Annotated in this window: 53 protein-coding genes and 1 tRNA gene; 38 read left to right on the forward strand and 16 right to left on the reverse strand. The window is 73.0% G+C overall.

Annotated elements, in window-relative coordinates:
* Positions 1 to 189 precede the first annotated feature (189 nt).
* Entirely contained in the window at positions 190 to 735 is a 546-nt protein-coding gene (locus RM555_RS23015) for a M23 family metallopeptidase (protein ID WP_311413685.1), read from the reverse strand.
* Between the two features lie 274 nt (positions 736 to 1,009).
* On the opposite strand from RM555_RS23015, the gene RM555_RS23020 reads away from it, so the two are divergent.
* A complete protein-coding gene (locus RM555_RS23020) occupies positions 1,010 to 1,699 on the forward strand; it encodes a hypothetical protein (RefSeq protein WP_311413686.1) in 690 nt (229 codons plus the stop codon).
* Between the two features lie 87 nt (positions 1,700 to 1,786).
* On the opposite strand, the gene RM555_RS23025 is transcribed toward RM555_RS23020, so the two are convergent.
* Both RM555_RS23025 and RM555_RS23030 read right to left on the reverse strand, forming a co-directional pair.
* Complete coding sequence (locus tag RM555_RS23025) at positions 1,787 to 2,836, reverse strand: DUF4352 domain-containing protein (RefSeq protein ID WP_311413687.1); 1,050 nt, start codon at positions 2,834 to 2,836, stop codon at positions 1,787 to 1,789.
* 208 nt (positions 2,837 to 3,044) lie between these two features.
* Positions 3,045 to 3,701, reverse strand: a complete 657-nt coding sequence (locus RM555_RS23030) for a 4'-phosphopantetheinyl transferase family protein (RefSeq protein WP_311413688.1) — start codon at positions 3,699 to 3,701, stop codon at positions 3,045 to 3,047.
* A 256-nt stretch (positions 3,702 to 3,957) separates the two neighbouring features.
* Here RM555_RS23030 and RM555_RS23035 point away from each other — a divergent pair, with 256 nt between their 5' ends.
* Complete coding sequence (locus RM555_RS23035; RefSeq protein ID WP_311413689.1) at positions 3,958 to 4,227, forward strand: hypothetical protein; 270 nt, start codon at positions 3,958 to 3,960, stop codon at positions 4,225 to 4,227.
* Between the two features lie 45 nt (positions 4,228 to 4,272).
* On the opposite strand, the gene RM555_RS23040 is transcribed toward RM555_RS23035, so the two are convergent.
* Both RM555_RS23040 and RM555_RS23045 read right to left on the reverse strand, forming a co-directional pair.
* On the reverse strand, positions 4,273 to 4,926 hold the full coding sequence (locus tag RM555_RS23040; protein ID WP_311413690.1) for an HNH endonuclease family protein: 654 nt from the start codon (positions 4,924 to 4,926) through the stop codon (positions 4,273 to 4,275).
* A gap of 456 nt (positions 4,927 to 5,382) precedes the next feature.
* Positions 5,383 to 7,095, reverse strand: coding sequence for a dolichyl-phosphate-mannose--protein mannosyltransferase (locus RM555_RS23045; RefSeq protein WP_311413691.1), 1,713 nt, complete (start codon positions 7,093 to 7,095; stop codon positions 5,383 to 5,385).
* Positions 7,096 to 7,161: 66 nt separating this feature from the next.
* On the opposite strand from RM555_RS23045, the gene rsmI reads away from it, so the two are divergent.
* On the forward strand, positions 7,162 to 8,028 hold the full coding sequence (gene rsmI, locus RM555_RS23050; RefSeq protein ID WP_370518919.1) for a 16S rRNA (cytidine(1402)-2'-O)-methyltransferase: 867 nt from the start codon (positions 7,162 to 7,164) through the stop codon (positions 8,026 to 8,028).
* Between the two features lie 84 nt (positions 8,029 to 8,112).
* On the opposite strand, the gene RM555_RS23055 is transcribed toward rsmI, so the two are convergent.
* Entirely contained in the window at positions 8,113 to 9,159 is a 1,047-nt protein-coding gene (locus RM555_RS23055) for a hypothetical protein (RefSeq protein ID WP_396888827.1), read from the reverse strand.
* Positions 9,160 to 9,308: 149 nt separating this feature from the next.
* Between RM555_RS23055 and metG the strand changes: the two genes are divergently transcribed.
* On the forward strand, positions 9,309 to 11,111 hold the full coding sequence (metG, locus tag RM555_RS23060; protein ID WP_311413693.1) for a methionine--tRNA ligase: 1,803 nt from the start codon (positions 9,309 to 9,311) through the stop codon (positions 11,109 to 11,111).
* 97 nt (positions 11,112 to 11,208) lie between these two features.
* Here metG and RM555_RS23065 read toward each other — a convergent pair whose 3' ends face one another.
* Positions 11,209 to 12,060 (reverse strand): alpha/beta fold hydrolase, encoded by an 852-nt coding sequence (locus RM555_RS23065; protein WP_311413694.1) that lies wholly within the window; start codon positions 12,058 to 12,060, stop codon positions 11,209 to 11,211.
* 89 nt (positions 12,061 to 12,149) lie between these two features.
* On the reverse strand, positions 12,150 to 13,382 hold the full coding sequence (locus RM555_RS23070) for a hypothetical protein (protein ID WP_311413695.1): 1,233 nt from the start codon (positions 13,380 to 13,382) through the stop codon (positions 12,150 to 12,152).
* Between the two features lie 82 nt (positions 13,383 to 13,464).
* Between RM555_RS23070 and RM555_RS23075 the strand changes: the two genes are divergently transcribed.
* The 6 genes from RM555_RS23075 (at position 13,465) to RM555_RS23100 (ending at position 19,570) form a co-directional block, all read left to right on the forward strand.
* A complete protein-coding gene (locus RM555_RS23075) occupies positions 13,465 to 14,391 on the forward strand; it encodes a TatD family hydrolase (RefSeq protein WP_311413696.1) in 927 nt (308 codons plus the stop codon).
* Between the two features lie 81 nt (positions 14,392 to 14,472).
* Positions 14,473 to 15,342 carry a 16S rRNA (adenine(1518)-N(6)/adenine(1519)-N(6))-dimethyltransferase RsmA gene (gene rsmA / locus RM555_RS23080; RefSeq protein ID WP_311413697.1) on the forward strand — a complete coding sequence of 290 codons (870 nt, stop codon included), beginning with the start codon at positions 14,473 to 14,475 and terminating at the stop codon, positions 15,340 to 15,342.
* 10 nt (positions 15,343 to 15,352) lie between these two features.
* Positions 15,353 to 16,309, forward strand: a complete 957-nt coding sequence (locus RM555_RS23085) for a 4-(cytidine 5'-diphospho)-2-C-methyl-D-erythritol kinase (RefSeq protein ID WP_311413698.1) — start codon at positions 15,353 to 15,355, stop codon at positions 16,307 to 16,309.
* 172 nt (positions 16,310 to 16,481) lie between these two features.
* Positions 16,482 to 18,287, forward strand: a complete 1,806-nt coding sequence (locus RM555_RS23090) for an ABC-F family ATP-binding cassette domain-containing protein (RefSeq protein WP_311413699.1) — start codon at positions 16,482 to 16,484, stop codon at positions 18,285 to 18,287.
* A gap of 114 nt (positions 18,288 to 18,401) precedes the next feature.
* A complete protein-coding gene (locus RM555_RS23095) occupies positions 18,402 to 18,857 on the forward strand; it encodes a DUF4383 domain-containing protein (protein ID WP_311413700.1) in 456 nt (151 codons plus the stop codon).
* Between the two features lie 236 nt (positions 18,858 to 19,093).
* Positions 19,094 to 19,570 carry a DUF4383 domain-containing protein gene (locus RM555_RS23100; protein ID WP_311413701.1) on the forward strand — a complete coding sequence of 159 codons (477 nt, stop codon included), beginning with the start codon at positions 19,094 to 19,096 and terminating at the stop codon, positions 19,568 to 19,570.
* A 12-nt stretch (positions 19,571 to 19,582) separates the two neighbouring features.
* Here the strand turns inward: RM555_RS23100 and RM555_RS23105 are convergent, their stop codons facing one another.
* Both RM555_RS23105 and RM555_RS23110 read right to left on the reverse strand, forming a co-directional pair.
* A complete protein-coding gene (locus tag RM555_RS23105; protein ID WP_311413702.1) occupies positions 19,583 to 20,272 on the reverse strand; it encodes a TetR/AcrR family transcriptional regulator in 690 nt (229 codons plus the stop codon).
* Between the two features lie 71 nt (positions 20,273 to 20,343).
* Positions 20,344 to 21,300, reverse strand: coding sequence for an acyl-CoA desaturase (locus RM555_RS23110; protein ID WP_311413703.1), 957 nt, complete (start codon positions 21,298 to 21,300; stop codon positions 20,344 to 20,346).
* A 130-nt stretch (positions 21,301 to 21,430) separates the two neighbouring features.
* Between RM555_RS23110 and RM555_RS31065 the strand changes: the two genes are divergently transcribed.
* From RM555_RS31065 to RM555_RS23155, 10 genes are all read left to right on the forward strand, one after another.
* Positions 21,431 to 21,667: a helix-turn-helix domain-containing protein gene (locus RM555_RS31065; RefSeq protein WP_396888828.1), complete on the forward strand. Its 237-nt coding sequence runs from the start codon at positions 21,431 to 21,433 to the stop codon at positions 21,665 to 21,667.
* Complete coding sequence (locus tag RM555_RS23115; RefSeq protein WP_311413704.1) at positions 21,664 to 22,014, forward strand: hypothetical protein; 351 nt, start codon at positions 21,664 to 21,666, stop codon at positions 22,012 to 22,014. Before RM555_RS31065 ends, RM555_RS23115 begins: the two co-directional genes overlap by 4 nt.
* A gap of 83 nt (positions 22,015 to 22,097) precedes the next feature.
* A tRNA-Gln gene (locus tag RM555_RS23120) sits at positions 22,098 to 22,168 on the forward strand.
* Positions 22,169 to 22,200: 32 nt separating this feature from the next.
* Positions 22,201 to 23,778 carry a bifunctional UDP-N-acetylglucosamine diphosphorylase/glucosamine-1-phosphate N-acetyltransferase GlmU gene (gene glmU / locus RM555_RS23125; protein ID WP_311413705.1) on the forward strand — a complete coding sequence of 526 codons (1,578 nt, stop codon included), beginning with the start codon at positions 22,201 to 22,203 and terminating at the stop codon, positions 23,776 to 23,778.
* Between the two features lie 55 nt (positions 23,779 to 23,833).
* Entirely contained in the window at positions 23,834 to 24,814 is a 981-nt protein-coding gene (locus RM555_RS23130) for a ribose-phosphate diphosphokinase (protein WP_132231504.1), read from the forward strand.
* Positions 24,815 to 25,247: 433 nt separating this feature from the next.
* Positions 25,248 to 25,937 (forward strand): 50S ribosomal protein L25/general stress protein Ctc, encoded by a 690-nt coding sequence (locus RM555_RS23135; RefSeq protein ID WP_311413706.1) that lies wholly within the window; start codon positions 25,248 to 25,250, stop codon positions 25,935 to 25,937.
* A 105-nt stretch (positions 25,938 to 26,042) separates the two neighbouring features.
* Positions 26,043 to 26,633, forward strand: coding sequence for an aminoacyl-tRNA hydrolase (gene pth, locus RM555_RS23140; RefSeq protein WP_132231500.1), 591 nt, complete (start codon positions 26,043 to 26,045; stop codon positions 26,631 to 26,633).
* A 122-nt stretch (positions 26,634 to 26,755) separates the two neighbouring features.
* A complete protein-coding gene (locus RM555_RS23145; RefSeq protein ID WP_311413707.1) occupies positions 26,756 to 27,586 on the forward strand; it encodes an inositol monophosphatase family protein in 831 nt (276 codons plus the stop codon).
* A gap of 81 nt (positions 27,587 to 27,667) precedes the next feature.
* Positions 27,668 to 28,579 (forward strand): sulfate adenylyltransferase subunit CysD, encoded by a 912-nt coding sequence (gene cysD, locus RM555_RS23150; protein ID WP_311413708.1) that lies wholly within the window; start codon positions 27,668 to 27,670, stop codon positions 28,577 to 28,579.
* A complete protein-coding gene (locus RM555_RS23155) occupies positions 28,579 to 29,883 on the forward strand; it encodes a sulfate adenylyltransferase subunit 1 (RefSeq protein ID WP_311413709.1) in 1,305 nt (434 codons plus the stop codon). Before cysD ends, RM555_RS23155 begins: the two co-directional genes overlap by 1 nt.
* A 133-nt stretch (positions 29,884 to 30,016) precedes the next feature.
* On the opposite strand, the gene galK is transcribed toward RM555_RS23155, so the two are convergent.
* Positions 30,017 to 31,177, reverse strand: a complete 1,161-nt coding sequence (gene galK, locus RM555_RS23160; protein WP_311413710.1) for a galactokinase — start codon at positions 31,175 to 31,177, stop codon at positions 30,017 to 30,019.
* Positions 31,174 to 32,157, reverse strand: coding sequence for a UDP-glucose 4-epimerase GalE (galE, locus tag RM555_RS23165; protein ID WP_311413711.1), 984 nt, complete (start codon positions 32,155 to 32,157; stop codon positions 31,174 to 31,176). Before galE ends, galK begins: the two co-directional genes overlap by 4 nt.
* A 175-nt stretch (positions 32,158 to 32,332) precedes the next feature.
* Here galE and RM555_RS23170 point away from each other — a divergent pair, with 175 nt between their 5' ends.
* The 6 genes from RM555_RS23170 (at position 32,333) to RM555_RS23195 (ending at position 36,991) form a co-directional block, all read left to right on the forward strand.
* Positions 32,333 to 33,358, forward strand: coding sequence for a hemolysin family protein (locus tag RM555_RS23170; protein WP_311413712.1), 1,026 nt, complete (start codon positions 32,333 to 32,335; stop codon positions 33,356 to 33,358).
* Between the two features lie 33 nt (positions 33,359 to 33,391).
* On the forward strand, positions 33,392 to 34,417 hold the full coding sequence (gene trpS, locus RM555_RS23175; RefSeq protein ID WP_311413713.1) for a tryptophan--tRNA ligase: 1,026 nt from the start codon (positions 33,392 to 33,394) through the stop codon (positions 34,415 to 34,417).
* 46 nt (positions 34,418 to 34,463) lie between these two features.
* Positions 34,464 to 35,021, forward strand: a complete 558-nt coding sequence (locus RM555_RS23180; RefSeq protein ID WP_311413714.1) for a 2'-5' RNA ligase family protein — start codon at positions 34,464 to 34,466, stop codon at positions 35,019 to 35,021.
* 134 nt (positions 35,022 to 35,155) lie between these two features.
* Positions 35,156 to 36,079, forward strand: a complete 924-nt coding sequence (locus RM555_RS23185; protein ID WP_311413715.1) for a YihY/virulence factor BrkB family protein — start codon at positions 35,156 to 35,158, stop codon at positions 36,077 to 36,079.
* A 14-nt stretch (positions 36,080 to 36,093) separates the two neighbouring features.
* A complete protein-coding gene (locus RM555_RS23190; RefSeq protein ID WP_393170328.1) occupies positions 36,094 to 36,462 on the forward strand; it encodes a GntR family transcriptional regulator in 369 nt (122 codons plus the stop codon).
* Between the two features lie 88 nt (positions 36,463 to 36,550).
* Positions 36,551 to 36,991: a hypothetical protein gene (locus RM555_RS23195; protein ID WP_311413717.1), complete on the forward strand. Its 441-nt coding sequence runs from the start codon at positions 36,551 to 36,553 to the stop codon at positions 36,989 to 36,991.
* Positions 36,992 to 37,149: 158 nt separating this feature from the next.
* On the opposite strand, the gene RM555_RS23200 is transcribed toward RM555_RS23195, so the two are convergent.
* Both RM555_RS23200 and RM555_RS23205 read right to left on the reverse strand, forming a co-directional pair.
* Positions 37,150 to 38,784 (reverse strand): glycoside hydrolase family 13 protein, encoded by a 1,635-nt coding sequence (locus RM555_RS23200; RefSeq protein WP_311413718.1) that lies wholly within the window; start codon positions 38,782 to 38,784, stop codon positions 37,150 to 37,152.
* Between the two features lie 209 nt (positions 38,785 to 38,993).
* Positions 38,994 to 40,082, reverse strand: a complete 1,089-nt coding sequence (locus RM555_RS23205) for a LacI family DNA-binding transcriptional regulator (RefSeq protein ID WP_311413719.1) — start codon at positions 40,080 to 40,082, stop codon at positions 38,994 to 38,996.
* A gap of 200 nt (positions 40,083 to 40,282) precedes the next feature.
* On the opposite strand from RM555_RS23205, the gene RM555_RS23210 reads away from it, so the two are divergent.
* The 12 genes from RM555_RS23210 to RM555_RS23265 all read left to right on the forward strand — a co-directional run bounded on the left by RM555_RS23210 (position 40,283) and on the right by RM555_RS23265 (position 55,132).
* Positions 40,283 to 41,536: a sugar ABC transporter substrate-binding protein gene (locus RM555_RS23210; RefSeq protein WP_311413720.1), complete on the forward strand. Its 1,254-nt coding sequence runs from the start codon at positions 40,283 to 40,285 to the stop codon at positions 41,534 to 41,536.
* The gene (locus RM555_RS23215; protein WP_311413721.1) at positions 41,536 to 43,176 is read left to right on the forward strand and encodes an ABC transporter permease subunit; all 1,641 of its coding nucleotides are present in this window, start codon (positions 41,536 to 41,538) and stop codon (positions 43,174 to 43,176) included. The genes RM555_RS23210 and RM555_RS23215 overlap by 1 nt, the downstream gene beginning before the upstream one ends.
* A complete protein-coding gene (locus RM555_RS23220) occupies positions 43,173 to 44,069 on the forward strand; it encodes a sugar ABC transporter permease (RefSeq protein ID WP_151454464.1) in 897 nt (298 codons plus the stop codon). The genes RM555_RS23215 and RM555_RS23220 overlap by 4 nt, the downstream gene beginning before the upstream one ends.
* Before the next feature lie 221 nt (positions 44,070 to 44,290).
* Positions 44,291 to 46,102, forward strand: a complete 1,812-nt coding sequence (locus tag RM555_RS23225) for a glycoside hydrolase family 13 protein (RefSeq protein ID WP_311413722.1) — start codon at positions 44,291 to 44,293, stop codon at positions 46,100 to 46,102.
* 53 nt (positions 46,103 to 46,155) lie between these two features.
* Complete coding sequence (locus RM555_RS23230; protein WP_132231464.1) at positions 46,156 to 46,497, forward strand: hypothetical protein; 342 nt, start codon at positions 46,156 to 46,158, stop codon at positions 46,495 to 46,497.
* A gap of 277 nt (positions 46,498 to 46,774) precedes the next feature.
* The gene (locus RM555_RS23235; RefSeq protein ID WP_311413752.1) at positions 46,775 to 47,839 is read left to right on the forward strand and encodes a BMP family lipoprotein; all 1,065 of its coding nucleotides are present in this window, start codon (positions 46,775 to 46,777) and stop codon (positions 47,837 to 47,839) included.
* Positions 47,840 to 48,106: 267 nt separating this feature from the next.
* The gene (locus RM555_RS23240) at positions 48,107 to 49,645 is read left to right on the forward strand and encodes an ABC transporter ATP-binding protein (RefSeq protein WP_311413753.1); all 1,539 of its coding nucleotides are present in this window, start codon (positions 48,107 to 48,109) and stop codon (positions 49,643 to 49,645) included.
* Positions 49,642 to 51,003 carry an ABC transporter permease gene (locus RM555_RS23245; protein WP_311413723.1) on the forward strand — a complete coding sequence of 454 codons (1,362 nt, stop codon included), beginning with the start codon at positions 49,642 to 49,644 and terminating at the stop codon, positions 51,001 to 51,003. The genes RM555_RS23240 and RM555_RS23245 overlap by 4 nt, the downstream gene beginning before the upstream one ends.
* Before the next feature lie 3 nt (positions 51,004 to 51,006).
* A complete protein-coding gene (locus tag RM555_RS23250; protein WP_311413724.1) occupies positions 51,007 to 52,287 on the forward strand; it encodes an ABC transporter permease in 1,281 nt (426 codons plus the stop codon).
* A gap of 14 nt (positions 52,288 to 52,301) precedes the next feature.
* A complete protein-coding gene (locus RM555_RS23255) occupies positions 52,302 to 53,003 on the forward strand; it encodes a cytidine deaminase (protein ID WP_311413725.1) in 702 nt (233 codons plus the stop codon).
* A gap of 57 nt (positions 53,004 to 53,060) precedes the next feature.
* Positions 53,061 to 54,341, forward strand: coding sequence for a thymidine phosphorylase (locus RM555_RS23260; protein WP_311413726.1), 1,281 nt, complete (start codon positions 53,061 to 53,063; stop codon positions 54,339 to 54,341).
* 110 nt (positions 54,342 to 54,451) lie between these two features.
* Positions 54,452 to 55,132 (forward strand): DUF4272 domain-containing protein, encoded by a 681-nt coding sequence (locus RM555_RS23265; RefSeq protein ID WP_311413727.1) that lies wholly within the window; start codon positions 54,452 to 54,454, stop codon positions 55,130 to 55,132.
* A gap of 67 nt (positions 55,133 to 55,199) precedes the next feature.
* On the opposite strand, the gene RM555_RS23270 is transcribed toward RM555_RS23265, so the two are convergent.
* Positions 55,200 to 56,063 (reverse strand): putative RNA methyltransferase, encoded by an 864-nt coding sequence (locus tag RM555_RS23270; protein WP_311413728.1) that lies wholly within the window; start codon positions 56,061 to 56,063, stop codon positions 55,200 to 55,202.
* A 4-nt stretch (positions 56,064 to 56,067) separates the two neighbouring features.
* Entirely contained in the window at positions 56,068 to 56,532 is a 465-nt protein-coding gene (locus tag RM555_RS23275; RefSeq protein WP_311413729.1) for a MarR family winged helix-turn-helix transcriptional regulator, read from the reverse strand.
* Positions 56,533 to 56,544: the final 12 nt, after the last annotated feature.

Below are 56,544 nucleotides of genomic sequence, written 5' to 3' on the forward strand. Positions count from 1 at the left end.
GGCCCCGCCGGGGGGGGGGGGCGCCCCGCCGCGCCCCCCCCCCCGACCGCGACGCCTTCGGCCCTGGACCGGCCGTCGCCGACGCTCGCCGGAAGCGCTTCCAGCAGCGAATGGGATTATCGATCACGGATAGTGGTGATGCAGGATTCCCATCGACGCACCTCGCGTGTGAGCGCGGCCGGGCGGAGGTTACGCGTAGTAGTTCACGCTCACCGGCCAGGAGCCGGTGTACGGCGTCCAGCCCTGGAGGGTGGCGGGGATGCCCACCCGGGTGTTGCAGTTGATGACCTGGAAGTGCAGGTGCGGGCCGGTGGACGCGCCGGTGCTGCCCGACCAGCCGATGACCCGGCCCTGCGGCACCCAGGTGCCGGCGTTGTAGATCGCCCGGTTCAGGTGCGCGTAGTGGGTGCACTGGCCGTTCGAGTGCCGGATGATCACCTCGATGCCGTTCTGCCAGTACGGCGACCAGTTCGACATGATGATCGTGCCGCCCTGCGAGGCGGAGACCTCGTAGTTCGCCGGCAGCCCGAAGTCCCAGGCGTACTCGTTGTACGGGCCGACGTGCGAGTAGGTGCCCTCCGGCCCCTGGGTCACCAGGTAGGACTCGTTCGCCGGGTACGGCATCTCGTAGTAGTAGTTCGCGGCGGAGGCCGGGGTCGCCCCGACGACCGTGGCCCCGGCGACCACCAGCAGGGCGCTCGCGGTCGCGCCGATCCGGCGCAGGACCGTCCTCACTCTGTTCATTGTGGACCTCTCCCTGGTATGTCGGCAGAAAATCAGCCTCGTCGTCGACGGTGCCGGTGGGAGCTAAACAGCGCGCCAGATGAGGATCAATCGATTCGTCGATGTCTGGGGTGGGGCCAGTGGGTCGACAGGGGTCCCGACGACACCCGGTGACGAACGCGAGGCGCGGCGTCGAGCGAACCCCGTACCACGGTCGGCAGCCGGATCCGCAACCGCGACCGTCCGTGGACCGGCGCGCGTGCGGCCGGTCACTACGCTGCGGCCCGTGGAGCGGATGGCGGGTGTGTTCTGGACGGGTGGCTGCGCGGCAGTCGCCGTCCTCCTCGTGGCGGGCATCGTCGCGCTGGTGGTGACGGCCCACCGGCGCGAGCGGGAGCGGCGGGAGCACTGGCGACAGTGGGCCGCCCGGTACGGCTGGACCTTCGCCGAGCGGCCCGAGATCACCTGGACCGACCGGGTGCCGGGCCGCAACCGCCGGGGCGTGCGCTTCGCGCTGACCGGGACGGTGCACGGCCGACCCGTCTGCGTGGCCGAGTACGCGTACACCGAGACGCACAGCTCGACCGGCGCGGACGGCAACCAGACGACCACCACGCACACCCACACGTACGTCGTCTGCTCGGTGTGGCTGCGGCGGTCGTTCCCGGCGCTCGCGGTCGGACCGCGCCACGCGTTCTCGAAGCTGGGTCGCGCGCTGTTCGGCAGCGACACCTACGCCACCGGGCACGAGGAGTTCGACCGGCAGTGGCGGGTGGCCGCGGCGGCCCCGGGGCAGCAGGCGCTGGTCGGGCCGACCCTGATCGCCGCGCACCTGGCGGGGGCGGTGCCGAGCTGGAGCGTGCGGGGGGCGGAGCTGGTCACCTACCGGCGCGGCCGGCTGGAGGACGCCGCCCTGGTGCCGTCGCTGGTGACCCCGCTGATCACGGTCGCCGACCTGCTGGAGCAGGGCCGCTGACGAGCGCCGGCCCCGACGGGACGGCCGGCGGGAAGAGCGCGGGAGGCCGGAACCCCAGGGGTCCGGCCTCCCGTCACGAGCTGTGGATCACGGCCGCCAGGAGCCGGTGGTCTCGAACCTGTGCTGGTATTCCAGCGCGCCGTTCTTGTCGGCCACGTTGAACACCACCGTGCCCGCGCGCCTGCTGCCCTCGGGCAGGTTGTTGCCGGAGCCCAGGGTGTCGCCGCAGCCGGAGAGCGCGCTCGCCAGGCCGTTGGCGGTGGTGCCGTTGGCGGCCACCCAGTTGAAGTAGAACGGGTTGATGGAGCTCTTGCCCTTGGTCACCGTCGCGGTGACGTGGGCGATCAGGTACATGCCCTTGTCGGGGGCCGGGGCGTACGACCGGCAGCCCTTGGTCTCCGTGGTGAACCGGGTGACCGTGATCTCCATGGTCCCGTCGTCGTCGGAGACCACCAGGGTGGCGCCGGGCTTCATGTTGAAGGTCTCGCCGTCCCTGGCCGACGGGGACGGGCCGTCCGGCTGCAACGTGATTCGCGGGGCGGCCTTCTCCAGATCGTTCGCCGCCTTGTTGGCGCCGGCGACGAGCGCGACGACGCCGCCGACGCAGCAGAGCAGGGCCAGCACGGCCACCACGGCCACGACGATCAGGACGGTGTTGCTCTTCTTCGGCGGCGCGACCGGATGCGGCGCGCCGAGGGGGTAACCGGGCGCGCCGCCCGGGTAGCCGGGCCCACCGGGCGCGTAGCCGGGCCCACCGGGCGGCGGGTAGCCGGGCCCGGCGGCCGGATACCCGGGCGTGCCGGACACCGGCGGGTACGGCGTGCCCGAGGTCGGCTGGTGCGGGGCGGCCCAGGGCTCGCCCGGCATCCCGGACACCGGCGGCTGCGGCACTCCGGAGACCGGCGGCTGCGGCACCCCCGAGACCGGCGGCTGCGCCCACGGCTCGCCGGGCGCGCCCGACACCGGGGGCTGCGGTGCCCCGGAGACCGGCGGCTGCGGCGCGGCCCACGGGTCGCCGGCCGGCTGCTGCGGCGGCACGGGCGGGAGTGGGGCCCACGGGTCGCCCGTGGCCTGCGGGGCGCCGGAGGTCGGCGGCTGCGGCGGGTGGCCGCCCTGGTCGGCGGGGAACTGCGGCATCGGTGCCGGCGGGTACGGCTGCGGCTGCTGCTCCGGGCTCGGTTGGTTCGGATCCTGCGGCCCGTAAGGGGGCGGGGGGTGACTCACCGTACTCCTAGGCACCTGACGACGACGGCAAACGCGGCTGACGCTACCGTGCGCGGACAACGGACCATCTTCGCGTCTCCGGCAGCGCCGCGCCGTCCCCTGTTCGGATTCCGTGCCCGGGTCAACCGGGCAGCAGCACGGCGGCGGTGCGGACCAGCGCGTCGTCGACCGCGAACCGGCCGGTGACCAGCGCGGGCGGACGGGCGAGCGGGGTCGCGTCGAGTCGCGCCGGGGCGATCCGGGCGGTGAAGGTGCCGGCGTCCGGATCCAACTCCACCAGCGCGTCGTGGAAGTCCAGCCACGTGCCGACGACCGGGTGCCACACCTTGTAGACGGTCTCCTTGGCGCTGAACAGCACCGCCGGCCAGGAGGTGCCCACCGGCAGGCGGGCGCACCGCTCCTGCTCCTCGGGCAGGCAGACCAGCCGGCGTACGCCCGCGTTGAGCTCCCGGTGCCCCTCGGCGTCGATGCCGACCGACCGGATCTCGCCGGCGCGCGCGGCGACCGCCGCGCAGTAGCCGCGGGTGTGGGTGATGGCGCCGACCACGCCGGCCGGCCAGACCGGCGACCGGTCCGCGGCCGACGGCACCGCCACCGGGGGTACGCCGAGAGCCGCCATCGCCCGGCGGGCGCAGACCCGCCCGGCGGTGAAGTCGCGGCGGCGGCTCTGCACCGCACGTTCGCCCAGGCAGGCCCGCTCGGCCGGCAGCAGCTCGCCGATCCAGTCCGACGCCTCGGCCACGGCCACCGCCACAGCCGGCGGCAGCAGGTCACGCATCGCCGCCCTCCGGCAGGCGCGCCCACCCGGCGTCGAGCCCGCCGGCCGGTGGCCGGTGCGGCGGCTGACGGCCGGACCGTCGGGCCGGCGCCCCGTCCACGGTCGGCGTCGCGAGGGTCATGGTTGGTGAACGTACCGCAAGGCGTAACACCGCAGCGTCCTGCGGCGCTGACAGGGCGTCGCCGGTGGGCGGGGGCGGTCCACTGTCGACCGGTCCGCCGGGGCGGGTCGCCACGTGAACCGGAGAGGGAGTGCGATGACCGGTGGTGCGGAGTCCTCGGCGTCCGGAACGGACGAGCACGCTCCACTTACTCCCGGCTGGACCTGCGGCACGTGCGGGGCGGACTGGCCGTGCCCGGCCAAGCGGTCCCGTCTGCTGGAGGAGTACGGACGGGACCGCGCCATGCTCAGCGTGTACCTGGGGTCCTGTCTCGCGGCCGCCGCGCAGGACCTGCCGCCGTCCGCCGGCACGTCCCTCCAGGACCGGTTCCTCGGCTGGCTGCCCCGCAACCCCCGCGCGTCCTGACCGCACCCCGGGGCGGCCGGTCGCCCGCCCCGGGGTGCCCGGCGGTCAGTACGCGTGCGTCACGGTGATCGTGATGTTCGTGCAGGAACTCGCCCGGCTGGCCAACGCGCTCTTCTCGGCGCTGTCGACGCTCAGCCGCCACCGGGTCTTGACCGCCACCCACTCGCCGACGTAGCGGCACTTCTCGTTGGTGGGCTGCCAGGTCGCCGGGTCCTGGTCGCCCTTGGCCTGGTTGACGTTGTCGGTCACCGCGACCAGCGACCTGACGTCGCCGAGGTCGTTGGCGAACGCCTGCCGCCGCGACGTGGTCCAGTTCCGGGCCCCCGAGTCCCACGCCTCGGCGAGCGGAACCATGTGGTCGATGTCCAGGTCGGACGGGTTGGTCCAGTAGGCCGCGTCGTAGTAGGAGCGCCAGCGCCCGCCGGTCAGTTGGCAGCCGGAGCCCACCGTGGGGCGGGTGGTGGCCTCGGCGATCAGCACCTCGTAGCGGGTGTTGCAGCCGTCGGAGTCCGCGTCGGTCCAGTGCGGGAACAGGTCCCGCGAGTAGCCGGTGCGGCTCTCGGTGGCCACCGGGAGGTCGGCGACGAGGGTGCGCAGCGGCACCGAGACGGTGGCGGCGTGGGCGGGGGCCGACAGGCCGAGGGTGGCGGCGGTGACGGTGGCCAGCAGGCCGCCGGTCCAGCGGAGGGTACGGGTCATCGTGAACTCCGTCCGATCGATCGGGATGGCTGACAGTGCAACCGGCCCGGGTGCCGACGGACCGGACCCAGGGTTACTGGAGAACCAAATCGATCGATACGTTACGGGAAGTCTCCCATCGATGGGAATCCCGATGACTGCGAAATCTGACAGATCGTGGTCCCGCCGGCGTTGCCGATCCGTACCGTTTGCGCAAGATGACGGACCGTTAGGTGCCGGATGTAAACCATCCGTGCGGTGTCGCGTTGGTCGGAAATCTGACCGAAGTCGACCCGTTGTGCCAGTGGTAGGTGGTGGTTAAGCTCTTGATGCGCGCCCCAATCGCCCGCTTCCCCCGTGGCAGGCGATCGGGGCGCGCATCTACGTCGAACGGGCCCGCACGCCACCGCGTGCGGGCCCGTTCTCCGTGCACCCGCCGCGCCGCCCGGGGGCGCGCGACGGGTGCCGTGCCGTCCGTCAGATCCAGCGGCCGTCCAGCCACATCCGCGCCGACCACTCGGCGTACGGCAGCACCTTCCCGACGAAGATCGGATGGAAGTACGCGAAGCAGAGCGCGACCAGCAGGACGTACGCCCCGGCGATCACCCCGCCGACCAGCCTGCGGTCCCGGACCTCGTCCGACTCCCCGCGTGCGGCGGCAGGGCCGCCGTCTCCCGGCTGCGCGGCGGCGCCCGGTGGACCGGCCGGCGTGATGATCGCGCCGAGCACGTAGACCACCGCCAGCACCAGGAACGGCAGGACCGGCGCGGTGTAGAAGGAGAACATCGTCCGGCCGTCGAGGGCGAACCAGAACCAGGGCAGCAGACCGGCCGCCACGACCAGCAGGATCGCTCCCGCCCGCCAGTCCCGCCGGGCCAGGCCCAGCCAGGCCAGCGCCGCCAGGGCGGGCAGGAACGACCACCAGAGCAGGGGCGTGCCGAGCAGCAGGATCTCGGAGGCGCAGCTCGGTGCCCCGCAGGGCCCGTTGCCGACGTAGTAGAAGGCGACCGGCCGGCCGAGCAGCAGCCACTGCCACGGCCACGACTGGTACTTGTGCGGGTCGTCGAGGCCGGTGTGGAAGCCGTAGGCGGCCTTGTGGTACTCGATCAGGTTGTTGAGCGCGCCGAAGACCGGAGTGTCGCTCAGCGGGGCGTTCGGGTAGCGCTCGGCGAGCCGGTAGTAGCCCTCGTCGCCGAGCAGCCAGCCCGACCAGGTGCCGACGTAGGTGACCACGATCAGCACCCCGGCCAGCACCAGCCACGGCACCTCGTCGAGGAGCGTGTCCCGCCACGGCCGGCGTACGCCGGCGGAGCGGCGGACCCCGACCTCCCAGAGGATCACCAGCAGCGCGAAGACGGGCAGGAAGTAGAGCGCGCTCCACTTGACCGCGCAGGCACAGCCGAACAGGACCCCGGCGGCGAGCCGCCACCACGGCCAGTTCCGCCAGCCGCCCGCCGGCCGTCCGGCCCGCCCGGGCCGGCCCGGGTCCAGGCCGGCCTCCAGCGCCCGGGCCCACCGGCGGCGCCGCGCGTCCCGGTCGAGCACCAGGGCGCCGAAGGTGGCCAGCACGAAGAACAGCAGGAAGATGTCGAGCAGCGCGGTGCGGGAGAGCACCAGGTGGAAGCCGTCCAGCGCGAGCAGCAGGCCGGCGGCGCAGCCCAGCGCGGTCGAGCGGAACATCCGCCGGCCGATGCGGACCAGCAGCAGCACCGACAGGGTGCCGACGACCGCCGCCGAGAACCGCCAGCCGAACTCCGGTGCGGTCGTCATCAGGTGCCCCGGCACGGAGATGCCGTGCTCGGCGTCGGCGTAGCCGAAGGCCCACTCGCCGAACCCGATCAGCCACTTGCCCAGCGGCGGGTGGACCACGTACGACGCGCCGCCGTCCTTGTAGTTCCACTCGACGCCCTTGTCGATGAGCCCATAGCCCTCCCGGGCGTAGTAGGTCTCGTCGAAGATCTTGCCCGGCGGGTGGCTCAGGCCGACGAAGCGCAGGATCGCCGCGATGGCGACGATCACGCCGGTGGCGAGCCAGGAACGCCCGTCCAGCCGGGCCTCGACGGTGGCCAGCCGTCGCCGGACCACGCCAGGGACCCCGCCGGAAGCCGGGGACCTGCCCTCCGGCGGACTCCCGTCCGTGAGGTCCTGCCCCGCCTGGTCCGCGCTCTGTGCTGTCGACGCACTCGTCACCCGGCGATCGTAGGCTGCGAAGGTGCCCGGTGGCGCCCGTCGTCTCCGATACCGGTAAAGCCGTCGATGAAGGAGTTGCATCTCGTGGGTGAAAAGTCCGAAACCGGGCGCCTGGTCCTGCTCGGCGCGCCGCTCGGCAACCCCGCCGACGCCTCCGCCCGGTTCCGCGAGGTGCTCGCCGCCGCGGACGTGGTGGCCGCCGAGGACACCCGCCGGCTGACCCGGCTGGCCCGGGACCTCGACGTCACCGTCGGCGGTCGCATCGTCTCCTACTTCGAGGGCAACGAGGAGCGGCGCACCCCCGAGCTGGTCGACGTGCTGACCGCCGGCTACCTGGTCGCCCTGGTCACCGACGGCGGCATGCCGAGCGTCTCCGACCCGGGCTACCGGCTGGTCCGGGCCGCCCTCGACGCCGGCGTGCCGGTCACCGCCGCGCCGGGCCCGAGCGCGGTCACCACCGCCCTGGCGCTGTCCGGCCTGCCCTGCGACCGGTTCTGCTTCGAGGGCTTCCTGCCGCGTACCGGCGGCGCCCGCCGGTCCCGCCTGCGGGCGCTGGCCGCCGAGGAGCGGACGCTGGTCTTCTTCGAGGCGCCGCACCGCATCGCCGCCGCGCTCGCCGACCTGGCCGCCGCGTTCGGCGCCGACCGGCCCGCCGCGCTCTGCCGCGAGCTGACCAAGACGTACGAGGAGATCGTCCGCCGCCCGCTCGGCGAGCTGGCCGACTGGGCGGCCGAGGGGGAGCCGCGCGGCGAGATCACCCTCGTCGTGGCCGGCGCGCCCGAGTCGGCGCCCGAGCGGCCCGACGACGACACGCTGCGCGCCGCCGTCGCCGCCCGCGAGGCCGCCGGGCTGTCCCGCCGGGACGCGATCACCGAGGTCGCCACGGAGTACGCCCTGCGCCGCCGCGACGTCTACGCCGTCGTGCACGCCTGACACCCGACCGGGATCACGATCAGGACTGGCCGGGCACCCTCGGCGGTGGCCCGGCCGTCGGGCGCTTGGCAGCACCCGACGAGTTCACCAGGCGGCGACGAGGAAGCCGAGGGTGATCGCCAGCGGGCCGGCCACGGCGCCCGCCACCGCCCAGCGTCGCAGCCGGGGGTCGGCGATCCGGGCGGACCCGGTCCACCGGACGATCCCCGCGCCGCAGCCCAGCACCACCAGCAGCCCGAGCAGCCAGCGCAGGTGCCCGGCCGCGCCGGTGTCCGCGTACGCGGTGCCGCCGTCCGGGCCGGTCATCCGGGCCGGCAGGATCGTGCCGGTCGCGGTGCGTTCGGCGGCCACCCCGCTCACCCGCACGCCGTACGCGGTCCACGTCTCGTCGGCGGGGGCGAAGTTGCCCCGGCAGCGTTGCGCGAGGCCGCCGCCGGTGCAGTCGGCGATCACCACCGTGCCCCGGGTGGCGTGCCCCACCGCCAGCCAGAACGGGCCCGCGCTGACCCAGGCGAAGAACGCCGCCACCAGGCTCAGCGCCAGCAGGGCGGCCAGCCCCGGCAGCGGATCGGGCGGACGCGGGGTGCGCCGGGCCCGCCGCCGCGCGGCGTCCTCCCGGGCCGACCGCTCCCGCTCGTGCGGCGGTTCCTCCCGGATCGGCGTGCCGTCCCAGTGCACCAGCTCGATCGGCGGCCAGTACGCACCGTCGCCATCATCGGACCCGTCCCCGCCGTCCGGCGTACGCCCGCCGTCGCCCGACGCAGGCCCACCGCCCTCGCCGTCCGGCGTACGCCCGCCGTCGTCCCGGTCCGGCGGGTCGCCGGCGGAGGGGCGTCCCCGGCGGGGCCAGCGGTTCGGCTGCCGGACGGGGACCCGGCGCGGCACGGCGTCGACCGGCGCCCCGGTCGTGGGCTCCACCTCGACGGCGGGTGCGGCGGACGGCGGGGCCGCCACCGGTCCGGCGGCCTCGACGGGCGGTTCCGGTGGCGACTCCGGCGGCGCGGCGGCCTGGACCACCCGGGGGTGCGGCGCGCGGGTGCCGCGCGGCGCCCTCCCCGCGCCGCCGTCCGTCGGGCCGGAGGGACGGTCGTCACGATCCCGGGCCGCTCGTCTGCCAGTCACGGCGTTCATTGCACCCCGCAACCAGGGCATCGGCCGGCAGCTCAGGCCGCGTGTCGGCGACAAATCGGGCGAACGGCGGACCCGCTCCCGCCGGGCCGCCGACCCGGGGGCCCTATTGGTTCGCGGTCACCGCGAGCGGGTCACTAGGCTTGCTGGTCATGAGTCACGTTCTCGCGGCGGTCGCCTGGCCGTACGCCAACGGCCCGCGCCACATCGGCCACGTCTCCGGTTTCGGCGTTCCCTCCGACGTCTTCAGCCGGTACATGCGGATGGCCGGGCACGACGTGCTCATGGTGTCGGGCACCGACGAGCACGGCACCCCCATCCAGGTGCAGGCCGACGCCGACGGCGTCACCCCGCGCGAGCTGGCCGACCGCTACAACCGGGTGATCGTGGAGGACCTGCACGGCCTCGGGCTCTCCTACGACCTGTTCACCCGCACCACCACCCGCAACCACTACGCGGTGGTGCAGGAGCTGTTCGAGGGGATGTACCGCAACGGCTACATCGTCCCGAAGACCACCATGGGGGCGATCTCCCCGTCCACCGGCCGGACGCTGCCCGACCGCTACATCGAGGGCACCTGCCCGATCTGCGGCTACGACAGCGCGCGCGGCGACCAGTGCGACAACTGCGGCAACCAGCTCGACCCGATCGACCTGATCGACCCGAAGTCGCGGATCAACGGGGAGACCCCGAAGTTCGTCGAGACCGAGCACTTCTTCCTCGACCTGCCCGCCCTCGCCGACGTGCTGCGGCAGTGGCTCGACACCCGCGAGGGCTGGCGGCCCAACGTGCTGCGCTTCTCGAAGAACCTGCTCGACGACCTCCAGCCCCGGGCCATCACCCGCGACCTGGAGTGGGGCGTGCCGATCCCGCTCGACGGCTGGCGGGACCGCCCCGACAAGCGCATCTACGTGTGGTTCGACGCGGTGATCGGCTACCTGTCCGCCTCGATCGAGTGGGCCCGCCGCTCCGGCGACCCCGAGGCGTGGCGCCGGTGGTGGTCCACCGACGGTGCGGGGAAGGACGCCCGCGCCTACTACTTCATGGGCAAGGACAACATCGTCTTCCACTCGGTGATCTGGCCGGCGCTGCTCTCCGGCTACTCCGGCGAGGGCAGCCGGGACGGCGCGCCGGGCGACCTGGGCCGGCTCAACCTGCCCACCGAGGTGGTCTCCAGCGAATACCTGACCATGGAGGGGAAGAAGTTCTCCTCGTCGCGCCGGGTCGTCATCTACGTCCGGGACTTCCTGGAGCGCTACGACGCCGACGCGCTGCGCTACTTCATCGCCGCCGCCGGTCCGGAGAGCAACGACACCGACTTCACCTGGGCCGAGTTCCTCCGCCGCAACAACGACGAGCTGGTCGCCGGCTGGGGCAACCTGGTCAACCGGTCCGTCTCCATGGCGGCCAAGAACTTCGGCGCGATCCCGCCCGTCGACCCGGCCGGCCTCACCGAGGCCGACGAGGCGCTGCTCGCGGTCGCCCGGGCCGGCTTCGCGACGGTCGGCGACCTGATCGCCCGGCACCGCCAGAAGCAGGCCATCGGCGAGGCGATGCGGGTGGTCGCCGAGGCCAACCGGTACCTCTCCGAGCAGGCGCCGTGGAAGCTCAAGGGCGAGGACGACAAGCCGCGGATGGGCACCATCCTGTACGTCGCCCTCCAGGTGGTCAGCGACGCCAACACGCTGCTCACCCCGTTCCTGCCGCACTCCGCGCAGAAGGTGCACGAGCTGCTCGGCGGCACCGGCGTGCACGCCCCGATGCCGGTCGTCGAGGAGGTCGAGGACCTCGACGGCGGGCCCGCGTACCCGGTGCTGACCGGCGACTACACCGTCGGCGCGCGCTGGGAGTCCGTAGCACTGGAGGCCGGCCGGCCGCTGGCCGCGCCGAAGCCGGTCTTCCGCAAGCTCGACCCGTCGATCGTCGACGAGGAACTCGCCCGCCTGGCCGACTGACGGCCCGCCTGCGTGCCGACGGGCGCGACCCCCTCGGGGGCCGCGCCCGTCGCCCGTCGTGCCGGCCGCCGCGCCCGGACCTGGAGCCGGTGGCGCGTCAGGCCCGGGCCATCGCCGGCGCGCCGATGAAGTCCATGATGCTGCGGTTGACCTCGGCCGCGTTCGTCCACGGAATGCCGTGCGGCGCGCCCTTCAGCGTCACCAGCTGGCTGCCGGGCAGCATCGGCTGGAGCCGCTGACCGGTCGCCGGGTACGGCAGCACCGCGTCGGCGTCGCCCTGCACGATGAGCACCGGCACGTCGATGCGGGACACGTCGCCCCGGAAGTCGGTCTGCCAGGCGTCCACGCTGTCGTGGGTGCCCTTCGCCGAGGCCCGGGCGCCGATCTCCCAGTGCGCCCGGAACGCCTCCTCGCTGACCAGCCTGCCCTTGTTCTCCTGGTAGTTGAAGAACGCCTCGCAGAAGGTGGTGAGGTAGGCGAACCGGTCGTCGATGATGGCCTGCTGGAAGCCCTGGAAGAGGCTCTTCTCGACCCCCTCCGGGTCGTCCGAGGTCTTCAGCAGGAACGGCGCGAGCGGGGCCAGCAGCACCGCCCGGTCCACCCGCTGCGAGCCGTACACGCCCAGGTAGCGGGTCACCTCGCCGGTGCCCATCGAATGGCCGACCAGGATCGCGTTCCGCAGGTCCAACTCCGTCATCAGCACGTCGAGGTCGGCGGCGAAAGTGTCGTAGTCGTACCCGGACGCCGGCTGCGCCGAGTTGCCGAAACCCCGCCGGTCGTACGTGATCGTCCGGTACCCGGCAGCCAGCAGCGGGCCGACCTGCTTCTCCCAGGTCGCCCCGTTGAACGGGAAACCGTGGATCAGCACGATCGGCTGACCGGAGCCGTGGTCCTCGTAGTACAGGTCGACGGGGGCGGAGTTCTCCGTCCCCACGGTGATGAAAGGCATGCGCGTCTCCTGGTCACGTGACGGTCGGACGCCCGCGCTTTCCCACCCCACCCGGGGTTATGCCGCCCGAGACCGGCGCCCAGCCCTGCTCAGAGCGCGTACGGCAGGTCCACCACCCGGTCGTCGGTGACCTCGGACGCGGGCGCCCACGCCTCGTAGACGCCCCGCTCCTGGCACTGCGCCCCGGTCTCCGCCACCGCGTCCGGGCCGGGCCGACGCAGGCGCACGCGCAGCCACCCGGCCTCCTCCCGCAGCACGAGGCAGGGCACGTCCCGCCAGTCGGCCAGCCGCAGCCGGCGGGCCGCCGACTCCACCGGGTACCGGGCGGCCCGGGTCATCGCCAGCACCCGGAACCCGCCCGGCTGGTCGGCCACCGCCTCGTACTCGCCGCCGTCGTGGTCGCCGACCAGCCGGGTGGAGCGGGGCGCCTCGCCGGTCGGCACGTACTCCTGGTCGGGGGAGAGCCCCGGCACCGCCGCCAGCAGGTGCCGCCACTGCGGGCCGACCATCCGCAGCCAGCCGCGCTGCTCGGCCTGGAAGCTGTAGAGCACCACCTCCACGCCGTCGGCCGGGTACGCGAGCAGGGTGGCGTTCGCCGGCATCGGCAGGTCCGCGAAGTCCCGGGTCACGAACTCCGGGACGAGCTGGGCGCTGCTGGGCACGAAACCGGTGCCGAGCACCGCCCCGCCCAGCCGGTCCCGGGGCGCGAGCGCGGTCAGCCCCCGGTGCGCCCCGCCGACCGGCACGTCGTAGTCGGCCGGGTCGGCCGCCCGCCAGCGCAGCGCGTACGTCACGTCCGCGCCGTCGGGACCGTCCGCGCCGTCGGTGCGCAGCACGGCCGTCGCCGACGGCGTACGCAGGTGCGCCACGTCGTGCTCCCGGTAGCAGAACCCGTGCGGCAGCCACCCGCGCACGTAACCGGCGAGCTGCCGCGCGGAGAGCACCTTCACCATCCGGGTGCCCCGCCGGATGACCGCGGAGGCGCGCACGCCCGCCAGCGTCGGATCCCCGGCCGCCGTGGGCTGCTGGCTGAGCTGCTGCACGTACGCCCAGCCCCGCTCCCGGTGCAGCGGCACCAGCAGCGGGGACTCCGCCTCGTCGCCCGGCTCGGCCACGGGAGGCACGACGGTGACCTCGGTGGCGTGCACGAACCTGCGCCACGGCAGCGCGGCCCCGGACCGGGGCGCCCACTCGAAGCCGGGCGCCTCCTCGGCGCTGAACAGCTCGTACGCCGCGCCCCGGGCGATCTCCTCCGCCGGGTACACCACGCCCCCGTACGTCACACGCGGGCCGTTTCCGCTGGCCTGAGGGGTGATGGTCACGCCGACGACGCTAGGCGCGAGATGTGCCGTCCCGGTGAACAGGCGGTGGCGTCCCCACGACGCGGGCCACCGGCGGTGTGTGATGCTGGCCGCGATGAGCGAGCCCACCGAAACCCGCAAGCAGCGCGCCGCCCGCCGGGCCGGGGAGTTCCCGCCCGTGCCCGAGCCGCTGCCCCGCCCCGTGCTGGACAGCCACACCCACCTCGACATCACCGTCAGCGAGGCCGGCGTGCCCCCGCAGCCGCAGGCGGACGGGGACCCGGGCGTCGTACCCGTCGAGGACCCGGTCGCCGTGGCCGTGGCCGTCGCCGCCTCGGTGGGCGTCGACCGGCTGGTGCAGGTCGGAGTGGACATCGCTTCCTCCCGCTGGGGGGCCGATGTCGCCGACAAGCACCCGGCCGTGCTGGCCACCGTGGCGCTGCACCCGAACGAGGCCCCCCGCCTGCCCGACCTGGACGAGGCACTGCGCGAGATCGAGGCGCTCGCTGCCCGGGACCGGGTGCGGGGGATCGGCGAGACCGGGATGGACTTCTTCCGTACCGGCGAGGAGGGACGCGCCGTCCAGGAGGAGAGCTTCCGGGCGCACATCGCCATCGCCAAGCGGTACGGCAAGGCCCTGGTCGTGCACGACCGGGACGCGCACGCCGACGTGCTGCGGATCCTCGACGACGAGGGCGCGCCGGACACCGTGGTGCTGCACTGCTTCTCCGGCGACGCCGACTTCGCCCGCGAGTGCGTCCGCCGGGGCTACCTGCTCAGCTTCGCCGGCACGGTCACCTTCGGCAGCGCCGTCGCGCTGCGGGAGGCCGCCGCGCTGACCCCGGTCGAGCAGATCCTGGTGGAGACCGACGCGCCCTACCTGACCCCGATGCCGCACCGGGGCCGGCCGAACGCCTCGTACCTGATCCCGCTGACCGTACGGTCGCTGGCCGGGACGACCGGCACGGACCTGGACGAGCTCTGCGCCGCCGTCTCCGCCACCGGCGACCGCGCCTTCGGCCCCTGGTGAAAGGAAGGGCCCCTTCCTAACGCTATGCGTTAGGAAGGGGCCCTTCCTTTCACCTACGGCGGGCCGCATAGGCTACGGGGCGTGACCGGTCTCCTCGGCCCGGCGGAGATCCGGGAACTGGCCGCCCGGCTGGGCGTCACCCCCACCAAGAGGCTCGGCCAGAACTTCGTGCACGACCCGAACACCGTCCGGCGCATCGTCACCGCCGCCGGCCTGGCCCCGGACGACGTGGCGCTGGAGGTCGGCCCCGGCCTCGGCTCCCTCACCCTCGCCCTGCTACCCGCCGCCGCGCACGTGCACGCCGTGGAGCTGGACCCGACACTGGCCGCCGCGCTGCCGGAGACCGCCGCCCGGCACGCCGGGCCCGACGCCGCGCGGCTGACCGTGCACCACGCCGACGCGCTGCGGGTCCGCGCCGCCGAGCTGGCCGAACCCGCGCCGACCGCGCTGGTGGCGAACCTGCCCTACAACGTGGCCGTGCCGGTGGTGCTGCACCTGCTCGCCGAGCTGCCCAGCCTGCGGCACGGGCTGGTGATGGTGCAGAAGGAGGTCGCCGACCGGCTCGTCGCCGGCCCCGGCTCCAAGGTGTACGGCGTGCCGTCAGTCAAGCTCGCCTGGTACGCCTCGTCCCGCGCCGCCGGGAAGGTCCCGCCGAACGTCTTCTGGCCGGTGCCGAACGTCGACTCCGGGCTGGTCGCCTTCACCCGCCGCGAGCCGCCCCGCGCCGACGTACCCCGGAAACGGGTCTTCGCCGTGGTGGACGCGGCCTTCGCGCAGCGCCGCAAGACCCTGCGCGCCGCGTTGGCCGGCTGGGCCGGCGGCGCGGACCGGGCGGCCGAGGCGCTCACCGCCGCCGGCGTCGACCCCGGCGCACGCGGGGAGTCGCTCACCGTCGAGCAGTTCGCCGCCATCGCCGCGTCGGCCCCGGCCGCCCCACCCGCCGCGCAGTAGGCTGACGCCCGTGACCGAGGCCTGGGGACCGGACGACGAGGACGAGCAGCGGCGGCGTGGAGCCAGCGGACCGGTGCGGGTCCGGGTGCCCGCCAAGGTCAACCTGCATCTCGGGGTGGGGCCGCTGCGCCCCGACGGCTACCACGAGCTGAACACCGTCTACCACGCCATCTCCATCCACGACGAGCTGACCGCCCGCCGGGGCGACACGCTCACCCTGACCATGGAGGGCGAGGGCGCCGGCGAGCTGGCCCTGGACGACACCAACCTGGCCATCCGCGCGGCCCGTGCCCTCGCCGGCTACGCGGGGGTGCCGCCGCACGCCCGGCTGCACCTGCGCAAGCAGATCCCGCTGGCCGGTGGGCTGGCCGGAGGCAGCGCCGACGCGGCCGCGGCGCTGGTCGCCTGCGACGCGCTCTGGGGGACCGGGCTGTCCCGCGACGAACTGGCCCGGATCGCCGCCGACCTCGGCTCCGACGTGCCGTTCCTGATCCACGGCGGCACCGCCCTCGGCACCGGCCGGGGCGAGTCGGTCAGCCCCGTGCTGGCCCGCCCCACCACCTGGCACTGGGTGGTGGCCGTGGCCGACGCCGGCCTCTCCACCCCGGTCGCCTACCGGGAACTGGACCGGCTGCGCGAGGCTGGCGCGGCCGGCGAGCCGCTGGGCAGCACCGACGCGCTCTTCGCCGCGCTGCGCCAGCGGGACCCGCGGGTGCTCGCCGCGGCCCTCGGCAACGACCTCCAGGACGCCGCCCTGGCCATGCGTCCGTCGCTGGCGGGGACGCTGAAGGCCGGCGAGGCGGCCGGCGCGCTGGCCGGCATCGTCTCCGGCTCGGGGCCGACCTGCGTCTTCCTCGCGGCGGACGCCGCCGACGCCGAGCGCATCGCCGTGGAGCTGACGTCCGCCGACGTGTGCCGCGAGGCGCGTACCGCGCACGGCCCGGTGCCCGGCGCGCGGATCGTCTGACCGGCCCACCCCCTCCCCGAACCCGCGCTCCCGCCCCCGCGTACCGCCTTTCCAGGTGGCGCCGGGTGGAGCCCGCGCCCGGCGGGCGGCGGGGCGGTCCGCGTACGCTGGAGACTCAGGCGTCCCAGGTGCCGGCCGGCACCGGGACGCCTTGATCATGGGAGGTGAGGTCGTGGCCAACATCGTCAACCTGGACCGGGTGTCCAAGGGCTACGGCGCCGCCGGGCCGCTGCTCACCGACGTCTCGCTCGGCCTGGACGACGCCGACCGGATCGGCGTGGTCGGCCTCAACGGCGCCGGCAAGTCCACCCTGCTGCGGCTGCTCACCCGCATCGAGGAACCGGACGACGGGCGGGTCACCCACCGCCGCGACCTGCGGGTCGCCTGGCTGCCGCAGAGCCTCCAGCTCGCCCCCGAGGCCACCGTCCGGGACGTGGTGCTCGGCACCGCCTGGCTCGGCGAGAGCATGGGCGCCGAGCACGAGTGGGCCGGCGACGCCGGCGTGCGGGCCATCCTCGACGGCCTCGGCATGCCCCACCTCGGCCTCGACCAGCCAGTCGGCCCGATGTCCGGCGGCGAGCGGCGGCGGGTCGCGCTGGCCGCGCTGCTGGTCCGCGAGTCCGACCTGCTCATTCTCGACGAGCCCACCAACCACCTCGACGTCGGCGGCGTCGACTGGCTGGCGAAGTACCTCGTCGGCCGCAAGGGCGCGCTCGTCGTGGTCACCCACGACCGGTGGTTCCTCGACGCCGTCTGCACCACCACCTGGGAGGTCGCCGACCAGACCGTCCGGGCGTACGAGGGCGGCTTCGCCGCCTGGACCCTCGCCCGGGTCGAGCGGGAGCGGGTCGCCGCGGCCACCGAGGCCCGCCGACAGAACCTGCTCCGCAAGGAGATCGCCTGGCTGCGGCGCGGGCCGCCCGCCCGCACCTCCAAGCCGCGCTTCCGCATCGACGCCGCCAACGCCCTCATCGCCGACGTCCCGCCGGTGCGCGACACCATGTCGCTGCAACGGCTCGCCACCGCCCGGCTCGGCAAGCAGGTGTACGACCTGGCGCAGGTCACCCTGCACGCCGGCCCGAAGGAGATCCTGCGCGACGTCACCTGGCAGGTCGGCCCCGGAGACCGGATCGCCGTCCTCGGCCGCAACGGGGCGGGCAAGACCACCCTGCTGCGGATGCTGGCCGGCATCACCCGCCCCGACGGCGGGCGCTTCGCCACCGGCTCGACCGTCCGGCCGGCCTTCCTCTCCCAGGAGCTGGCGGAACTGCCCGGCCACCTGCGCGTGCTCGAAGCGGTGGAGGAGGTCGCCCGGCGGGTGCAACTCGGCGACCGGGAGGTCTCCGCCGCCCAGCTCGCCGAGGTCTTCGGCTTCGACGACCGGCGGCTCTGGACGCCCGTCAGCGACCTCTCCGGCGGCGAGCGTCGCCGGTTGCAGATGCTCCGGCTGCTCGCCGGGGAGCCGAACGTGCTGCTGTTCGACGAGCCCACCAACGACCTGGACACCGACACCCTCGCCGCGCTGGAGGACCTGCTCGACTCCTGGCCCGGCACCGTCATCGTGGCCAGCCACGACCGGTACCTCATCGAGCGGGTCACCGACGTCGCGTACGGGATGTTCGGCGACGGCCGGCTGGTGCACCTGCCCGGGGGCGTCGACGAGTACCTCGCCCGGGCCGCCGGCCAACCCGGCCCCGCGATGCCGGAGACGGCCCCCGGGGCCGGCGCCGACACCCCCGCCGCGACCGGCATGTCCGCCGCCGAGGCGCGGCAGGCCCGCAAGGAACTGGCCCGGCTGGAACGGCAGGTCGCCAAGCTGGAGCAGAAGGAGGCGACGCTGCTCGACCAGCTCGCCACGCACGCCACCGACTACGCGAAGGTCGCCGAACTCGACGCCCAGCTCAAGGAGCTGCGGGCCGAGCGGGAGCGGACCGAGGAGTCCTGGCTGGCCCTGGCCGACGAGATCCCGGCGACCTGAGCCGCCCCCTGGTCGCGGCGCCGCACACCGGAGACCCCCGTGTGCGGCGTCACACCTCGGGGTGCGGGACAATCGTCGGCGACCCCTCACCCGAACGGCGTTGGAGACTCAGACATGGCCCACACCCCCGTCAACCACCCCGCGCGGCCGGTCTACCGGGCGATCGGCGGGCTGACCGGTCTGTACCTGGTGGCCTTCGGCGTGCTCGGCATCATCGCGAGCGCCGGCAACGAGGCCCTCGCCCAGGATGACACCCAGGTCCTCGGCCAGGGCACGAACCTCGGTTTCTCGCTGCTCAGCGCCCTGCTGGGGGCCGCGGTGCTGGCCGGCACCGCGATCGGCCGTAACATCGACGTCATGATCAACCAGTGGCTGGCGTACGCCATCATGGTGATCAGCCTCGCCGGTCTCGCCTTCATCCAGACCGAGGCCAACATCTTCAACTTCAGCATCTTCACCGTCATCGCGCTGATGGTGGTCAGCCTGGTCCTGCTGATGGTCGGCATGTACGGCAAGGTCGGCTCGGACGAGGAGCAGGAGGCCTGGCAGAAGGCCCGCCTCGTGCTCTGAGTGGTTTGGTGGGTTTTCGCCGGAGCCCGACCCGCTCCGGGCGGTCAGGCTTGATCCCTGCGCGGGTCGGGCTCCGGCGAAAACCGACGTGGTCCCGCTCCGTCCCGGCCGTTGCGGCCCGGTGGGGTGGGGTCTTTTCGTTCCGCCCGTTGTCGGGTGCGCCTTGGGCGGTTCGGCGGACAGCAGGCTCCTGCCCGGGGACAATCGGGGCGAATGTCCTGATCGGTGGAGGGGTCATGCCGCACTTTCCCGTGAACCATCCGGCGCGGCCGGTCTACCGGGTCCTCGCCGGCCTGGTGGGGCTCTACATCCTGGTCTTCGGGGTCTGGGGCGTCGCCCTGACGGCGGGCGACCCGCTCTTCGACCGGGGCGACAACTGGGCCCTCGGGCTCCGCACCAACCTGGCCTTCTCGCTGGCCTCCGTCGCCTTCGGGATCGTGCTCATCGTCGGGGCGTCACGACGCGGCAACCTCGGCCACTACATGAACCTGACCGCCGGGGTCGTCTTCCTGGTCACCAGCCTCCTCATGATGGCCGTGCTCCAGACCGAGGCCAACTTCCTCAACTTCTCGATGTCCACGGTCATCGTGTCGATGCTCTTCGGCCTGCTCCTGCTCGGCACCGGCCTGTACGACAAGGTCGGCACCGACGAGCACGCCGAGGAGGAACGGCGGCTGCGGCACCACCCGGTCTCCGAGGCCCACGGCCGCTGACCGACGTCGGGGTCAGCGACCCCGCACCGTGATCAGGCTCGGCTTGGCCTCCAGGTGCGACAGCCCGCTCCAGGCCAGGTTGACCAGGTGCGCCGCCACCGTCTCCTTGCGCGGCTTGCGCACCTCCAGCCACCAGCGGCCGGTCAGCGCCACCATCCCCACCAGCGCCTGCGAGTAGAGCTCGGCCAGCTTCGGGTCGTAGCCCCGGCTGGAGAACTCGGCGCCCAGGATGTGCTCCACCTGGTGCGCCACGTCGTTCATGACGCTGCTGAAGTTGCCCGCCGCCGACAGCACCGGCGACTCCCGCACCAGCACCCGGAAGCCGCTGGTCTCCTCCTCGATGTACGTCAGCAGGGCCAGCGCCGCCTGCTCCAGCAACTCGCGGGGGTGCCCGGCGGTCAGGGCCGTGGTGATCCGGTCCAGCAGGGCGCGGACCTCCCGGTCCACCACCACCGCGTAGAGCCCCTCCTTGCCGCCGAAGTGCTCGTAGACCACCGGCTTGGAGACCTTCGCGCGGGCCGCCACCTCCTCGATCGAGGTGGCGTCGAAGCCGCGCTCGGCGAAGATCTGCCGGGCGGTCGAGATCAGTTGCTCCCGGCGCTGGGCCGCCGACATGCGTACGCGTGAGGAGGGTTTGGGGGCCGCCGCGGGAACCGCCCGCCGCCGGCCGGTCGTGCCGTCGTTGCCAGGGACATCCGCCATGTTCTCGTCATTCCGCCGGCGCTCGGTCACCCGGCCATCCTGCCAGGCGGCCTGCGCGCCCATCGACCGCTCTACCGCCCGGCGGCCGGTGCGACGAGCTTCGCCGCGATGCGTTCGGGCTTCGGCCAGCGCACGTCCCACGCCGCGCCGAGCCTCTCGAACAGCCAGATCACCCGGGCCGAGATGTCCACCTGGCCGCGCAGCACGCCGTGCCGGGCGCTGGTCGGGTCGGCGTGGTGCAGGTTGTGCCAGCTCTCGCCGAACGACACGACCGCCAGCGGCCAGAAGTTCGACGCGCGGTCGCCCTGGCGCATCGCGAACGGCCGCTCCCCGTAGACGTGGCACACGGAGTTGATGGACCAGGTCACGTGGTGCAGGAGGGCGATGCGCACCAGGCCGGCCCAGAAGAGCGCGGACAGCGCGCCCCGCCACGACCAGGTGATCAGGCCGCCCATCAGCGCCGGACCGAGCACCGAGACCACCACCAGCAGCGGGAACAGCCGGTCCACCCGCCTGATGTCCCGATCGGCGAGCAGGTCCGGGGCGAACCGCTTCCGGTTGGACAGCTCCCGGCCGAAGAGCCAGCCGACGTGCGCGTGGAACAGGCCCTTCGTCAGGCCGCGGACGCTCTCCCCGAACCGCCACGGCGAGTGCGGGTCGCCCTCCAGGTCGGAGAAGGCGTGGTGGCGCCGGTGGTCGGCCACCCACTGGATGATCTCGCCCTGCACCGCGAGCGAGCCGGACACCGCCAGCGCGATCCGCAGCCAGCGCTTCGCCTTGAACGACCCGTGGGTGAAGTACCGGTGGTAGCCCACCGTGATGCCCAGCCCGGAGAGCACGTACCAGAACCCGGCGACGGCCACGTCGGTCCAGCTCAGCCAGCCACCCCAGGCGACCGGTACGGCGGCGAGGAGGGCCAGGAAGGGAATCACCACGAACGCCCAGAGGGCGATGAGGATGCCCCGGGACTGGGTGCCCTGGGTGAGGGGCTTCGGGCCGGCGGTCGGGTCGAGGGACGTGGCGGACATGGCACCTCGCAGAGGGACGCGGTGATCACGAAGTTACGCCTACGTCACCGTAACTTAGGTTCCCCGCGTGCGCACGGGACAGCGTCGGTGATGAATGCCTGGAGTGTCGTACGCCCGTTCTAAGCTGCTCATGACCGATTCACCGGCCGACGATCCGTATCCGCCGACGGTCCGTGGCTATCGTGGACCGACTCCGCACCTGCATGAGGAGGCGCTTCGCCTGCGACGCCGGGGCTGCACCGTCCCGGAGATCGCGAAGCGGGTCGGTGTGGCTCGCTCCACCGCCTATCAGTGGGTGCGGCACCTGCCGATAGACCTCGACTCCGAGGGGTCCGGGCTCGTCGGCGGGCGCACTCCAAGGCGATGACGGACGCCCAGTGGGGCGAGTATCGCGCTGCTCGCGACGCCGCTCGGGCCGAGACGGTCGCGAAGGTCGCGGCGTGGGTGAAACACCTGCGCTATCGGGAACTGGTCCTCGTGGGCGCGGCGATCTACTGGTGCGAAGGCGGCAAGGCGAAGCCTTGGCGTCCGAATGACTGCCGGTTGAAGTTCATCAACAGCGACCCGACGCTGGTGCTGCTGTTCCTCCGATTCGTCGAGGCGCTCGGGGTCGCCCGAACCGCGCTTCGGTTCCGGGTCAGCATCCACGAGAGCGCGGATGAGGCGGCGGCGGTGCGATGGTGGGCCGACCTGGTGGGGTCGAAGGGATCATGAAGGGAATGAGCGATGGCGTCACGGGCGAGGGGCGCTAAGGTGTAGGGGTCCGGCAAGCTGTTCAGTTTGCCCGTTTTAGACCGTCCCGGGTCGTCTAATGGCAGGACGTCAGGTTTTGGTCCTGATTGTAGGGGTTCGAGTCCTCTCCCGGGAGCTTCCGCTCGTCGCGGACGATGTCTGGTTAGCATGGCCGCGAGATTGTTCGCCGTCCCGACGGGAGCCCGTGTCGTGTCCCAGCCCCACCTCCGCACCGTTGTCGTGCTCGCCGCCGGTGAGGGCAAGCGGATGAAGTCGGCGCTGCCCAAGGTGCTGCACCCGCTGCTCGGCCGTACCCTCGTCGGCCACGTGCTCGCCGCCGCCGCTCCGCTGGCCGCGGACCGCACGGTGGTCGTGGTGGGGCACGGCGCCGACCAGGTCCGCGCGCACCTCGCGGAGATCGCCCCCGAGGCCACCCCGGTGCTCCAGGCCGAGCAGCTCGGCACCGGGCACGCCGTCCGGATCGCGCTGGACGCCGCGCCGGACGCCACCGGCACCGTGGTCGTGATCAACGGTGATGTGCCGCTGCTCCGCCCGGAGACGGTGGCCGCGCTCGTGGCGGCGCACGAGGAGGCGCGCGCGGCGGCGACCGTGCTCGCCGCCGAGGTGCCCGACCCGACCGGCCTCGGCCGGATCGTGCGCGACACCGACGGGCGGCTGGAGCAGATCGTCGAGGAGCGCGACGCGACCCCCGCGCAGCGGGCGATCCGGGAGATCAATGCCGGCATCTACGCGTTCGACGCCGCCCGGCTGCGCGACGCGCTGGGCAAGCTGTCGACCGACAACGACCAGGGCGAGGAGTACCTGACCGACGTCTTCGCCCTGCTGGGCTCGGCCGGCGAGCCGGTGGCGGTGCACGTGGCGGCGGACCACGTGGAGACGCTGGGCTGCAACGACCGGGTCGAGCTGGCCGCCCTGCGCCGGCTGCTGCGTGCCCGGGTCAACGAGGCGTGGATGCGTACCGGGGTCAGCCTGCTCGACCCGGACACCACCTGGATCGACGTGACGGTCGCCCTCGACCGGGACGCGGTGGTCGACCAGAACACCCAGCTGCGCGGCGGCACGGTGGTCGGCACGGGCGCGGTGGTCGGGCCGGACGTGACGCTGATCGACACCGTCGTCGGCCCGGGCGCCACCGTGCTGCGCAGCCACGCGGTGGGCGCGGAGGTCGGTGCGGGCGCCAGCGTCGGGCCGTACGCGTACCTGCGGCCGGAAGCCCGGCTCGCCGAGAAGGCCAAGGTCGGCACGTTCGTCGAGGTGAAGAACTCGGAGGTGGGTGCGGGCGCGAAGGTGCCGCACCTGTCGTACGTGGGGGACGCGACGATCGGCGCGAAGGCGAACATCGGCGCGGCGACGATCTTCGTGAACTACGACGGGGTGAACAAGCACCGCACCACGGTCGGCGAGGGTGCGTTCGTCGGCTGCGACACCAGCCTGATCGCGCCCGTCGAGGTGGGTGCCGGGGCGTACGTGGCGGCGGGCAGCGCGATCGCGCAGGACGTGCCGGCGGGCGCGCTCGGGGTGACCCGGGCGCCGCAGCGCAACCTCGACGGCTGGGTGGCCCGCAAGCGGGCCGGCACGGTCTCCGCCGAGGCGGCCGCGCGGGCCCAGGCGGCGGATGAGCGTGCGTCGGCGCCGGGATCCGGGGCAAGTGAAGGTGAGGCAATCCACGGGGATGCCGAGCCGGTCAGGTCGGCCCCGGGCGCGGGGGATACTGCAACCGAATAGTCCCCGGCCCACCACCACCGCCGGGTACCACCGACCAACGGGAGCAGACGGGCCCATGGGCAGCATCGTCGCCGAAAACCGCAAGAGCCTGATGCTTTTTTCCGGACGTGGCTTTCCGGAGTTGGCCAAGGAGATCGGTGAGGTGCTCGGCGTCGCGCCGACGCCGGCCGACGCGTACGAGTTCGCCAACGGTGAGATCTTCGTACGGTTCAAGGACTCGGTACGCGGTTCGGACGCCTTCGTGGTGCAGTCCGTCACGCACGGGGTCAACACGTGGGTCATGGAGACCCTCATCATGATCGACGCGCTGAAGCGCGGTTCGGCCAAGCGCATCACCGTGGTGCTGCCGTTCTACCCGTACGCCCGGCAGGACAAGAAGCACCGCGGCCGGGAGCCGATCTCGGCCCGGCTGGTGGCGGACCTGCTGAAGACGGCCGGGGCGAACCGGATCCTCACCGTCGACCTGCACACCGCGCAGATCCAGGGCTTCTTCGACGGCCCCGTCGACCACCTCTTCGCGATGGACATCCTCGCGGAGTACGTCCAGCACAAGTACGCCGGCCGTCCGATGACGGTGGTCGCGCCGGACTCGGGCCGCGTACGGGTGGCCGAGCGGTGGACGGACCGGCTGGGCGGCTGCCCGCTGGCGTTCATCCACAAGACGCGGGACCCGCTGAAGCCGAACCAGGTGGTGGCGAACCGGGTGGTCGGCGAGGTCGAGGGCCGGGTCTGCCTGATCGTCGACGACATGATCGACACGGGCGGCACGATCTGCGGGGCGGCGGACATCCTCCGGGAGTCCGGCGCGGCCGACGTGATCGTGGCCTCGACGCACGCGCTCCTTTCCGACCCGGCGACCGAGCGGCTGAAGAACGCCCCGATCAGCGAGGTCGTGGTGACCAACACGCTGCCGCTGCCGCCGGAGAAGCAGCTCGACAAGATCACCGTGCTGTCGATCGCGCCGCTGCTGGCGCGGGCGATCCGCGAGGTCTTCGACGACGGCTCCGTGACGACCCTCTTCGGCGGCCTGAGCTGACCGTCTGACGCCGGGCCGGGCGGTTACCGCCGCCCCCGGTCCGGCGTCGGCGCTCCGGCAGCGGCAACGCATCGACCCGGTCGCGGGCGGGGAGTCCGGTCGGCGGCGGGCCGGCCGGCGGCCGGGTAGTCGCCCTTTGGCGGCGACGCGCGGCGCCCGGCGGCGGGTGCCGCCGGGGCAGGTCCAAATCGCCCTGCGGGCCTGCGGGAACGGTGATAAGGGGACTGCCGGAACGCGCGGAATCAGCTCGGGTAGACTGGTGCGGTTGCCACGGCGAGGGTGCCCGGCGGGCCGCTGAGAAGCGCCGCACGGAGGCACCGTCATCGACGCGGTGCTCCGGGCAGTCGTTCTCGACGCATGAGCCCCAGCGAGCCCCTCGCCCCAGCACCGCCAGACGACAAGCCGCCGCAGCGAAAGCATCAGGAGTTCTCCCGTGTCCGAGGTAAAGATCAGCGCCGAGCCCCGTACCGAGTTCGGCAAGGGTGGTGCCCGTCGTACCCGCCGGGCCGGCAAGGTGCCCGCCGTGCTGTACGGCCACGGCGAGAAGCCCAAGCACATCGCGCTGCCGTCGCGTGAGTTCGCCGCCGCGATCCGCAAGGGCGGCGCCAACCAGCTCTTCGCGATCGAGGTCAGCGACGGCACCCAGGTGCTGGCGCTGCCGAAGGCGATCCAGCGCGACCCGATCAAGGACACCTTCGAGCACGTGGACCTGCTGCTGGTCCGCCGGGGCGAGAAGGTCACCGTCGACGTCCCGGTCCAGCTGACCGGCGAGGCCGCGAGGGACACCCTGATCGTGCACGACCACGACACCCTGTCGGTCACCGCCGACGCGACCAAGGTGCCGGACCACCTGGAGGCCTCGATCGAGGGCCTGGAGGCCGGCACCCAGGTCACCGCCGGCGACGTGGAGCTGCCGGCCGGCGTCGAGTTGGCCGCCGACTCGGAGCAGACCGTCGCTTCGGTGACCGCCGCGCCGACCGCCGAGCAGCTCGAGGCCACCCTCCCCGAGGTCGAGGAGGCCGCCGAGGAGGCCGAGGCCGGTGTCGGCGAGGAGACCGCCGAGGCCGCCGAGGCTCCGGCCGCGGAGGGCGAGGAGAACGCCGAGGCGAAGACCGAGGCCTGACCGGTTCGCATCGTTGCGACAGGCGTCCCCGCGCGGTCGGGGGCGCCTGTCGGCGTATCGGTGTCCGGGCGGGCGGGTGACGGCGAGCAGCGGGAGGGGCGGGGCGTGACGGACGAGACGGGGCCGTGGCTGGTGGTCGGCCTGGGCAACCCGGGTCGGGAGTACGCCGGCAACCGGCACAACGTCGGCTTCATGGTGGCCGACCTGCTGGCGGGTCGGCTCGGCGCGAGGTTCGGTCGGCACAAGCGGGCGGTGGCGGAGGTCGCCGAGGGGCGGCTCGGTCTCGGCGGGCCGAAGCTGGTGCTGGTCAAGCCGCTGACGTACATGAACCTCTCCGGCGGGCCGGTGACCGGTCTGGCCCAGTTCCACAAGGTGCCGCCGGGCCGGGTGGTCGCGGTGCACGACGAGTTGGACATCGGGTACGGGCAGGTGCGGGTGAAGTGCGGCGGTGGCGAGGGCGGGCACAACGGCCTGCGCTCGATGTCGAAGTCGCTGGGCACGAAGGAGTACGTCCGGGTGCGGTTCGGCATCGGCCGGCCCCCGGGGCGGCAGGACCCGGCGGACTACGTACTGTCGGATTTCGGCGCGGCGGAGCGCAAGGAGCTGGAGTTCCTGGTGGACCGGGCCGCGGATGTGGTGGAGTCGGTGATCACCAGGGGCGTGGAGCCGACGCAGAACCTCTACCACGGGGTGTGAGGGCCGGGTCGGGCGCCGGGGGCCGGTAGTCTTCGCCTTTCGGCGCGACGCGACCGTCGGGGCGGCTCGTCGTCGGCGGCGTGCCGGGTGCGGAGCACGGCGAGGCGACGGGAGCAGGAGTCATGGGCAGTCCTCCGATGATCGACGGCGCTTTCGCCCGGTGGCTGGCGGCCCGGGCCGGTCAGGCGCTGCTCGGCCTGCGGTCCGAGATGGGTTTCGCCGACGCGGGGGCGTTGAAGTCGGCGGGCGACAAGGTCTCGCACGACCTGATCCGCACCGAGCTGGCGAAGTGGCGGCCGGGTGACGCGGTCCTCTCCGAGGAGGACGAGGGTTCGCGGCTGGCCTGGGCGGCGGAGGTGAACGCCGAGGCGGTCTCCCGGCTGGCGGCCGACCGGGTGTGGATCATCGACCCGCTGGACGGCACCCGGGAGTTCGCCGAGGAGGGCCGTTCGGACTGGGCGGTGCACGTGGCGCTCTGGGCGCGTGACGCGCCGACGCCGCACGGGCTGGTGGCGGGCGCGGTCGGGCTGCCGGCGCAGCAACGGGTGCTGGGCACCGACTATCCGCCGGCGTACCCGCAGCCGAGGGTGGAGGCGGCGGCGCCCGGCGGGCGGACGATCCGCCTGGCGGCGAGCCGGAGCCGGCCGCCGGTGTTCCTGACCGACCTGGCGGAGGACGTCGGGGCGCACCTGGTGCCGATGGGCTCGGCCGGGGCGAAGATCGCCGCGGTGGTCACCGGTGAGGTGGACGCCTACATCCACGCGGGCGGCCAGTACGAGTGGGACTCGGCCGCGCCGGTCGCTGTGGCGACGGCCACCGGGCTGCACGCTTCCCGGATCGACGGTTCTGCGCTGAGATACAACGAGGCGGATCCGCGCCTACCGGACCTGCTGGTCTGCCGCAAGGATCTCGCCAGTCGGTTGCTTGCAGCGTTGCAGCGTCATTCCGGGTAGCCTGAGCGGCACTTCTTGGCATGCCCGACCGGAAAGGTCTGGAATATCGATGAGCGGATTCGAGCGAAGCGAGCCCGTGTCATGACCGCCCCCGCCGCCTACCAGGTGTCGCACCTCGACGCGCTGGAGGCCGAGAGCATCTTCGTGATGCGCGAGGTGGTCGCCGAGATGGAGCGGCCGGTGCTGCTCTTCTCGGGCGGCAAGGACTCGATCGTGATGCTCCGGCTGGCCCAGAAGGCGTTCGCCCCGGCCAACATCCCGTTCCCGGTCATGCACGTGGACACCGGGCACAACTTCCCCGAGGTCCTGGAGTACCGGGACCAGCGGGTCGCCGAGCTGGGGCTGCAACTGGTGGTGGCGAGCGTGCCGGAGGCGCTGGCCAGCGGGCTGGTGCGGGAGTCGGGCGACGGGATGCGCAACCGGATCCAGACGCCGGTGCTGCTGGACGCGGTGGAGAAGCACCGGTTCGACGCGCTCTTCGGCGGCGCCCGCCGCGACGAGGAGAAGGCCCGCGCCAAGGAGCGGGTGTTCAGCTTCCGCGACGAGTTCGGCCAGTGGGACCCGAAGAACCAGCGCCCGGAGCTGTGGTCGCTCTACAACGGCCGCCACCACCCGGGCGAGTCGATCCGGGTCTTCCCGCTGTCCAATTGGACCGAGCTGGACGTCTGGCACTACATCGCGCGCGAGCGCATCGCACTGCCGTCGATCTACTACGCCCACGAGCGCGAGGTGGTCGAGCGCGACGGGATGCTCTACGCGGTCAACGAGTTCTTCCGTCCCCGGGCGGGCGAGGACCGGTTCAAGGCGCGGGTGCGCTACCGGACGGTGGGCGACGCGTCCTGCACGGCGGCGGTCCGTTCCGACGCCGACACGGTCGAGAAGGTCATCGAGGAGGTCGCCGCCACCCGGATCACCGAGCGCGGCGCGACCCGGGGTGACGACCGGGTCAGCGAGGCCGCCATGGAGGACCGCAAGCGGGAGGGCTACTTCTGATGACCACCGAGACCGTCGCGCCCACGGCCACCGAGACGCCCGGCAGGCCGATGGACCTGCTGCGCTTCGCCACCGCCGGCAGCGTCGACGACGGCAAGTCGACCCTGATCGGCCGGCTGCTCTACGACACGAAGTCGCTCTTCACCGACCAGCTCGCCGCCGTCGAGGCGGTCAGCGCGGCCCGGGGCGACGAGTACACGAACCTGGCGCTGCTCACCGACGGCCTGCGGGCCGAGCGCGAGCAGGGCATCACCATCGACGTGGCGTACCGCTACTTCGCCACCCCCCGGCGGAAGTTCATCATCGCGGACACCCCGGGGCACATCCAGTACACCCGCAACATGGTCACCGGGGCGTCGACGGCCGACCTGGCGCTGATCCTGGTGGACGCCCGCAAGGGCCTCGTCGAGCAGTCCCGCCGGCACGCGTTCCTCTGCTCGCTGCTGCGCGTGCCGCACCTGGTCCTCTGCGTCAACAAGATGGACCTGGTCGACTTCTCGCAGGAGGTCTTCGAGCGGATCGCGGACGAGTTCACCGCGTTCGCCGCGAAGCTCGACGTGCCCGACCTGACGGTGGTGCCGATCTCGGCGCTGCGCGGCGACAACATCGTCGCCCGGTCGGAGAACATGCCCTGGTACGAGGGCCCGTCGCTGCTGCACCACCTGGAGCGGGTGCACATCGCGAGCGACCGCAACCTGGTCGACGTCCGGTTCCCGGTGCAGTACGTGATCCGCCCGCAGTCGACCACCGTCACCGACTACCGGGGCTACGCGGGCCAGGTCGCCTCCGGCGTGCTCAAGCCGGGCGACGAGGTGATGGTGCTGCCGTCCGGGTTCACCAGCCGGATCGCCGCCGTGGAGACCGCCGACGGGCCGGTCGCGGAGGCGTTCCCGCCGATGTCGGTGACCGTACGCCTGGAAGACGAGATCGACATCTCCCGGGGCGACATGATCTGCCGTCCGAACAACGCCCCGGCGGTGTCCCAGGACATCGAGGCGATGGTGTGCTGGATGGACGAGACCCGTCCGCTCCAGGTCGGCGGCAGGTACGCGATCAAGCACACCACCCGCTCCGCGCGGGCGATCGTGCGCGGGCTGCACTACCGGCTGGACGTCAACTCGTTGCACCGCGACGAGTCCGCCGACGGGCTCGGGCTCAACGAGATCGGCCGGGTGCGGTTGCGGACCACCGTGCCGCTGCTCGCGGACGAGTACCGCCGCAACCGCACCACCGGCGGCTTCGTGATCATCGACGAGGCCACCAACCGTACGGTCGGCGCGGGGATGATCGTCGAGGCGCAGTGAGTCCCGCCGACGGGCGGGTGCCGACGCCCGCCCGTCGTCTGCCGGGCTGACCGCGCCCGGGGCAGGGCCCCGGGCCGGGTGTCCGCCGCTGCCCGCCGGTCGGTCGCCGGCCGACGGGTCGCCGCGTCGGTGCTCAGTCCAGCCGGGTCGCCCCGGGGCCGGGCAGGACGGTGACGTGGCCGGGCGCGGCGAAGCCCCGCTCGGCGTACGCGGCCGTGACGGCGGCGGCGACCGCGTCGGCCCGTTCCGCGTCGACGAGGGCGAGTACGCAGCCGCCGAAGCCGCCGCCGGTCATCCGGGCACCGAGCGCCCCCGCGCCCAGGGCCGCCTCGACGGCCGTGTCGATCTCCGGGACGGTGATCTCGAAGTCGTCGCGCATCGAGGCGTGCGAGGCGGTCAGCAGCGGGCCGATCTCGCGTACCCGCCCGGCGCGCAGCAGCGCGACCGTGTCGAGCACCCGCTGGTTCTCGGTGACGACGTGCCGTACCCGGCGGCGGGTCTCGTCCTCGTCGAGCCGGGCCAGGGCGTCGGCCAGAGCGTCGGCCGGGACGTCCCGCAGCGCCGCGACGCCGAGCAGCCCGGCGGCCCGCTCGCAGGAGCCGCGGCGGGCGGCGTACTCGCCGTCGGCGTGCCGGTGCGGGGCCCGGCTGTCGACGACCAGCACGGCGAGGCCGGCGGCGTCCAGGTCGAAGGGGACCTGCTCGACGGACTCGTCCCGGCAGTCGAGGAAGAGCGCGTGCCCGGCGCGGCACCGGATCACCGCCGACTGGTCCATGATCCCGGTCGGCGCGCCCACGTAGTCGTTCTCCGCGCGCTGGGCCAGCCGGGGCCGTCGCTCGGCGGGCAGGTCCAGCCCGCCCAGGTCGACCAGGGCGGCCAGCACGGCGGCCTCCAGCGCGGCCGAGGAGGACAGCCCGGCGCCCAGCGGCACGTCGGAGGCGATGGCCAGGCGCGCGCCGGGTGCCGCGTGCCCCGCCTCCCGCAGCGCCCAGACGACCCCGGCCACGTACGCGCCCCAGCCGTCGACCCGGCCGGGCCCGGCCAGCTCGTCGGCGCCGAAGGTGACCGTCTCGCCGGTGAGCTCGGAGCAGACCGTCCAGGTGTCGCCGGGCTGCGGGGCGGCTGCCACCACCGTGCGCAGCGGCAGGGCGAAGGGGAGCACGAAGCCGTCGTTGTAGTCGGTGTGCTCGCCGATGAGGTTCGCCCGCCCGGGAGCCGCCCAGCGGCCGGCGGGCGGCTCGCCGTACGCCGAACGGAAGCCGGCGGTGGCGCGGGCCGCGACGTCGTCGGTCACCGCGGCCCCGCGACGTGCGTGCGGAAGAAGGCCCAGGCGTCGGCGACGATGTCGGGCAGGGTCGGCTTCTGCGGCACCCAGCCCAGCTCCTCGCGGGCCAGCGCGGACGACGCGACCAGCTCGGCGGGATCGCCCTCGCGGCGCGGCGCCACCTCGACCGGCACGGGGTGGCCGGTGACCTCGCGGACCACGTCGACCACCTGCCGGTTGGTGAAGCCGTTGCCGTTGCCCAGGTTGTAGATCCGGTGCTGGCCGGCGGTGGCGGCGCCGAGCGCCAGCAGGTGGGCGCGGGCCAGGTCGGCGACGTGGATGTAGTCGCGCACGCAGGTGCCGTCGACGGTCGGGTAGTCGTCGCCGAAGAGCTGGAGCTTCTCCCGCCGGCCGGCGGCCACCTCCAGCGCGATCGGGATCAGGTGGGTCTCGGGGTCGTGCCGCTCGCCGAGCGCGACGTCGCCGTCGAGGTACGCGCCGGCGACGTTGAAGTAGCGCAGCGAGACGGCGGCCAGGCCGTGCCCGATCGCCTCGGAGGTGAGGGCCATGTCGACGGCGAGCTTGGTGGCGCCGTACGTGTTGGTGGGGGCCTTGACGGCGGTCTCCGGGATCGGCAGCTCGGTGGGGTTGCCGTAGACGGCGGCGGTGGAGGAGAAGACCAGGCGCGGTACGCCGGCGGCCCGGACGGCGTCGATCAGGGCGATCGAGCCGACCGTGTTGGCGTGCCAGTAGAGCTCGGGCCTGGTCATCGACTCGCCTGCGGCGATCAGCGCGGCGAAGTGCAGCACCCCGTCGAAGCCCGCGCCCGGGGTGAGCACCCGCGCGGCGTCGTGGACGGACGCGTCGACGTACGTCGCGTCGGGGGCGAGCGCCTCCCGGTGGCCGGTGCGCAGGTCGTCGAGCACCACCACCTCGTGGCCGGCGTCGAGCAGCATCCGGGTCACCACGCTGCCGATGAAGCCGGCGCCGCCGGTGACGAGCAGTTTCACGTCGGTCTCCTCCTGCCTGGCCGCCTGGTCGCGGCCCGTGTCGTGATCACCCTACGGCCGGTCGCCCGGTGGCCGCCCTCCGTCGGCGACCGTGCCATTCCACCATGATTCCCCAACTTCGAACAGAGCCGAACATGGACCGCCCGCTGGCGCCGTGCTGTCTACCATCACAGTCATGCGGGAAGCGGGTGCTCCCGGGCCGCGGCGACGCGCCCGGGGCCGGCCACGCCGTGAGCCGGGGCCGCTGCCCCGGGCCGTCGCCCGGATGGTGGTGCGCGCCGCCGACGCCGCCACCCGGGCGGTGACGGCCCTGCTCGGCGCCAGCCCGGCGGCGGGCCGGGAGCGGATCAGCGAGGCGGAGCTGCGCGACCTGGTCGCCGCCAACACCCTGCTCGACCCGGTCGAGCGCCGGATCATCGACGAGGTGCTGGTCGCGGGCGCGAGCCTGGTCCGCGAGGTGATGATGCCGCGCACCGAGGTCGTCTTCCTCTCCGCCCGGCACACCATCGCCGAGGCGGAGCGGCTGGTCCGGGCCGAGACGCACACCCGCTACCCCGTGGTCGACGGCACCCACGACGACGTGGTCGGCTTCGTGCACCTGCGCGACGTGCTGCTCCGCCCCGACCTCGACCCCCACACCACCGTCGGCGAGCTGACCCGGGAGGTGAAGCGGCTGCCCGGCAGCAAGCGGGTGCTCGCCGCGCTCAGCGAGATGCGCCGGGAACGCCACCACCTCGCCGTGGTGGTCGACGAGTACGGCGGCACCGCCGGCATCGTCACCCTGGAGGACCTGATCGAGGAGCTGATCGGGGAGATCCACGACGAGTACGACACCGCCCCCGAGCCGGTGCACGCGGGCCTGCCCGCCGTGGTGGACGGCCGGCTCAACCTCGCCGACTTCGCCGAGCGCACCGGGGTGAGCCTGCCGTCCGGCCCGTACGAGACGGTCGGCGGATTCGTGATGGCCGCGCTGGGCCGGCTCCCGGTCGCCGGCGACGAGGTGCCGGTGACCGCCGGCCCGGCCGGCGACGGCGGCGCGGCACCCGACGACCCGTCCGGCGGATGGCTGCTGCGGGTGCTCACGCTGGAGGGGCGACGGGTGGCCCGGCTCACGGTCACCGCCGGGCGCCTGCCGGAGCCACGGCGCGAGGCCGCCGCCCCGACACCGACGGGGCGGAGCCGACCCGCCGGCCCGTCATGACGCGCACCGGGTCTTGCTGACAGAATTGCCGCCATGTCCGACGTACCCGCCCGCCCCCGCGTCTTCTCCGGCATCCAGCCGACGGCCGACTCGTTCCACCTCGGCAACTACCTGGGCGCCGTGCGGCACTGGGTGGCGTTGCAGGACACCCACGACGCCTACTACTGCGTGGTCGACCTGCACGCGATCACCGCGGGGCACGACCCGAAGACGCTCATGCAGCGTTCCCGGATGGCGGCCGCCCAGCTCTTCGCCGTCGGCCTCGACGCGGAGCGCAGCACGCTCTTCGTGCAGTCGCAGGTGCCCGAGCACTCGCAGCTCGCCTGGGTGCTGGGCTGCATCACCGGGTTCGGCGAGGCGAGCCGGATGACGCAGTTCAAGGACAAGTCGCAGAAGCAGGGCGGCGAGCGGGCGAGCGTGGGCCTGTTCACCTACCCGGTCCTGCAGGCCGCCGACATCCTGCTCTACCAGGCCAACGCCGTGCCGGTGGGCGAGGACCAGCGCCAGCACCTGGAGCTCTCCCGCGACCTGGCCCAGCGGTTCAACTCGCTGTTCGGGCCGACCCTGACGGTGCCCGCGCCGCACATCGTCAAGGACACCGCGAAGATCACCGACCTTCAGGACCCGACGGCCAAGATGTCGAAGTCGTCCTCGTCGCCGGCCGGCATCGTCAACCTGCTGGAGGACGCGGCCCGCTCGGCCAAGAAGATCCGTTCCGCGGTCACGGACACGGGGCGGGAGATCGTCTTCGACACCGAGACCAAGCCCGGCATCTCCAACCTGCTGACCATCTACTCGGCCCTGAGCGGGCGCAGCGTCGACGACCTGGTCGCCGCGTACGCCGGCAAGGGCTACGGCGACCTGAAGAAGGACCTCGGCGAGGTGGTGCGGGAGTTCGTCGGCCCGATCCAGGAGCGCACCCGGACCTACCTCGACGACCCGGCGCAGCTGGACAAGCTGCTCGCCGCCGGCGCGGAGAAGGCCCGCGCGACCGCCGGCGAGACGCTGCGCACCGTGTACGAGCGGGTGGGCTTCTTCCCGCCGGTGCGCGGCGAGTAGCGCCCCGGCGCGACGGGTGAGGGCGGACGGGCCGGTGGCCGGAGGGATGACGCAGAGCGTGGATCGCAGGGACGGGACGCCGGACGCCGGTGACACCATCGAGATCGGCATCGCGGTCGACATCCCGGAGCCGTGGGGCGGCATGCTCACCCGGCGGCGGGTCGAGGCCGGCGACCCTCGGGTCGTGCCCGCGCACGTGACCCTGCTCGGGCCGACCGAGATCCCGGTGGCGACGCTGCCGGCGGTGGAACGGCACCTCGGGGCGGTCGCCGCCGCCCACCTGCCGTTCACCCTGCACCTGCGGGGCACCGGCACGTTCCGGCCGGTGACCCAGGTCGTCTTCGTGGCGGTGGCCGCCGGGATCAGCGAGTGCGAGCTGCTCGCCGCCGCGATCAGCGCCGCCCCGGAGCTGCACCGCGAGACGCGCTTCCCGTACCACCCGCACGTCACGGTCGCCCAGGACGTCGCGCCGGAGGCGCTGGACAGGGCGTACGAGGACCTGGCCGACTTCTCGGCCATGTTCGAGGTCGAGGCGTTCACCCTCTTCTCGCACAGCGGGCAGACCCGGTGGCAGCCGCGCCGGGACTTCCGGCTGGGCGGCTGAGCGGTCGCCCGAGTGCGCCACGAGCGCCACGGCGCCCACTTCCCCGACGCCGGCCCGCGCAGGACGACCGCCGCCCGGTGCGGGGCGGCGTCCGGTTGCCCGCGCGGGGGCGGGAGATCGGCGAGGATGACGGCGTGAACGTGCTGGGCCGCATCGAGGCGGGCATCGACCGCAGGATCAGCGCCGCGCGCCGCCGGTGGGGCGTCGCGGACCACCTGTGGCGGGCCGGCGTGCTCTACACCGACGTGCTGGGCGGGCGGCTGGCCGCCGCGATCGCCTACTACGGCTTCTTCGCGGTCTTCGCGCTGGCGCTGGTCGGATACTCGATCTTCGGGGCCATCCTGGAGGACAACGACGAGGTCAGCGACGCCGCCGCCGACTTCCTCCGGGAGAACCTGCCGTTCCTCGACCCTGTGCAGATCGCCGACAGCAGCGGCACGGTCGGGGTGGTCGGCCTGATCATCCTGGCGTTCACCGGGATCGGCTGGGTGGAGGCGATCCGCTCCTCCCAGCGGCTCATGTACGGGCTCAACCAGCAACCGGGCAACCTGGTGGTCCGCCGCCTGGTCGACCTGGGCGTGCTGGTGGTCATCTTCGTGCTGCTCGGCGTCTCGGTGGCGGCGGTGGACACCCTGGAGTCGCTGCTGCGCTTCCTGCTGCGCAGCACCGGCTCGGCCGGCCTGACCGCGGTCAGCGCGGTGCTCAGCGTGCTGGTCAACGCGGTGCTGGCCACCCTGCTGCTGGTGGCGGTGCCGAGGCTGCGGATGACCCGGTCCCGGCTGCGCCCCGTGGTGCTGCTGGTGGCGGTCGGCATCACGCTGCTGAACACGGTCGGGCGCTTCTACGTGGTACGCACCGAGCGGAACCCGGCGTACACGGTCGTGGCGGGCGCCGTGGGCCTGCTGCTCTACCTCTACCTGCTCAACCAGCTGGTGCTCTTCGGCGCGGCGCTGGCCGCGACCAGCCCGCGCGGTCGCGTGGTGGATCTGGCGGCGAGCCCGGCACCGGCCGAAACGGACGCGGAGACGGATCCCGGCACCCCGGGCGGGGCCGGATGAGCGGGGGAGCGGGCGTGCGGATCTCGGTCGACCAGGCCTCGGCGGTGCCGCCGTACGAGCAGGTGCGCGGGCAGCTCGCGGAGCTGATCGGGACGGGCCGGCTGGCGGTGGGCACCCGGCTGCCCACCGTCCGGGCGTTCGCGGCCGACCTCGGGCTGGCGGTCAACACCGTGGCGCGGGCCTACCGGGAGCTGGAGGCGGCCGGTCTGCTGGAGACCCGAGGACGGCACGGCACCTTCGTCGCGCCCGGGCGCGACGACGCGACGGACCGGTTGCAGCGGGTCGCGGCCGACTACGCCGCCGAGGCCGCCCGGTTGGGCGTGCCGCCCGCGGCGGCGCTGGCCCTGGTCCGCGCGGCGTTGGACGCGGCCCGACCGGGCTGACGCGCGGCGGAGTCCCGACAGCCACGACGGCGGTGAAATAGGGGCGAATGCCTCCCGGTCCGGGGGCGTGACGGACCATGATGGGCGCGTGGGCGCACTCGTGACACTGGACCTGCCGGACGACTCGCCGATGCTCGGCCTGCCGTGGATCATCACCTTCGGCCCGCTCGGCGACGCCGACGAGTGGGAGCCGGTGGTCTGCGGCCCCTACGAGCGGCCGCACGCCCTCGCGCTGGCCGAGGCGATCGTCGCCGAGGAGCAGCTGATGGCGGTGGTCGAGCCGCTGCTGCCCGCGGTCTCGGCCGAGGAGATCCGGGGCGAGATCGCCGCGGCGCAGGTCGCCGCCGAGGACGAGGCGGCGCAGCTCGACCAGGCCGACCTCTACGGCGACTTCGAGGACACCATCGACGAGGAACTGGAGGCGGCGGCCGAGGAGGCCGACCGGGCGGAGCCGCTGGCCCCGCCCACCGAGGCCGAGCTGCGGGCCGGCTTCGGGCGCATCGCCGCGAAGCTCACCGGCGGCGCCTGAGCCGATCCGGGCGGGCGCATCCAGACGGACGCCGGCGCCGCCGGAGCGGACTCCGATGACGCCGGCGCCACCTCACCCCCCACCACAAGGGGTCGATGGCCCAGTCGCCCGTCGGCGCGGGGCACGACGGACGACCAGGTCGATGACGGGTTACCCGCTCAGCGCCGTTCGAACCAGGCCGCCGCGTCGATTCCGAGCAGATGGCCGGAGCCCTGCCCGGTGAGCGGCTCGCTGGCGGCGATCGGCACGCCGTACCCGTCGATCAGGGCCGGCGCACCGCTGATGTTGACCACGCAGGTCAGCACGGTGTCGCCGGCGGCGCGGCTGAAGGCGAGCACGCCCGGCCCGGCCTCCAACCAGGTGACTCCGCCCGCGTCGGCGGCCAGCGCCGGGTGTTCCCGGCGGATCCGCAGCGCGGCGCGGTAGAGCTCCAGCGTCGAGCCGGGCACGCCGGCCTGGGCGGCGACCGAGAGGCCGCGCCAGGTCGCCGGGGCCGGCAGCCAGCTCAGCTCGCTGCCCTGCGGCCCGAAGCCGTACGGGGCCAGCTCGCCGCTCCACGGGATCGGCACCCGGCAGCCGTCCCGGCTCTCGCCGGTGCGCAGGAACGCCGGGTCCTGGCGCAGCTCGTCCGGCAGGTCGAGCACCTCCGGCAGGCCCAGCTCCTCGCCCTGGTAGATGTAGGCGCAGCCGGGCAGGGCGAGCATCAGCAGGGTGGCGGCCCGCGCCCGGCGCAGCCCCTCGGCGCCGTCGCCGTAGCGGGTGACGTGCCGCTGCTTGTCGTGGTTGGACAGCACCCAGGTGGTGGGCGCGCCGACGATCGTCGACTCGGCGAGCGCGGTGTCGATGACCTTGCGGAACGAGTCGGCCGACCAGGTCGCGTCGAGGAAGTCGAAGCTGAACGCCTGGTGCAGCTCGTCCGGGCCGATGTAGCGGGCGAGGCGCTGCGGGGTCTCGGCCCACGCCTCGGCGACCGCCATCCGGCCGCCCGGGTAGCTGTCCAGGATCGGCCGCCAGGCGCGGTAGATCTCGTGCACCTCGTCCTGGTCGAAGTAGGGGAGCCGGCCCTTGCCGAGCAGCTCCGCCTGGCGCTGACCGGTGGTCATCGAGCTGAACCCGACGTCCGGCAGCCCCTCGGCCTTGATCATGCCGTGCGCCACGTCGATCCGGAAGCCGTCCACGCCGCGGTCGAGCCAGAAGCGCAGGACGCCCTCGAACTCGGCGCGCACCTCGGGGTGGCGCCAGTTCAGGTCCGGCTGGGCCGGGTCGAACAGGTGCAGGTACCACTGGCCGTCGTCGGTGCGCGTCCAGGCGGGGCCGCCGAAGATGCTCTCCCAGTCGTTCGGGGGCAGTTCGCCGTTCTCGCCCGTGCCCTCGGCGAAGAGGTAGCGCGCGCGCTCGGCGGAGCCCGGCCCGGCGGCCAGCGCCGCCTGGAACCACGGGTGCGCGCTGGAGGTGTGGTTGGGCACCAGGTCGACGATGATCCGCAGGCCGAGGGCGTGCGCGTCGGTGATCATGTTGTCGAAGTCGGTGAGGGTGCCGAACATCGGATCGACGTCGCGGTAGTCGGCGACGTCGTACCCGCCGTCGACCATCGGGGAGGTGTAGAAGGGGGTCAGCCAGAGGGCGTCCACCCCGAGGTCGTGCAGGTACGGCAGGCGCTCACGGATGCCCTGGAGGTCGCCGACGCCGTCGCCGTTGGAGTCGGCGAAGCTGCGTACGTACACCTGGTAGACGACCGCGGAGCGCCACCAGTCGTCGTCGGAGGTCAGCGGCGTGGGGTTGCTGACGGTCATCGGTGGCGTTCCCCGTTCTGTGGCGCGGGACGGCGGCACCCGGCGTGGCGCGGGTGCGGGTGCGGTGTCTGAGCAGAATGCCGCCCGTGACTGCAAGAGTCAAGCATTCCTTGCGCAAGAAATGGCGTGGGTCACGGCGCGCGGCGATACTCGACCGCCCGGCCCCTTGCGGGAGCGGGCGGTCAGGCCGGGGCGGCGAGTGCGGGCGGTCAGGCCGGGACGGCGAGCGCGGGCGGGGCCGGGCGCTGCCGCGTCGGGCCGCCAGGGGCCGGCCGCGCGGCGTCGGTGGGCGCGACCGCGGTGGAGCCGCGCACCACCAGTTCCGGGCGGAACACGTACTCGGAGTTCGGGGCGGCGTGCCCGTTGATCTCGTCGACCAGGGCCCGGACGGCGGCGACGGCCATCGCGGCCACCGGCTGCCGCATGGTGGTCAGCGGCGGGTCGGTGAAGGCCATCAGCGGGGAGTCGTCGTAGCCGACCACCGACAGCTCGCCGGGCACCGACATGCCGCGCTGCCGGGCGGCCCGGATCGCGCCGAGCGCCATCAGGTCGGAGCCGCAGACGATGCCGGTGACGCCGCGCTCCAGCAGCCGGGCGGCGGCGGCCTCGCCACCCTCCACACCGAACAGGGAGAGCTCGGCCAACTCGTCGAGGCCGGCCTCGTCGACGCCGACCAGGCGGCTCATCGCGGCCCGGAAGCCGGCGACCCGGCGCTGCACCGGCACGAACCGGTCCGGGCCGGTGATCAGGCCGATGCGGCGGTGCCCGAGCGCCACCAGGTGGGCCACGGCCAGCTCGGTGGCCTCGCCGTCGTCGCAGGAGACGAAGGGCGCGGGGATGCCGGGCGCGTACCCGTTGATCATCACGACGGGCAGCGGGCGGGCGATCAGGGCCCGGTAGCGGTCGTGGTTGGCGGCGGTGTCGGCGTGCAGGCCGGAGACGAAGACTATTCCGGAGACCTGCCGGTCCAGCAGCATCTCGACGTACTCGTCCTCGGTGACCCCGCCGGCCGTCTGGGTGCACAGCACGGGGGTGAAGCCGCTCTGCGCCAGGGTCGACTCGATCACCTGGGCGAAGGCGGGGAAGATCGGGTTGTCGAGTTCGGGGACCACCAGACCCACGAGGCCGGCGCTGCGCTTGCGTAGCCGGGCCGGGCGCTCGTAACCGAGCACATCGAGGGCGGTGAGTACGGCTTGCCGGGTCTCGGGGGCCACTCCCGGGCGGTCGTTGAGCACCCGCGACACCGTGGCCTCGCTGACTTCGGCCTGTAGGGCGATGTCGGACAGTCGAGCGCGCATGGGCGCACTTTAGCTCACGGGCAAGTTCTTGCGTACACTTCTGCAAGCCCTTCCATTCTCTGAAACCTCTTGCTAACGTCCCCGCAACACGCGAGAGCAGCGGCGCAGCACGCCGAGCGCCGGTTGGCAAGAAACTTACAGAGCTTCCACTGGCGGGTCCGCCCTTCCCCCGGCGTGCCGCCATGACGACAGGAGTACCGATGCGCATCCGTACCGCGGGTGTGGTCGCCGTCCTCGGCCTGGCGCTCGCCGCCTCCGGCTGTGGTGGCGACAGCAACGACGAGCCGGCCGCGAACGAGTCCAGCAAGGCCGCCACCGGCGGCAAGCTGGTGATCTGGGCCGACGACAAGCGCGCTGCCGCCCTCAAGCCGTTCGGCGAGAAGTTCGGCAAGGAGAACGGCGTCACGGTCGAGGTCCAGGCCGTCTCCAAGGACCTCCAGACCAACTTCGTCACCGCCTCCCAGCAGGGCAGCGGCCCGGACGTCGTGGTCGGCGCGCACGACTGGATCGGCAACCTGGTGCAGAACGGCGCCATCGACCCGGTCCAGCTCGCCGCCGAGCAGAAGAGCGCCTTCAACGAGACCGCCGTCAAGGCCGTCACGTTCAACGGCCAGCTCTACGGCGTGCCCTACGCCATGGAGAACCTGGCGCTGATCCGCAACACCGAGCTGGCTCCCGAGGCGCCGAAGACCATCGAGGAGCTGGTCGCCACCGGCAAGAAGCTCAAGGCCGAGAAGAAGGCCAGCGAGATCCTCTGCCTCCAGTCCGGCCAGAACGGCGACGCGTACCACATCTACCCGCTCTACACCTCGGCCGGCGGCTACCTCTTCGGCACCGCCGCCAACGGCGACTACGACCCGAAGGACCTGGGCGTGGGCAAGCCGGAGTCGATCGCGGCGTTCCAGAAGATCGCCAAGCTGGGTGAGAAGGGCGAGGGTGCGCTGAAGCGCTCCATCACCGGCGAGAACTCCATCGCCACCTTCACCGGCAAGAAGTGCGCCTTCCTGGTCTCCGGCCCGTGGGCCATCGCCGACGCCAAGAAGGCCAACATCAAGTACGACATCTCCCCGGTCCCCGGCTTCGCCGGCGGCAAGGAGGCCCAGCCGTTCGTGGGCGTCCAGTCCTTCTACGTCGCGGCCAAGGGGCAGAACAAGGCCCTGGCGCAGGAGTTCGTCGCGAACCACGTGACCACCCCGGACCTCGCCATGGCGCTCTACAACGCCGAGCCGCGTCCCCCGGCGCTGACCGCCGCGCTCGACCAGGTCAAGGGCAGCGACCCGGACCTGGCCAAGTTCCAGGAGGCCGGCAAGAACGGCCAGGTGCTCCCGGCGATCCCGGCCATGGCCGCGATCTGGGACCCGTTCGGCAAGGCGGAGGCCGCCATCATCGGCGGCGCCGACCCGGCCAAGACGATCACCGCCGCCGGTAAGACGATCGCCGGCCAGATCAAGTAATGAGCACGCCGTCGTCCGGCCCGGGGACTGCCACGCAGCCCCCGGGCCGGGGGCCCGTACGGTCCGGGTCCCCGCGCACGTCCCGTACCGCGCGGAACCACGCGCCGATCACCCTGACCGGCATGCTGGTCAAGGTGGTCCTGCTCGGCCTCGTGGCCGGGATCGCGGTCTGGGCGGCCTTCCCGCTCATCGAGGCCGAACTCTGGGTCGGGTTGGCGATCCTGCTGGCGACCACCGCCGGCCTCTTCTACCTCTACCTGACCCCCCGGCACATCCCCGTCAAGTACCTGCTCCCGGGCACGCTCTTCCTGGTGGCGTTCCAGATCATTCCGGTGCTCTACACCGCGAGCACCGCCTTCACGAACTTCGGCGACGGCCACCGGGGCAGCAAGGACGACGCCATCGTCGCCATCCAGAGCGGCTCGGTGACGCAGGTCCCCGGCTCGGTCCAGTACCCGCTGACCGTCGCCACGAAGGGCGACCCGGCCACCGGCACGCTGGTCTTCCTGGTCACCGACCCGCAGACGAACACCGTCTCCGTCGGCGACACCGAGGGCCTGCGCCCGCTCGACGCCGGCAGCGTCACCGTCGCGCCGGGCGGCAAGGTCACCGCCGCCGACGGCTACCAGATCCTCAACTTCGGCGAGGCCAGCACGCGGAGCAAGGACATCACCGACCTGGTGGTGCCGACCTCCGGGGGCGCGCTGCGCTCGTCCGGCCTGTCGCGCGCCTACGAGGGCAAGGCGGTCCGGGCGTACGACGCGGGCTGCGACTGCATCCGCGACAGCGAGACCGGTAAGACCTGGACCGCCGACGGGAAGGTCGGCTCCTTCGTCGCCGCGGACGGCGAGACGCTGGCCCAGGGCTGGCAGGTCAACGTCGGGCTGCGCAACTTCGCCGACGTGCTCACCGACCCGGCCATCTCCGGCCCGTTCTTCAGCACGCTGATCTGGAACTTCGCCTTCGCGCTCGGTTCCACCGGCTTCACGTTCCTGCTCGGCATGGGCATCGCGCTGGCGCTGCACTCGCCCCGCATGCGGGGCACGAACTTCTACCGGGTGCTGCTGATCCTGCCCTACGCCATGCCGTCGTTCGCGATGCTGCTGGTCTGGCGGGACATGTTCAACACCGACTTCGGCCTGATCAACAACCTGTTCGGGCTCGGGGTGGACTGGTTCGGCGAGACCTGGTCGGCCCGGCTCGCGGTGCTGCTGGTGCAGCTCTGGCTCGGCTACCCGTACATGTTCCTGGTGACGACCGGCGCGTTGCAGGCCATCCCACGCGAGCTGACCGAGGCCACCTCGGTCGACGGGGCGTCGCCGTTCCAGTCGTTCCGCGCGGTGACCATGCCGCTGCTGCTGGTGGCGATCTCGCCGCTGCTGATCGCGTCCTTCGCGTACAACTTCAACAACTTCAACGCGATCCAGTTCGTCACCGAGGGCGGACCGTTCCCGGCGGACAACCCGACGGCCGGCGCCACCGACCTGCTGATCACCTACACCTACCGGCTGGCCTTCGGCGCCCAGGGCGCCGAGTACGGACTGGCCGCCGCTGTCTCGATCTTCATCTTCGCGATCGTGGCGACGGTGTCGGCGATCAGCTTCTCCCGGACCCGCAAGCAGGAGGAGGTGTACTCGTGAGCACCCGCACCGAAGCGCCCGTCGCCAACCGCAACGCGACCGGACGGCGGAACCGCTGGTTCGCCCAGGTGGGATGGCGGCACCTGGTCGGCATCCTGGCGGTGGCGTTCAGCCTCTTTCCGATCCTGTTCGTCGTCTCGGCAGCGCTCAACCCGCTCGGCACGCTCTCCTCCACGGAGCTGGTGCCGACCGGTGCCTCGCTGGAGAACTTCACCAACCTCTTCGAGCGGACCGCCTTCGGTCGCTGGTTCCTCAACTCGCTGCTCCTGGCGGGGGTGGCCAGCTTCGCGTCGATCTTCCTGTCGGCGCTGGCGGCGTACGCCTTCTCCCGGATGCGCTTCGCCGGCCGCCGCGTCGGGCTGCTCTCCCTGCTGCTGATCCAGATGTTCCCGCAGTTCCTGGCGATCGTGGCGATCTTCCTGATCTTCACGAAGGTCACCGAACTGTGGCCGGTGATCGGCTTCAACACCCCGTGGGGTCTCTTCCTGCTCTACATGGGTGCCGCCCTCGGCGCGAACACCTGGCTGATGAAGGGCTTCTTCGACACGCTGCCGAAGGAGCTGGACGAGTCCGCCACCATGGACGGCGCCTCGCACGCCCAGATCTTCTTCCGGATCATGCTGCCGCTGGTGGCGCCGATCCTGGCGGTGACCGGCCTGCTCGCCTTCATCGGTTCGATCAACGAGTTCGTGATCGCCAACGTGTTCCTCACGAACACCAACTCGAAGACCCTCGCGGTCGGCATGTTCGGGCTGGTGGCCGGCGAACGCAACAACAACTTCGGGATCTTCGCGGCGGGCACCCTGCTCACCGCCATCCCGACGGTGCTGGTGTTCCAACTCCTCCAGCGCTACATCGTCAACGGCCTCACGGCCGGGGCGGTCAAGGGATAAACCGGATAGGTGGTCGCTCCTCGCCGAGGTCGAGGCGAGGGGTGCCGCTCCGTCGCGACCAGCCGGGTCCACCGGCCGTTCCGCGACACGCAGAGCTGCGGCAAGGGCGTCGGCGTCCGACGTACACCGGAGCAGTCACGGATCGACCGCCGCGGTCGGGGAACCGGCCGCGGCGGGAGACCCATTTCTCTCCCCGTCCGTCCGACGCGAAAGGCACCACCATGTCCCTGTTGCCGCACCACGACGGCTCCGCCCTGTACGTCCCCGAGCAGGAGCCCGCCCTCGGCGACGTCGTCGACGTCTTCGTCCGGATGCCGGCCGGCGCCGACGTCCGGCAGGTGCACGTGCGCACCACCGGCGACGGCGAGCCCCGGTTCACCGAGGCGGTCGTCGACCGCACCGACGGCGCCGATGTCTGGTGGCGGGTGCCCGTCGAGGCCCGCAACCCGGTCAGCAACTACCGGTTCATGCTCACCGGCAGCCGCGGCAGCCGCTGGCTGAACGCCGCCGGCGTGGTGGGCCACGACGTGCCCGACAACGGCGACTTCAAGCTGGTCACGCACGCCCCGCCGCCCGCCTGGGCCCGCGACGCGGTGATCTACCAGATCTTCCCGGACCGGTTCGCCCGCTCCGCCGCCGCCGAGGTCCGCGAGCTGCCGGACTGGGCGATCCCCTGCGACTGGGACACCCCGGTGATCGGGCGCGGGCCCGAGACGCCCCGGCAGTTCTACGGCGGCGACCTGGACGGCGTCGCCGAGCGGCTGGACCACCTGGACCGCCTCGGGGTGAACACCGTCTACCTGACCCCGGTCTTCCCGGCCCGCTCCAACCACCGCTACGACGCCGCCAGCTTCGACACCGTCGACCCGCTGCTCGGCGGGGACGCCGCCCTGGCCCGCCTCGCCGACGCCGTACGCGCCCGGGGCTGGCGGCTGCTCGGCGACATCACCAGCAACCACACCGGCGACACGCACGAGTGGTTCACCAGGGCCGCCTCCGACGTGTCCGCGCCCGAGCGGGGGCTGTACTACTTCGACGAGGTGACCGGGGACTACGAGTCCTGGAACGGGGTCAAGTCGCTGCCGAAGCTGAACTGGGGCAGCGCCGAGCTGCGCCGGCGCTTCGCCACCGCCGACGACTCGCTGCTGCGCCGCTGGCTGCGCCCGCCGTACGGGCTGGACGGCTGGCGGGTGGACGTGGCGAACATGACCGGGCGGCGGGGCGCCGACGCGTACACGCACGAGGTGGCGGCACTGCTGCGCGAGGTGGTCGCCCGGACCCGGGCCGACGCCCTGCTGATGGCCGAGCACGGCCACGACCACACCGGCGATCTCGACCGCGACGGCTGGCACGGCACGATGAACTACGTCGGCTTCACCGACCCGGTCTGGTCCTGGCTGCGGCACGGCGGCCAGCCCGTACCGAACTTCCTCGGCACGCCGGGCGGGGTGGTGCGCCGGGACGCGGACGCGGTGCTCGCCACCATGGACGCCTACCGCTCGCTGGTCTCCTGGCGGTCGTACACCCACTCGTGGCAGCTGCTCGGGTCGCACGACTCCGCCCGGATCCGCACCGTGGTCGGCGACGCCGCGCGGCAGGAGGTGGCCGCCGGCCTGCTCGCCACCATGCCCGGCACCCCGATGATCTTCGCGGGCGACGAGCTGGGCCTGACGGGCAGCAACGGCGAGGGCTCGCGTACGCCGATGCCGTGGCACCGGCCGGAGAGCTGGGACGCCGCGACGTTCGCCGCGTACCGCGCCCTGGTCGCGCTGCGCCGCGCGGAGCCCGCGCTGCGCCACGGCGGCCTGCGCTGGCTGCGCGCCGACGCGGACACCCTGGTCTTCCTGCGCGAGGCCCCGACCGGCACGGTGCTGGTGCTGGCCCGCCGCGCCGCCGGCGAGCCGCTGCGCCTGACCGGGCTGGGTCCGGCCGAGAACGTGTACGGCGGCGCCCCCGCCCTGCGCCCCGACGCCGACGGCGCGGTCACCCTCCCGGCGGACGGCCCCACCTTCCAGGCATGGCGGCTGCCCTGACCCCCTACCGCCCCGCTACTACAATCCGTCGTTGATGGGGGAGGATGGTGGGCGTGGAAGCTCTGAGACTGATACTTCGCTACGTCCATTTGATCGGTTTCGCCCTGCTGCTCGGCGGCGCGATCGTCCAGTACATCAGCGGGAAGCTGCGGATCAACCCGGCCATGCTCTGGGGGTCCGTGATCATGCTGGCGACCGGGATCGGCCTCTCGGCGCCGCTGCGTGACGGCGACGAGCCGGCCCCCGCGAAACTTGTTACCAAGTTGGTGCTCGCCATACTGATCTTTGTCATGGTCTTCTTTTCCCGGAAGCGCGACGTGGTCAACCGTGGGCACTTCCTGGCAATCGTCGGGTTGACCCTGGTCAACGCGGCGGTGGCCGTCTTCTGGCGGTAACGTCACCGGCAGGGGACGACGCGCAGAACCGGACGTTCCGCGACGCCCCGCCGCGCACTCACCAGCACTGAGAGTGATCTGCCCCACCTAAGGGTTACGTAGGGGTAACAGGCGCTCAACAGTCGTGCACGATTGTCGGCCGGTGGGTGGGCGCGGGCGTACGCTCCCGTCCGTAACGTGGGACGCCGGCGGCGCAGCGCAGGCCGGCTCAAAGGGCTGCCACCGTGCAGGACGCGGTGTGCAATGGGAAGGAGACGTCTTGCGCTCTGTGCGTGGGATGCGGATTGCCTCCGTCTTCGCGATGGGTGGGCTCGTGCTGAGTGCCGCCGCGTGTGGCGAGGCTCCCGAAGAGAACAACAACGCCGGCAGTGGCGACAAGAAGTACAGCGCCTGCATGGTGACCGACGTCGGCGGCATCGACGACAAGTCGTTCAACACCTCCGCCTGGAAGGGTCTGGAGGAGGCGAAGAAGGCCAACGACAAGATCGACATCAAGTACGTCGCGTCGAAGGCCGAGGCGGACTACGAGGTCAACCTAACCCAGTACGTCAACCAGAAGTGCGACTTCATCCTGGCCGTCGGCGGCCTGATGGGTGACGCCACCTCCAAGATCGCCAAGGCGAACCCGAACCAGCAGTTCGGCATCGTCGACGCGAAGGTCCCGGAGACCAACGTCTTCCCGATGCAGTTCGACACCGCCCAGGCCGGCTTCCTCGCCGGTTACCTGGCCGCCGGCATGACCAAGAGCGGCACGGTGGGCACCTACGGCGGCCTGCCGATCCCGCCGGTCACCATCTTCATGGACGGCTACGCGGACGGCGTCGCGCACTACAACAAGACCAAGAGCAAGAGCGTGAAGGTCGTCGGCTGGGACAAGGCCACCCAGAAGGGCTCCTTCACCAACGACTTCGTCAAGCAGGACGAGGGCAAGAAGGTCAGCGACGCGCTGGTCGCCCAGGGCGCCGACATCGTCATGCCGGTCGCCGGCGGCGCGGGCCTCGGCACCACCGGCGCCGCGAAGGCGTCGGGCGGCAAGTACAACACCATCTGGGTGGACGTCGACGGCTGCGAGAGCACCCAGGACTGCGCGGCGATCATCACCACCGTCGAGAAGAACATCCCGGACGCCGTCAAGGAGGCCGTCGTCAAGGCCGCCGGCGGCGAGAAGCTGTCGGCCACCCCGGGCTACCTCGGCAACCTGTCCAACAACGGCGTCGGGCTCGCCCCGTACCACGAGTTCGACAGCAAGGTCCCGGCCGAGCTGAAGGCCGAGATCGACAAGCTGAAGGCGGACATCGCCGCCGGCACCGTCACCGTCACCTCCGCGGCCCAGCCGAAGTGAGGCTCCGCCGGCAGCCCGTGGTGAGACGATCACCCCGGTAGGCCGGCGGGCGGTACAGCACGACGATCCGGCCGCCCCGGCGTCGTGGGGGAATCCACCCCACGGCGCCGGGGCGGCCGATCCGCTCCAACCCGACGACGGCCCCGCGCCGCGAGCGGTCCACCGGCAGCTACGCTGCACCATCGCTTCGCACTCCAGGAGGTTGCGCTGAGACTCGAACTGCGCGGCATCACCAAGCGGTTCGGTGATCTGGTCGCCAACGATCACATCGACCTGACGGTGGAGCCTGGAGAGATCCACGCCCTGCTCGGCGAGAACGGCGCCGGCAAGTCGACCCTGATGAACGTGCTCTACGGGCTCTACCAGCCCGACGAGGGCGAGATCCTGGTCGACGGCGCGCCGCTGAAGCTGCGGGGGCCGTCCGACGCGATCGGTGCCGGGATCGGCATGGTGCACCAGCACTTCATGCTGGTGCCCGTCTTCACCGTCACCGAGAACATCATGCTCGGCGCCGAGCAGGTCCGGGGCGGCATCGCCGGCTTCCTGGACCGGCGGCGGGCCCGGCGCGAGGTCGCCGAGGTCTCCGAGCGGTACAACCTGCGGGTCGACCCGGACGCGGTGATCGAGGACCTGCCGGTCGGCATCCAGCAGCGGGTGGAGATCGTCAAGGCGCTCACCCGCGACGTCGACCTGCTCATCCTCGACGAGCCGACGGCCGTGCTCACGCCGCAGGAGACCGAGGAACTGCTCACCGTGATGCGGTCGCTCAAGGCCGCCGGCAAGTCGATCGTCTTCATCACCCACAAGCTGGGCGAGGTCAAGGCCATCGCCGACCGGATCACCGTGATCCGGCGGGGGAAGACCGTCGGCACGGCCTCCCCCGAGGCGAGCCGGGACGAGCTGGCCGCGCTGATGGTCGGCCGCAGCGTCCGGCTCACCGTGGACAAGGAGACCGCCACCCCCGGCAAGCCGGTCCTGGAGGTCTCCGGCCTGGTCGTCGACGACGACCGGCAGATCCGGGCGGTCGACGGGGTCGACCTGACCGTACGCGCGGGCGAGGTGCTCGGGATCGCGGGCGTGCAGGGCAACGGCCAGACCGAGCTGATCGAGGCGATCATGGGGCTGCGCCCGACGCTCGCCGGCACGGTCACCCTCGACGGGCAGCGGGTCAACGGCTGGTCGACCAAGAAGGTGCTGCGCGCCGGCGTCGGCTACGTGCCGGAGGACCGCAGCGTCGACGGCGTCGTGAAGGAGTTCTCCGTCGCGGAGAACCTGGTGCTCGACATCTACGACCGGCCGCCCTTCGGCAGGGGCCTGGCGCTGAAGCCGGACGCCATCGCCAAGTCGGCGAAGGAGCGGATCGCGCAGTTCGACGTGCGCACCTCCTCGGCCGACGCCCCCGTCGGCACCCTCTCCGGCGGCAACCAGCAGAAGGTGATCGTGGCCCGGGAGCTGTCCCGGCCGCTGAAGCTCTTCATCGCCGCCCAGCCGACCCGCGGCGTCGACGTCGGGTCGATCGAGTTCATCCACAGCCAGGTCATCCGGGAACGGGACGTCGGCACCGCCGTCATGGTGGTCTCCAGCGAGCTCGACGAGGTGATCGGCCTGGCCGACCGGATCGCGGTCATGTACCGCGGCCGGATCATCGGCATCGTCGGCCCGGACACCCCCCGCGAGGAGATCGGCCTGCTGATGGCCGGCATCACCCCCGACGCGGCGCCCGCCGCCGCGACCGGCACGACCCCGGCCGACGGCGGCGCGGCGGCCCCCGCCGCCGAGGGCCCTGGTAGCAAGGACGAGGCATGACGAACCCGAACCCCGGGTCGGGCTCCCCGGGCAACCCGAACCCCCCGTCGGGCTCCCCGGACAAGGAGCCGGCGACCGAGGCGCAGGCCGCGCAGACCGCGCTCGGCAACACCGAGCGCGCCGGTACGGCCACCTCCCCGAAGGTCCCGGCCCCGGAGGCGAAGCCCTCGCTGGGCCGGCTGTTCCTGGACAACCTCTGGGCGGCGAACACCTTCACGGTGACCCTGCTGTCGCTGGTGCTGGCGATGGTCGTCGGCGCGATCCTGATGATCGTGTCCGACCCCGAGGTGCTCGCCACCTACAGCTACATCACGGCCCGCCCGGCCGACGCGCTCAACGCGAGCTGGACGCTGGTCAGCGAGGCGTACGGCAACCTGTTCAAGGGCGCGGTCTTCGACCCGGAGGCGGTCGGCTTCCAGGCGGTGATGAGCCCGATCTCGGAGACGCTCACCTACACCGCGCCGCTGGTCTTCACCGGCCTGTCGGTGGCGCTGGCCTTCCGGGGCGGCCTGTTCAACATCGGCGCCCAGGGCCAGGCCACCATGGGCGTGATCCTGGCCGCGCTGGCGGGCTTCCTGCTGCCGCTGCCGCCCGGCCTGCACCTGCTCGTCGCGGTGCTCGCCGGCGCGCTCGGCGGGGCGATCTGGGGCTTCATCCCGGGCATCCTCAAGGCGCGCACCGGCGCCCACGAGGTGATCAACACGATCATGCTCAACTACGTCGCCACGTACTTCCTGACCTGGATCATCGTGCAGAACGGCGTCCAGGACCCGAACCGTACGGACGCGATCAGCAAGCCGGTCGACGGCTCGGCCCAGCTGCCCCGGCTGCTCGGCGACGGGCTGCGGGTGCACGCCGGCATCATCCTGGCGGTGCTGGCCACCTGGGCGGTGTGGTGGCTGCTCAACCGCTCCACGCTCGGCTTCGAGCTGCGCGCCGTCGGCGCCAACCCCGACGCCGCCCGGACCGCCGGCATCAGCGTCACCCGGACGTACGTCCTGATCATGGTCTTCGCCGGGATCCTGGCCGGCCTCGGCGGCTCCAACATGGTGCTCGGCTCCACCGCCAGCGCGCTGACCCCGCTGGTGGTCGCCCAGATCGGCTTCGACGGCATCCTCGTGGCGCTGCTCGGCCGCGTGAAGCCGTGGGGCGTCGCGCTGGCCGCACTGCTCTTCGGCGCGCTCCAGGCCGGCGGCAACCGGATGCAGTCCTACTCGGGGATCTCGCTGGAGCTGGTCACCGTGCTCCAGGCGCTGATCGTCATCTTCATCGCCGCGCCGGCCCTGGTGAAGGCGATCTTCCAGCTCCGGGCCGCCCGTGCCGCCCGGTTGCAGACGAGCCTGGCGAAGGGCTGGTAACTCATGTCCACCATGGCTGTCGAAGACGTCGCGGTCGCCCCCGTCGACCAGGGATTCTGGACCCGTACCCGCAAGGTCGGCGCCGTGCTGCTCGCACTCGGCCTGCTGGCGACGGTGCTGTTCGGGGCGCTCGCCACCGGCGAGCAGGCCCGCTTCACCCTCAGCGAGGACGCCGCCGGCGCCGCGCTCGAGATCCACGGCACCCTCGGCGCGATCCTCTTCGGCCTCGTCGCGGTCGCCGCCGGCGTCGCGATGCTCGCCGGGCTGCCGAAGCGCTGGTTCACCCTCGTGCTCGGCGTCGGCCTGGTCGGCTTCGTGCTGTCGTTCCTCTGCTGGCAGGTCTCCGACGCGCCGGCCGGGCAGAACTTCATGCCGCTGGTCAACATCCTCCGGGGCACCTTCATCCTGGCCCTGCCGCTGGTCTTCGGCGCGCTCGCCGGCGTGCTCTGCGAGCGCTCCGGCGTGGTCAACGTGGCCATCGAGGGGCAGCTGCTGATGGGCGCCTTCAGCGGCGCGCTCTTCGGCAGCCTCTCCGGCAGCGTCTGGGTCGGCCTGGTCGCGGCGGCGATCGGCGGCGCGTTCATCTCGCTGCTGCTGGCCGTCTTCTCGATCCGCTACCTGGTCGACCAGGTCGTCATGGGCATCGTGCTCAACCTGCTGGCCGTCGGCGTCACCGGCTTCCTCTACGAGCGGCTGATGCAGACCAACGCGCAGAAGTACAACAGCGCCCCCCGGTTCGGCAACTGGGAGATCCCGCTGCTGTCGGACATCCCGCTGCTCGGCCCGGCCCTGTTCCGGGGCAACATCTTCCTCTACCTCGGCCTGCTGCTGGTGCTGGTCATCCACATCGCGCTGTTCCGCACCCGCTGGGGCCTGCGTACCCGCTCGGTCGGCGAGCACCCCACCGCCGCCGACACGCTGGGCGTCAAGGTGCTCGGGCTGCGCTACCGCAACGTGCTGCTCGCCGGGGTGGTCGCCGGCATCGGCGGCGCGTCCTACACGCTGGCGCTCTACTCGTTCACCAAGAACATGATCGGCGGTAAGGGCTTCATCGCCCTGGCCGCGCTCATCTTCGGCCGGTGGAGCCCCACGGGGGCGCTGCTCGCGGCGCTCTTCTTCGGCTTCGCCGACCAGCTCGCCACCTACCTGGGCGCCATCAACAGCGTGATCCCGAACCAGTTCCTGGCCATGCTGCCCTACCTGGCGACGATCCTGGCGGTGGCCGGGCTCGTCGGTCGGGTCCGGGCGCCGGCCGCCGACGGCAAGCCGTACATCAAGGGCTGACGGGGGAGTAACACATGGAGATCGACTGGGAGCGGCTGCGGGCCGCCGCCACCGAGGTGATGCGGCACGCGTACGTGCCGTACTCGAAGTTCCCGGTCGGGGCGGCCGCGCTGGTCGACGACGGCCGGGTGGTGGTCGGCTGCAACGTGGAGAACGCCGCCTACGGCGTGGTGCTCTGCGCCGAGTGCGGGGTGGTCTCCTCGCTGCACGCCACCGGCGGCGGCCGGATCGTGGCCCTGTCCTGCGTCGACGCCACCGGCGAGCCGCTGATGCCGTGCGGCCGGTGCCGCCAGCTGCTCTGGGAGCAGGGCGGCCCGGAGTGCCTCATCGAGGCGAGGGGCGGCCCGCTGCGGATGGCCGAGCTGCTGCCGCACGCCTTCGACGTGACCGACCTGGAGGCCGTGACGGGGGAGGCCCCGGTGCCCGTGGTGCCGGAGCGGCTGGCCGCCTGGCGCGGGCGCGGCACGGTCTTCGTGCACCCCGACCTCTCCGCCGGCCAGCAGGTCTGGACCGCCTACTGGGAGCGGTCCGCGGGCGACGACGACGGCGCCGAGACCGGCGTGCTGGAGGAGGGCCCGAGCTGGGACGAGCCGGCGGAGGCGATCACCTGGGGCCTCGCCCGTACGCCCCGGGTGGTGGTCGTGGACGCCTCGGGGGCGATCTTCTGGGCCGGCGAGGGTGAGCCGCCGATGGAGATCCCGGTTCGCTGGGGTTGAGCTTTGGGGCTCGGGCCGCGTGCCGGTATCTGCATACGACTAGGAAGATCTTTTCTGATGAGTGGTTTTGCGGCGGTTGATGTCATTCGGGTCAAGCGGGACGGGGGGGTGCTCTCCGACGCGCAGATCGACTGGGTGGTGGACGCGTACACCCGGGGGGTGGTCGCCGACGAGCAGATGTCGGCGCTGGCCATGGCGATCCTGCTGCGCGGCATGACCGGGCCGGAGATCGCCCGGTGGACCGCCGCGATGATCGCCAGCGGGGAGCGGCTCGACCTCTCCGCCGTCGACCGGCCGACCGTCGACAAGCACTCGACCGGCGGCGTCGGTGACAAGATCACCCTGCCGCTCACCCCGCTGGTCGCCGCGTGTGGCGCCGCCGTGCCGCAGCTCAGCGGCCGGGGCCTCGGGCACACCGGCGGCACGCTGGACAAGCTGGAGTCGATCCCGGGCTGGCGGGCGGCGCTGGGCAACGACGAGTTCACCGCCCAGCTCCGGGACGTCGGCGCGGTGATCTGCGCAGCCGGCGCGGGGCTCGCGCCCGCCGACCGCAAGCTGTACGCGCTGCGCGACGTGACCGGGACCGTCGAGGCCATCCCGCTGATCGCCAGCTCGATCATGAGCAAGAAGATCGCGGAGGGCACCGGCGCGCTGGTGCTCGACGTGAAGGTCGGCTCGGGCGCGTTCATGAAGTCCGTCGAGCAGGCCCGCGAGCTGGCCCGGACGATGGTCGAGCTGGGTGGCGCGCACGGCGTACGGACGGTCGCCCTGCTCACCGACATGTCCACCCCCTTGGGCCTGGCCATCGGCAACGCCGTCGAGGTGACCGAGTCCGTCGAGGTGCTCGCCGGGGGCGGTCCCGCCGACGTGGTCGAGCTGACCCTGGCGCTGGCCCGCGAGATGCTCGACGCGGCCGGGCTGCCGGACGTCGACCCGGCGGCGGCCCTGCGCGACGGCCGGGCGATGGACTCGTGGCGGGCGATGATCCGCGCCCAGGGCGGCGACCCGGACGCCCCGATGCCGACCGCGAACGAGGTCGAGGTGGTCCGCGCGGACACGGACGGCTTCGTCGCGGCGATCGACGCGTACGACATGGGGGTGGCGGCCTGGCGGCTCGGCGCCGGACGGGCCCGCAAGGAGGACCCGGTCAGCGTGCCGGCGGGGGTCGTGCTGCACCGGCGTCCGGGCGACCCGGTGCGGGCGGGCGACGTCCTCTTCGAACTGCGGGCGGAGGATGCCGCCCGGATCCCGGCGGCCCGGGACGACGCCGCGCGGGCGGTACGGATCGCGCCGACCGCGCCCGCCGCGACGCCGCTGGTCATCGAGCGGATCGGCTGAGCGCGGCGGTCCCCGGGGCGGCATGGTGCCGGCCCGCTCGGACCGCTATCCTCCCTGGCCAGGGGGGACAACCGGCGCCGAGTCGTCGCGAGCAGACAGGAATTTTCGCCGTGACCGTACCTGCCCCCGATCCACGGGAGGTGCGTGAGGCGAGCCTGGACGAGCTGTCCCGGCTGGGCCTCCCGCTGCCGCCCGCCCAGTTCCCGCTCGTGTGGGAGCCCGGCGACCAGATCGAGCTCCGTCCCACCGTGGAGATCGAGGCCCGCATCGCGGTGCTGCACCTGATCCTGGCCCGCTGCTTCGGGATGCCGCCGCAGTCGGCGATGAGCTGGCTGCTCGCCTCGCACCTGGTCGAGATGGTCACGCCGCCGGAGTTCCAGTTCGTGACCGGCGGCAAGGGCGACCACCGGTCGTTCGTGCTGCACCACGACGCGCTCTTCGCGCTGGCCTGGGTGCTCGGCCTGGCCAAGCAGCTCGACCCGACGCTGCCGGTCGACGAGCGGCTGGTGGAGCGGATGCCGCACATCCACGACGGGGAGACCTTCGGCCACTGGCGGGCCCGGATCCTCACCGCCCCGCAGCACCCCGCCGACGCGGCCGCCCTGCTGGACCTGCACTACTGCCTGGACTGGGCCTACCTGGAGACGGAACGGGCCGGCCGTACGCCGCCGGGGCTGGTGGACGCGAACGCCATCGGCCAGCGCCGGTGGGCCCTGGAGTGGGCGGTGATGCTGCGCGGGCCGTACCACGACGAGCCCCCGGGCTGGGAAGAGGTCGACCTCTCCACCTGACGCGGCCTGCGTGAGGTGTTAGGAAGGGCACCTTCCTATCGCCTGAGGTAGAGGAAGGGCCCCCTCCTTACACCTCGGTCGGGTGCCAGACCGTCAGGCGTACCGCGACCGTCACCCGGACCGGCTCGGCGAGGGCGGTGACCCGGGCGGCGAGCCCGGCCGGGTCGGTGTGCCAGGCGCTGGGGCCCATCCCGACCAGCGTCGCGACCTCCGGGCCGGTCAGCGCCAGCTCCCGCCGGTGCAGGGTGGCCGCCGCCGGGGTGAAGTGCCCGCCCAGGCTCTCGGCGACCCGGTCCGCCTTGGCCGGGTCCACCCGCAGCAGGCCGAGGGCGCCGACCAGTTCGGTCAGGTGGTCCTCGGCCGGCGTGACCACCAGCAGGGCGCCGGCCGGGTCGAGGACCCGGTGGAACTCCGCGCCGTTGCGCGGCGCGAAGACGTTCAGCAGCACGGCCGCGCCGGCGTCGGCCAGGGGGAGTCGCTGCCAGGTGTCGGCGAGCGCCGCCGCCGCGCGCGGGTGCGCCCGGGCGGCCCGGCGCAGCGCCGGCTTCGACACGTCCAGGGCGAGACCCGCCGCGTCCGGCAGCGCCGCCAGCACCGCCGCGAGGTGCCGGCCCGTCCCTGCCCCGGCGTCCACCACCAGGGGGTACGCCCCGTCGGCGCGGTCCACGGCCGCCGTCGCGGCGGCGGCGAGGGCGGTCGAGATCAGGTCGTAGTGGCCGGCGGCGAGGAAGTCGGCGCGGGCGGCCACCATCTCGGCGGTGTCCCCGGCGTGCGGGGCGCGGCCGGCGAGCAGGTTGACGTAGCCCTGGCGGGCCACGTCGAAGCTGTGCCGGCGCGGGCAGCGCAGCGCGTGGGCGCCGCCGGTGGCGACCTCGGTCAGCGGCTCGGCGCAGACCGGGCAGCGGAGCCGGTCCACGATGCGGGGGTCCACCGGCTCATTCTCCGGGTCGGGTGAGGTGGTCGACCACCCGGTGGGTGAGCGCGTCCAGCGCGGCGACCTCGTCGGGGGTCAGCAGGTCGATGAGGTGCCGACGGACGGCCGCCACGTGACCGGGGGCGGCGGCCTCGATGGCGCGCCGGCCCTCGGCGGTGAGTACCACGACGGCCCCGCGCCCGTCCGAGGCGCACTCCTCGCGGGCGACGAGGCCGCGCTGCTGCATGCGGGTGAGGTGGTGGGAGAGCCGGCTGCGCGACCAGAGCATCCGGTCGGCCAGCTCGCTGAGCCGCAGCCGCTGGTCGGGTGTCTCCGAGAGGTCGGAGAGCACGTCGTAGTCGGGCTCGGAGAGCCCGGCGTCACGCATCAGCTCGCGGGCCAGCTCCAGGTCGAGCAGGCGGCGCATCCGCCGGTAGCCCCGCCAGGCGCGCTGCTCGCGCTCGTCCAGCCAGCGTGGTTCTGCCATGCCGCTCATCCT

This window comes from Micromonospora reichwaldensis (assembly GCF_031845925.1).
Lineage (GTDB): Bacteria > Actinomycetota > Actinomycetes > Mycobacteriales > Micromonosporaceae > Micromonospora > Micromonospora reichwaldensis.

What these genes read in the sequence shown, in the direction of transcription:
- RM555_RS23200 (WP_311413718.1), bottom strand. Translation starts at nt 38,784, where the DNA reads ATGACCGTCAGCAACCCCACGCCGCTGACCTCCGACGACGACTGGTGG.
- RM555_RS23170 (WP_311413712.1), top strand. Translation starts at nt 32,333, where the DNA reads ATGCGGGAAGCGGGTGCTCCCGGGCCGCGGCGACGCGCCCGGGGCCGG.
- RM555_RS23210 (WP_311413720.1), top strand. Translation starts at nt 40,283, where the DNA reads ATGCGCATCCGTACCGCGGGTGTGGTCGCCGTCCTCGGCCTGGCGCTC.
- RM555_RS23030 (WP_311413688.1), bottom strand. Translation starts at nt 3,701, where the DNA reads ATGCGTGACCTGCTGCCGCCGGCTGTGGCGGTGGCCGTGGCCGAGGCG.
- RM555_RS23255 (WP_311413725.1), top strand. Translation starts at nt 52,302, where the DNA reads ATGGAGATCGACTGGGAGCGGCTGCGGGCCGCCGCCACCGAGGTGATG.
- RM555_RS31065 (WP_396888828.1), top strand. Translation starts at nt 21,431, where the DNA reads ATGACCGATTCACCGGCCGACGATCCGTATCCGCCGACGGTCCGTGGC.
- RM555_RS23155 (WP_311413709.1), top strand. Translation starts at nt 28,579, where the DNA reads ATGACCACCGAGACCGTCGCGCCCACGGCCACCGAGACGCCCGGCAGG.
- RM555_RS23100 (WP_311413701.1), top strand. Translation starts at nt 19,094, where the DNA reads ATGCCGCACTTTCCCGTGAACCATCCGGCGCGGCCGGTCTACCGGGTC.
- RM555_RS23110 (WP_311413703.1), bottom strand. Translation starts at nt 21,300, where the DNA reads ATGTCCGCCACGTCCCTCGACCCGACCGCCGGCCCGAAGCCCCTCACC.
- RM555_RS23040 (WP_311413690.1), bottom strand. Translation starts at nt 4,926, where the DNA reads ATGACCCGTACCCTCCGCTGGACCGGCGGCCTGCTGGCCACCGTCACC.
- RM555_RS23095 (WP_311413700.1), top strand. Translation starts at nt 18,402, where the DNA reads ATGGCCCACACCCCCGTCAACCACCCCGCGCGGCCGGTCTACCGGGCG.
- RM555_RS23130 (WP_132231504.1), top strand. Translation starts at nt 23,834, where the DNA reads ATGGGCAGCATCGTCGCCGAAAACCGCAAGAGCCTGATGCTTTTTTCC.
- RM555_RS23275 (WP_311413729.1), bottom strand. Translation starts at nt 56,532, where the DNA reads ATGGCAGAACCACGCTGGCTGGACGAGCGCGAGCAGCGCGCCTGGCGG.
- metG (WP_311413693.1), top strand. Translation starts at nt 9,309, where the DNA reads ATGAGTCACGTTCTCGCGGCGGTCGCCTGGCCGTACGCCAACGGCCCG.
- RM555_RS23225 (WP_311413722.1), top strand. Translation starts at nt 44,291, where the DNA reads ATGTCCCTGTTGCCGCACCACGACGGCTCCGCCCTGTACGTCCCCGAG.
- RM555_RS23105 (WP_311413702.1), bottom strand. Translation starts at nt 20,272, where the DNA reads ATGGCGGATGTCCCTGGCAACGACGGCACGACCGGCCGGCGGCGGGCG.
- RM555_RS23055 (WP_396888827.1), bottom strand. Translation starts at nt 9,159, where the DNA reads ATGAACGCCGTGACTGGCAGACGAGCGGCCCGGGATCGTGACGACCGT.
- cysD (WP_311413708.1), top strand. Translation starts at nt 27,668, where the DNA reads ATGACCGCCCCCGCCGCCTACCAGGTGTCGCACCTCGACGCGCTGGAG.
- trpS (WP_311413713.1), top strand. Translation starts at nt 33,392, where the DNA reads ATGTCCGACGTACCCGCCCGCCCCCGCGTCTTCTCCGGCATCCAGCCG.
- RM555_RS23035 (WP_311413689.1), top strand. Translation starts at nt 3,958, where the DNA reads ATGACCGGTGGTGCGGAGTCCTCGGCGTCCGGAACGGACGAGCACGCT.
- RM555_RS23250 (WP_311413724.1), top strand. Translation starts at nt 51,007, where the DNA reads ATGTCCACCATGGCTGTCGAAGACGTCGCGGTCGCCCCCGTCGACCAG.
- rsmI (WP_370518919.1), top strand. Translation starts at nt 7,162, where the DNA reads ATGAAGGAGTTGCATCTCGTGGGTGAAAAGTCCGAAACCGGGCGCCTG.
- RM555_RS23115 (WP_311413704.1), top strand. Translation starts at nt 21,664, where the DNA reads ATGACGGACGCCCAGTGGGGCGAGTATCGCGCTGCTCGCGACGCCGCT.
- RM555_RS23215 (WP_311413721.1), top strand. Translation starts at nt 41,536, where the DNA reads ATGAGCACGCCGTCGTCCGGCCCGGGGACTGCCACGCAGCCCCCGGGC.
- RM555_RS23065 (WP_311413694.1), bottom strand. Translation starts at nt 12,060, where the DNA reads ATGCCTTTCATCACCGTGGGGACGGAGAACTCCGCCCCCGTCGACCTG.
- glmU (WP_311413705.1), top strand. Translation starts at nt 22,201, where the DNA reads ATGGCCGCGAGATTGTTCGCCGTCCCGACGGGAGCCCGTGTCGTGTCC.
- RM555_RS23245 (WP_311413723.1), top strand. Translation starts at nt 49,642, where the DNA reads ATGACGAACCCGAACCCCGGGTCGGGCTCCCCGGGCAACCCGAACCCC.
- RM555_RS23235 (WP_311413752.1), top strand. Translation starts at nt 46,775, where the DNA reads ATGCGGATTGCCTCCGTCTTCGCGATGGGTGGGCTCGTGCTGAGTGCC.
- RM555_RS23025 (WP_311413687.1), bottom strand. Translation starts at nt 2,836, where the DNA reads ATGCCGCAGTTCCCCGCCGACCAGGGCGGCCACCCGCCGCAGCCGCCG.
- RM555_RS23205 (WP_311413719.1), bottom strand. Translation starts at nt 40,082, where the DNA reads ATGCGCGCTCGACTGTCCGACATCGCCCTACAGGCCGAAGTCAGCGAG.
- RM555_RS23260 (WP_311413726.1), top strand. Translation starts at nt 53,061, where the DNA reads ATGAGTGGTTTTGCGGCGGTTGATGTCATTCGGGTCAAGCGGGACGGG.
- RM555_RS23075 (WP_311413696.1), top strand. Translation starts at nt 13,465, where the DNA reads ATGCTGGCCGCGATGAGCGAGCCCACCGAAACCCGCAAGCAGCGCGCC.
- RM555_RS23180 (WP_311413714.1), top strand. Translation starts at nt 34,464, where the DNA reads ATGACGCAGAGCGTGGATCGCAGGGACGGGACGCCGGACGCCGGTGAC.
- RM555_RS23145 (WP_311413707.1), top strand. Translation starts at nt 26,756, where the DNA reads ATGGGCAGTCCTCCGATGATCGACGGCGCTTTCGCCCGGTGGCTGGCG.